This window comes from Ureibacillus endophyticus (assembly GCF_024159215.1).
GTDB classification, from domain to species: domain Bacteria; phylum Bacillota; class Bacilli; order Bacillales_A; family Planococcaceae; genus Ureibacillus; species Ureibacillus endophyticus.
The window spans coordinates 2,222,263-2,279,933 of sequence record NZ_JAMYWW010000001.1; the positions used below are offsets into that span (position 1 = coordinate 2,222,263).

The following is a 57,671-nucleotide window of genomic DNA, read 5'->3' on the forward strand; positions in this document are numbered from 1 at the left end:
ATAATAAATCTGTTGCAAACACAGCAGTACACCTCCAAATTTTTCTACACACCTTAGACGGAGCTAGCTTATGAACAGTTTCAAAATTTTATATACACTGTTAAATTTTACATAAAAAATTTTAACGCGGCTTACATTAGTAAGCCGCGCATTCATTAAGATTGCCCCTTTTTTTCCAAGATGTTAATACCAATCCCCATTAAAACGACAGACATGAAAAGAAGTATTCCAAGTGGTTGAGCAAGTTCTGCTATTGAGCCACTGTAAATAGTTACTCCATTTAATATTTCCATTCCATACGTAATAGGTGAAATATAAGATAATGCTAAGATTATTTTTGAAGTGACGATATCGATTGGCCAATATGCACCGCCAAGCATAGCGAACGGAACTGCTATTACAGCAATAATTGCATTAAATTTCCCCGGTGTATTTACGATAGATGCAACGAAAATAGCCAATGCCACAATACATAACAAATACGGTATTATAGCGATTAATGTTTTTAAAAATCCACCGTAAAAATCAACACCAACTCCAAAATGAAAAATACTCAAGACAAGTATTACTTGTAAATAGCCTAATAAAAAACTATATATCAGATTCGCAGTATATATTTGGGTTTTCCCAATAGAAGAAACTATTAATCTTGACCAAATATAATTTCTTCTTTCCATCACAATATGATTTACTCCGTTAGCAATTGTATAAATTACCATAAAAAGAGTAAATCCAAATAAGCTATGAAGTTTGGCATCGTAAATAAAATCCCCATCGTTTGAGAAATTTGCATACTCAACAATAAAACTAGGGTTATTATTTGCATCTTCTAAAATGGATTGTACATTCCCTTGTTGTTCAACCGGATAAGTATTCAAAATTGTTTCATTTTGCATTACTTCTCGATAAATTGTAGAAATTTCACTTTGAAATAACGGTGCATTTAAAAAATTAGGCGAAGTAATTAAATCAAATCTATTTGACTGTAAATGTACTGCTAGTTCTACATCCCCTTCTTCAACTAACTTTAGGGCTTCCTCCTCATCATAAAGAGTGTAATCAACATCGGGCATTTTTTTTAATTCTAGAAGCAATGTCTCTGTTAATTTTTCATCCAAACTTGAATAGACAGCAATTGGTAATTTTGATTGTTGACCCAAACCTAATATATATGCAAATAAACAGATGATTACTGTTATAACAATAAAGCTTACCGGTTCTCTTTTTAATAAAATAAACTTTGTTTTTAATATATCCATCATGCGATACCACCTCTTTTTGGGAAGAGCAGGAATGCCAAAACAATTAAAATAATCATTAAGATAGATAAATTCGTAAGGTTAGGTAATAAATCCGAAAACGATGCTTGTTGAGTTAACTTTAAATAACCGTCTAAAGCTGCACCATTCGGAGTCAATAATCCAATTTTCGCCATACCAGGAGCTATACTACTTATATTAAAGAAACTACCCCCTAGTAATGCGAAAATGGATACAAATGCATTTGAAAATACATTTGAAGCACTAGCTGAATTATTTCGATAATTTAATGAAGATAGTACTGCTGCGATTCCCCCTACTACGATTGCCAAAAAGAACGTTAATAACAGATACAATCCTAGTTGATTGAAATTAATATTGAAGGCAAAATAGCTGAAAGTAAATAAAATTAACATTTGAACCATAGCAAAAATGACAGTAGATATGATAATACTAAATAAGTAAGTTATTGGGCGAATCCTCGCAAGTATCATGCGATCAAAAATATGGGAATCCTTTTCTAAAAACGCTTGACTTGCAATTGTCCCAGCCGTAAATAAAATAAACATAACAGCCATACTAAATGTGTAATAAATTTTAGACGTAATTTCACCTTTCGACTGGATTGTATTAATTGTTGATGTTATTTCAGGAGATGGTACAATCATTCCTTCTAACAGTAATCCATTTTCATTTAAAACTTTATTCAGTGTATATTGATGTTGAAAATCATTTATTAATGTTTGGACAATCGTTGAATTAATTTGTTTACTTTCATTTAAATAAACAGAAAATGATGGCTTTTCACCATTTAAAAATTGATAGGTTAAAAAATCATAAGTAAAATTTTCTGGAATTTCAATGATTGCTGAAAATTCTCCATTATTCCGCGTTCTTTCAATATCCTTCTCATTAACTTTTGTAATATGAACAAATTCCTTCAATTCATCATTCTCCATAATTTGTTCTTCTAGTAACTTAACTGGAACCATCCCTGCAATTTGCCCTCTTAGTTCATCTGCGATTGGGAAGGTATCATTAGCCTTTTGAAAAAATGCTTCTATTTCCTCTTCTTCATTCCCATGTTGAACAAGAGCAATTTCTACATTTGTTATTTCTAAATCACCATTCATAATAGACCCTAGAGCAAAACTTAAAATAAGAATTAACCCGATAGGCATGGCAAGCAAAATTAATAATTCAGAAGGACTTCTTAACAATAATTTAATTTGTTTTTGAATAAGTGCTAAGAACATGTTTCCCCCTCCTAATTGCGTAAAGCACGGCCCGTTAAATGTAAAAAAACATCTTCTAATGTTGGCTCTTCCATTTGAAAACTTTTTAACAGGACATTATGACGTTCACATAACGAAAGTAAGTTTGGTAAAAAATTTACTCCCTTGGCAATTGTAAAATTAATTTTGTCTTCGTCCGCTTTAATATTAGTAAGAATTGGTTGATTGAATAGCTCATTCATAAAGGCGTTTGAATTATTATTAACTTTTACAACAACGGTATTTTCAGATGAAAGAATTGCTTTTATTTCGTCTTTTGAACCAGATGCAATAATCCGCCCTTGGTCCATAATGTAAATACGATTACAAAGATACTCGACTTCTTCCATATAGTGACTCGTATAAATAATGGCTGTATTTGACTGTTCATTTAATTTTTTTACAGTTTCAAGGATATGGTTACGTGATTGGGGATCAATTCCTACTGTCGGTTCATCCATAATTAAATATTGTGGTTCATGCAAAAGAGCAACTCCAATGTTTAAACGCCTCTTCATTCCCCCAGAATAATGTTTTACAAGCTTTTTCGTTTCATTTTCTAATCCAATTTGTTCAAGAACAATTTCAACTCGTTCGTTCAATTGTTTTTTAGGTATTTTATATAAGTTTCCAAAGAAAAATAAATTTTCTTTCGCCGTAAGATCCCCGTATAAAGCGATTTCCTGAGGAACAACCCCTAAAACTTTTCGTAAAAGATTCTGGTCCTTTAATACACTTTTTTGATGAAGCAATACATCACCCTCTGTAGGCGGTATTAGCGTTGACAACATTGCTATCGTTGTTGATTTCCCTGCTCCATTTGGTCCAAGCATTCCGACAATTTCACCCGGCTCAATATAAAAATTAATATGGTCAACAGCAACACCACTCTTAAAGCTCTTCGTTAAATTCACAGCTTCAATCATACGATCCCTTCCTTTCAACTATACTTTACCAACTTTACAAACTCTTTCTAAGTAGCTAACGTCATTAAATAAAATGACTCTGGTCATTAGAAAAGCGTAAGCGGCTCGCTTAGGCTCGACACGCGCTGGAAACTCTGACAAGAAGGCGCTTTTTGCCTTCGCAGAAAGAGTTGAAGCGTCGCGAGAGCCTAGCCGCTGTAGCTAGACAACTAGAAAAGCGCAGGCGGCTGGACCAGCTGCGAAAAAAACTGGAGTCTCCCGACAAGCAGCCCACTGCGTAGGAGGGAGTTGAAGTTTTCGAGCAGCTAGCCGCCAGAGCTAGACATTAGAAATGCGTAAGCGGCTCGCTTAGGCTCGTCACGCGCTGGAAACTCTGACAAGAAGGCGCTTTTTGCCTTCGCAGGAAGAGTTGAAGCGTCGCGAGGGCCTAGCCGCTGTAGCTAGACAACTAGAAAAGCGGAGGCGGCTGGACCAGCTGCGAAAAAAACTGGAGACTCCCGACAAGCAGCCCACTGCGTAGGAGGGAGTTGAAGTTTTCGAGCAGCTAGCCGCCGCAGCTAGACAATCAGAAAAGCGAAGTTATCCCGCCCAACTCCAGTAACAACTTAAACAAATGAAAACAAAAAACCCGGTGAAAGTATTCTGTTTAACCAGAATCTTACCTGTACCGGGTATTTAAACAAGATTATGTTTCACTGCATAAATAGCTAATTGTGTTCGATCTCGTAAATCTAGTTGTTGCAAAATGTTTGTAATATGATTTTTTACCGTTCCAACCGATAAATAAAGAGTTGAAGCAATTTCCTTATTTGTCTTTCCTTCTCCTATCAACTTCACAATCTCTAATTCGCGCTTAGTAAGATTTATTGAGATTTCTGTTTGTTGTGGGACTTGTCGCTGTAAAAGCTTCGGCATTAATTTCGCTGCAACATCTTCTTGTAACACAAGCCCCCCATTTAACACACTATGAATAGAAGAAAGTAATTTTTCCGGCTCAGATGACTTAAGTAAAAAACCATTCGCTCCGTCTTTTAATGTCTCATATGCATATTCTTCATCGTCAAATGTAGTTAAAATAATAATTTTTACTTCCGGGTATTGCTCTCGAATCCGCTTTGTTGCTTCGATCCCATTCATTTCGGGCATTCGTACATCCATTAAAATGAGGTCGACTTGAAAACTTTCAAGTACTTTGAGTGCCTCATGACCATTACTTGCTTCTGCTACTATTTGAAAATGTTCGTCTTGTTCAACAATCATTTTCAGTCCATTTCGAACAATTGTCTGATCCTCTACTAGTAATATACGAAATGTCATTTTAACCCCTCCCCAAACGTTTTTAATGGAAATGTTCCCCTTACTATAAAATTCTTTTCATCTCTCAATACTCGTAGTTGTCCATTTATTTCTTGAAGTCTGCCTTCCATATTAGTTAATCCAAAACCTTTAATCAGTGGTAAGTTAGAAACATGTTTATTTTTCACTTCAAAAAGTAGTTGCTGCAATGAATCAACTGTTAGTGTTACTTCTACCTCTTTGGAATGACTATGCTTCATCGCATTCGTTAAACATTCTTGTAATACTCTATACAGCACTATACTTTGTTCATTGGAAATAGGTATGGAGAGAACCCCTTTTTCAATAGTAAAACGAATATGTAGATGACTTTCCATTTCTAGTTTTCTAATTAATTGAATAACAGATTGTATTCCTGTCGCTTCTGTAGATTTTAATTGCCGAACAGCAAATCGGGTTTCTTCTAAGCTTTCTCTTGCTAATTGTTTGAGTTCCGATAAACTCTCCGAATTATTTTGAATAGACAGCATTTCAAGTTGCATTAATAAGGATGTCAGTTTATGACCAACAGAATCATGCATATCCCTCGCAATCTTTGTTCTTTCCTCCGCGCGTACCAATTCCTCCTGCTCAACCGAATCCCTTTTTATTTTTCGAAATTGCGAAAGTAATTGTTCGTACAATGTATTTTTTAGCTCAACTTCTGATAAATATCTATGAAGGAAATCGCAACAAACAATAATTGATATCATTAGTAAAAAACTATAAAGCGATATCATTTTTAATAAAGTAAGAATGAAACACAATGTGAAAACTATTGTAATAAAGAATATAAATCCTCGTTCCTTTAAACGAAAGGAACTGTCAATTGAAATAAATGCAAGAAATGGTAAGATAAAGGTCGAATCCTCTGAAATGAAAACAGTTAATGTAATCAATGCGATAATGAATAAATAGTTTGCTACTGGAAATTTCATTAGAGGCATGATGAAATATAATAACATGACACCAGTTATTAAAAAGAGTGTTAAGGTGAAATGACTTTTTTGAGCGCTAGTATGAAGTATAATTAATCCAGTACTGATTATTAAGCAACAAATTCGTAAAAGAAATGATTTCAACTTTCTCACCTCAAAGATAAAAAACCATTAATTTTATTATTATATGGCAAATTTTCCTATAAATGAAATAAAAAAAGAGGAAGAGCTTCTCCCCCTTAAACAGTTACGATTTATATTTATTATAAGCATCAATAAAACGTTGAAGATCATCAAATTTAATCGCAACTTTTTCATAGGATTTTTTTAATCCTAACGCTAAAGTAGCTTCAGTAGGTCGCTTTAACTTTAATATTACATTTGGTGTGACTTCATCAAAATCTTTCGCTAAAAAATCAATTGTATCCTTCGTTAGCTTTTGTTTTAATTCTTCCTGTTCTGTAATTACTTCATGTATGTCTGCCCAGCTTATTTCTATACGTTTCATTAAACCAAGAGAAATATACATTTTTTCCTTCGTAAATAAAACAGGATTTAATTGGACTACCCGAATATCCGCTAAGAAGAAAATAACTGTGTAAATATTTAACACTAATAAAATAATAGAAAGAATCATGGATTTTTCATGGATGAACCAATGAATACCAAGTGTTTCAATAACCACCGCATGGATAAGCATTACTTGAAAAGCAATATAACTTGAATTTTTGTGTAACGTTACAGTATTTTCATTTAAAGTTGGTTTCTTTCTCCAACTAGCTAATGCATAATAAAACATTAGCATTTCGGAACATACGATATGGATTAATTGATGCTTTTGTACATACCGGTCAACTGCATTAGTAAAAGAAAATAAGATTGGTAAGCTGCTATTTTTCGTATCTTTAATGATCTTTGGTAAATAGCGAACTAATGTTACAAGTAATAATAATTCTATCGCTAGTAATCCTAGTTCAACCGCAATTCCAACCCATGTAATCGCTACATATGGTTTTAAAAATTCAATAGGGATTAAAATTCTTGATAAGACTAATCCGCTAGCACTTAGTAGTAAAAATAGTTTAATACTCTTTTCTCTTTTCCAAGCTAACACTAAAATTGGTGCAACAATTACTAAATCAATTAATGATTCTAAAGCTACACTACTTGGTCCAGTTTCGAGAATACTTTTTCCAAAATCAGTACGATATAACGTTAAGTTACTACAAAGAACTAATAATAATAAAGCTAGCCAGAGATTTTGCCTTTTCTGTACACTCACTTTCATGGTGAACACTCCTTGAGTATCATCTTACCTTAATTATAAACCAGCTAAATATCAGGAAACAATTTACAGTAATTCGAACGAAAAAGACCATAAGTGAATGATTTCTTATAAATATAAAGGCTTAATATTTGACATATTCTTCATTGTATTTTTCCTTTAAATGACATACTTGATTATAATTATCTACCTTCCAGCATCCATCTTCAAATCGTATATTACTTAAACTGCCATTCGTTAATTTTGTTTTTCCAAGTCCAATTTGACCGTTTGAAAGAGTCGATAAAATTATTTTAATCACTCCTCCATGTGCAACTACTATGATTTTCTGATTTGTATAGGTTTGATGTAATTTATTTAGTCCATATAGGGTACGTTCCTTCACTTGTTCTAAACTTTCTTGGTTCGGACATGTTAAATCGGGATATAATGAAGCTCTTTGTTCTAAAGTTAATCCTTCAATATCTCCATAATTTCTTTCAATAAACTCATTCATTATATGTATATTCAAATTTAAGTGTTCATTAATAATTTCTGCTGTTTGTCTAGCTCGTTGCAGAGGACTTGAAACTAACACATCCCACTCTGTATTAGTAAAATACGTTTTACATTCATGAGCTTGTTTTATTCCAATAGTATTTAAAGGAATATCTGCTCTTCCCTGTATTTTCCTAAGGGTATTCCATTCTGTTTCACCATGGCGTACAAAGCAAATTAAGGTCATTTCTTATCCTCCCTTTTGTATTTCAGTTGATTCTTATCATTGTATATTAACACAGAATATTATTAATGATTCATTTTTTGATTCAATTTAGCCAAATCAACGTACTTTAACAATCTATGATTACTAAAGTAAAATAGAATTGTTTTTGATATGAAAAAACGACGAGATTAACTCGCCGTTTTTGATTAAATATACGATTCTTTTACCAATTTGAAGTTTGGGTGAAAAGCGAACTTCAGGTTATGTAAATATAATTCTTTCAGGTCGTGCTGCAGAACTGCTTCTTGTTGTTCATTTTCTTTTTGTTGGTTTTCTTGTATTTCTTCTATTAAGCTGATGGAATCCGATTCAATATTACTTTTAGCTACCAGGTTTTCAAGTACCTCTGATTGATTTTGAGTAACATTAGATTCCGAAAATTCATTTTCAATTGAATTAGCTTGTATTATGTTCTCTTCACTACTTGCAACAACGGTTGATGAATTCGTAATTGATTCTTTCGGAAGCTCTTCGGAAATTAACGATGCAACATGTTCTTTTAATTCTTTGTTTTCTGCAAAGTAAGCATTATCATACCACATATTTTGATCAAACTTTCCTTGAGTGGCTACAAGTTGTGAATTATATTTGCTGTCAAAGAAAGTTTTATCCGCCATTGCAACACCATATTGCTCCGCAAGATCCTCTCGATGATTCAACCCTACGACATATGGAACAATACCAGGAGCATTATTAAATTTATCAATCATCTGTTGTAAATTATTTTCCCAAATTGCCGCTAACTCTTTATCTCCATCTACTTTGGCATTATGTACTGCATTCATATTCGCCTCAATTAACGAACTATAATACATTTTGTTCGGTACATATTGCCCATCTACCTGTTCATACCAAGCAGGATGTTGTTTTGCTTCAAACGCATAATAATTTGACCAATCATTCGTTTCAATTGCTTCGTTTATTAAATTATTACGAGAATTATTAACATCGTGAAGTGGATTAATTTTTCTAGCTTCATCACCGAATACTTTTTTGAATGAAGTCGTACCATTATTATTTTTTTCACTCGTTGTAATACCAAAATCCTGATTACCATTTATTTGTTGAGTGGCGAAAATATTCATCTTTCCCCTCCTTTTACCATATCCATTTAAATTTAGCATATATCATCATTCATTAATATAGCCTCATAGATTCAAAAAAGTACCCCCTATAATAATCTTCCTATTAACTAATTGATATTTCCTCAATCCTCACATGCTTATTTCTACTAAATCTTATTAATTTTTCTTTAAAAAGAGAAAGCTAGCAATACAATATAGTAATGCTAGCTCCTAAACTAAAGTTCTTTTTTCTTCATATTATATGCCAAAATGAACGGGACAATAGGTAATAGAGCGAAGGCGATAAATAACTTATCAACCATTGCAAAATAGAGCATTGGAAGCAGGAATGCAAACCCACTAACAACTAGCGATTGCCATGATTTTTTCCATAATCCGTGGATTAAAAGGAGTAGTGACAATATTACAAGGGACCAGAATGTTAATGCGACTAAGAAGAAATCCATTTTGCTCACCACCTATCTATTGATATGTATCCACAATATGTCAATAGGTAAATTTTCTCTTTTTCTTTTCACTTTATTATATTCTTACTCTTTAGCTTTTGTTCGGATTTTCCATTTAGATCCAGAATATTTTATTTAGACTTTCATACAGATTTACATTTTTTGTGAATTATTCTCTTGTCTACTTTTAAAATTGTTTGGGAAAACAAAAAAAATGCCCAACCAATCATAGTCAGGCATTTTTTATTATTTTTCTTTTTTCGTATATTCAGCTACAGTATTGATTCTTTCAAGCATAGGTGGATGCGTATAACGGAAAATCTTCACAATAAATGGAGGATTTACCTCGCTTAAACCTGTCTTGGCAAGATTTTGGAAGCTACTAACTGCTGCTTCGGGATTTTTTGTTAGTTCCATCGCATATTCGTCAGCACGACTTTCTTGGTAACGTGATACAAAATTCGAAACTGGATTAGACAAGAATAACATTAATGAAATTAGAAGTAAAAATAATGGTAACGAGTTAATATCTTTCATTTCTTTTATTTTTAGAACTTGTCCGAAACGATCAATAAGCCAAGGCATGATTTTTGAAATTAACCATAAACCAACGAGTGTGGATAAAATATAAGCAGCCATTCCAATGTAAATATGCTTCTGAACATAATGTCCCATCTCATGGGCCATAATGAACAAGATTTCACTTTCTGATAATTGGTTAAGAGTTGTATCCCAAAGTACAATTCTTGAATTATCACCAATTCCCGTTACATAAGCATTCATTGCATTGGTTTTTTCCGCCATATTTACTTCAAAAACATGTTCAGAAGGGATATTTGCTTGATCAGCTAAATCTAATATTTTTTCTTCTAATGCTTTATCTTTTAATGGATAAAACTCATTATAAAGTGGATCAATAATTACCGGTTGTATATACATCATAAAAATGGCAAATGGTATTGTGAGTAACCACGCATACAGCCACCATCTTTTTTTACTTATGTGGAGCAGCCAGTATAAAACGATGACAATAATTAAAGTTGTAATAAACCCAACCCAAAAATCAATGACATAATCACGCATCCAAGAAGAAAAATCTTGTGTACTGATGCCATACTTTTTACTTAAATTATACCGGTATAGATCAACTGGGTAAAAAAGAATGGCGGTAAAAAGATATAGGAAGAATAAATACGCTCCGTTTTTAATGACTTTCCATTTAAGCCCTAATTCAGACCATTTTTCGAACACACGGGATAGACCTGTCCCTAAAATAAATAAATATACGAGCCATTCTAGAGGAGTTAAAATAAAGAAAATAAAATTCTTTACTTTTGAATATTCTTCACTTAGGAGTAATTCACGCTCTGTCATAAATGTTGCTGGATCGGCTACTGTCCCTTTTAATACTTCTGGTATTCCATTTGAGCTCCAATGAAAAATATAAAAATACATCAATGCAGCATAAATTATAAACAGAACAATTGCAGATATTCCCCATTTTTTCAATTTTCACACCTCAATTCAATTCCTATATTCTAGTTTAAGATAAAAAGGACAAGATAGAACCAATTTTTAAAATGTTTTGTTCCTAATCAAAAAATATGCCACTAAATTTTATTAAACCAAAGCTTATTTCATCCCAAGCCACTTAATATTGATAATCGTTTTCATTAACGATATAATCATATTTACAATAGATATAATGTCTGACTGTTATACATAGTAAGATTTATAGTAGAAATGGAGCGAGTTTATGCGTGACGTATATGATGTAACCATTGTTGGAGGTGGCCCAGCAGGATTATATAGTGCCTTTTATAGTGGATTAAGAAACATGAAAACAAAATTGATTGAATCCCAAAAAGAATTAGGTGGTAAAGTTTTATTATTCCAAGAAAAAATGATATGGGATGTTGGTGGACAGCCACCTATTTTAGGTAGTCAATTCGTGAAACAAATCATATCACAAGCAAAAACTTTCGATCCAACAATTATTACGAATACGAAAGTAGACTTCATCGAGAAAGACGACACCAATTTATTTATTATCACAACAAATGATGGTGTTAAACACTATTCTAAATCAATTATTATGGCAGTGGGTGGCGGTATCATTAACCCACAAAAATTAGAAATTGACGGTGCTGAAAAATACGAAATGTCAAACTTACATTATACAATACCGTCATTAAAACCGTTTCAACAAAAACGAGTTCTCATATCAGGTGGAGGTAATGGGGCGATCGATTGGGCTGTTGAATTATTAGATATTGCAGAAGAAGTGATTGTTGCCTATCGAAAAGATCAGTTTTCTGCGCATGAAGCACAAACTGCTCGAATACTAGCAGACTCTAAAGCAAAAGTACTATTTAACACAAGCATTGAACGATTAATACCAAACAAAGAAAAAACACTTATTCAACAAGCTGTTCTTAAACAAGATGGTAAAGAGGAATCGTTACTTCAACCTGTTGATCACATTATTGTTTGCCATGGCTATAACAGGGATGCATCGTTAGGTTTTGCTGAGAACATTAATTTATGTTTGAAAGACAATTATTATTACGAAGGTACTTCAAAAGGCCATACTTCTCAAGAAGGAATATTTGCTGCAGGTGATATCTTATCTTTTGATGGAAAGGTAAACCTTTTAGTAGGTGCATTCCAAGATGCCGTAAATGCTGTAAATAGTGCAAAAAAATATATAGAGCCAACAGCAGAATCCATTGGAATCGTGTCATCTCATAATGAAAAATTTAAAAAACAAAACAAACAAATAATTCGCCAAATATTAGTGGAACAAAAATAACTTCATTTTTTTAGGGCTATCAAGTCTCTCTTGATAGCCCTAAAATATCAAAACTCCACAAATTTCGGATCTTCCCCTTTTGTATTCATTAATTTTATTTGAGATGGTGTCACTTTTAGAATAACCATTTTCGGGTCGTCTGGTCCACTAAACCATGGTTTCAAAAGTTTATTCCAAACCTTCTCCCTCATAGTATCATCAGAAGAGATTTCCACTTTCCCTTCAATTTCTAAAAATTCATCCCCAAAACCTTTTCCATCGTAACCAATTAATATATGGGTATATGGATTTTTTGACAGTTCTTCAACTTTATGAGTGTGGTCACTTGTTACAGTATATAGAGTAAAGTTATCGTTAAAAAAAGTCATATATCGTGAATGAGGCTTATCTCCTTCAATCGTTGCCATCGTTCCAACCATGTTATGATTTAATATTTTTTCTGCTATCTCTTTTGGTGTTTTTGCCACTAACCTCTACTCCTTTAGCATTTTTATTGTTAGTATTTCAATTCTTGCTTTGTTTATCCATCAAACACTAACTTCTATCCCAGGTTTCTAAAAATTGCATCGTTCTTTTTCTACCAATATCAATCAATTGTTGTTTTACTTCTTTTGAAATATCAAATTGAGTAGCACTAAGATTTTCTACAGGTATAAAAACAATACTTTTCTCATGTTTTCTTGAAATATAACGTTCGTCATGGGCCGATTTCATCGTTTTGAATAATGCATCAAACAAATCTAAACCATTCGAGATTTTCTTTGGATCTATTTCTGCACTTGGATGACTTAGCTTAAATCCAAGTATTGGCCGCGCTTTGTTCCTTTGAAAAACCCAAAGCGGAAAATTACTTAAAACCCCTCCATCAACAAAAATGTTTTCACCTTTTTGATCACTTAATTTGATGGGTTCAAAGAAAAATGGAATTCCACAACTCATTCTTAACGCTTTTGCTACAGAAAACTTCCGCCAATCAATCCCATATTTCGGCAAATCATCAGGTATTACAACGATACGTCCATTCGTTAAATCAGAAGCAATAAGCTTGAGGGAACCACGGGGTAAATCACTAAAGGTGATAACACCCTTTTCTGCCAGTTTCTTATAAAAAAATTTCTCTAACGCTTTCCCTCTATAAAGACCCATTTTGAAGTATAGGTTTAGCCATTTTAAAAAAACGAGTCTTCGTGCAGATTTCCGAGGATCAAGAAGTGTTTTTAAATTTAGTTCATCTAACATTTCTTCAATTTCTGATGCTGTATATCCAGCCGCTATTAAACAAGCAAAAATGGCCCCGGCACTCGTCCCTGCTACCCGTTTGAAGGTGTAATTCTGTTCTTCTAATACTTGTAAGGCACCAACATATGCAAATCCTTTAATACCACCACCGGAGAACACGCCATCAATTTCCATCATTTCTCCCCTTTATAGTGTCTCGTTATACTTTAAGAAAAAGGAGAGAAAAATAGAACTTATGTCGAAAAAACTTCCGTCAAAAAATGCCAAAAAGGAAGGGCCAAAAGTATAAACTTTTGAACACCTTCCCTTCTTAATAATAAATCTGCTTCTCAGGTGGTCACCATGCCACCATCCTCTGCACAATTTATTTGTGACGAAAGCATAAGCGTCAATCATAAAAAGACCATCTTAAGAGGACTTTTCAGAGCCCATTTTACTGATTCAATCTAGATGGATTGTGTTTATTATCCGGTTTCCCTTTATTTTCATTTTGATTTTGTTTTTTTGCTTGATTATTTTGTCCAATTACATCGAAATCATCAGGACTTAAATCATATCCATGACCATATTCTTCACGATCTAACTTTTTGCTTTTACCTTTTTTATCAGCCATATTGGTCACCTCCATTCATAATTTGCACTAGATTTGCGATTTTATAGCATGGGAAATTTTCCAAATCCCTAAACATAATTAATGATGAATAAATATCGATTCCATTTGACACATTATTTATTGGAGGTGGATGAACAATGTCAAAAATCATTGGTGTTGAAGAATCTTTATCTAATGTTGAAGCTGTACTAGCAGCAAAAGGATACGAAGTAAAAAAAATCCGTAGTGAAGAAGACGCAAAAAATTGTGACTGTTGCGTAATTAGTGGACAAGATGAAAATGTTATGGGAATTAGCAACGTAGTATCTGAAGGATCCGTTATCAATGCACGTGGACTTTCTGCTGATGAAATTTGTCAACGTGTTGAAAAGCTACTCCATTAATCAAGAAATGCTGGTACAAGTTATAAAACTTCGTGCCAGCATTTTTACATATGATACTTTGTCAATTTAAGTGCAACAGTTCTTCCTGAAACGCCTCGTATGCAGTTTTCCAACCAAGACATTTTTTTGGTCGATTGTTGATAAGTTTAAGTGCTTGTTCCATCTCTTTTTCCGTTACGTGATCAAAGTTTGTTTTCTTTGGGAAGAACTCACGTAAAAGACCATTCGCATTTTCGTTACTGCCACGTTGCCATGATGAATAAGCGTCCGCGAAATAAACTTGGATATTTAAGTCTTTTTCGAGTACGTTGTAACAGCTAAATTCTTTTCCGCGGTCAGTCGTAGCCGTTAATATTGAGCCATTTGGTAGTTCTTGATATAACCATTTAACGGCTGCCTCCATTGCTTGAGCAGAACGGTTTGGAATAAGTACAGCTTTATACCAGCGAGTTTTGCGTTCAATAAAGGTAGCGACACAGCCCTTTGCTTGGCCACGTCCAGAAACAACAGTATCCAGTTCCCAATGACCGAATGTTTCACGTTTACGTACATACTTAGGGCGTTTGGAGATTGGTGTACCAATATTGAATCGACCTCTTGTTTCACGCGGTTTTTGGCGTTTCCCTTTTTGACGAAGTGTGGAAAGAGGCACCTCTAATAAACCGTTGTAAATCCAACGATAGATACTTTTAAAACTTAGCTTTCCTGGATATAAGCGTCCGACAATCTGTTCAGGTGACCAAGTTTCGCCCAATTTTTTCTGAACAACTTCTTTTAACTTAGGTGTTAGTTTAGACTTAGCTCCACACTTCGATTTATTACTATGATATCGAGCTTGAGCCTCTTCAGGAGAACAATTTAGATGTCGTCGTAACTCTCTTGAAATTGTAGATGGACTTCTCTTGATAAATTCTGCAATTTGGCGAATAGAATAACCTAACTCAAAGTAAGTTTCTATTTTTGAACGTTCAGATATGGTAAGATGAATATAGCTCATAACGATTCCTCCTCTGATGTTTGTGTGGTAACTAACATTTTATACGAGGTCGTTGTGGGCTTCTTCTATTTTGACTTACAGGTGTTGCACTTAATATTACAATCCGTCGAGACAAAACCTCTGAAATGAAGTTTTGCCTCTTTGTAGAAATTTTACTTATTGTCTTCCTGTTATCAAGTTCTTCCCTCCCTCCAACTCTCCCTCAATCCCTTCTCCCACCTGCCTCCACGCCACTTTTCCGCCCTTTTTCCACACTTCAAATCTGATATGAAGTTCTTCCCTGTTTTGCACCCTTTCAGGCTCTTTTTCAGGCTTTGGATCGAGCGTAAAATGTAAAGAAGTTGGTACGTAGTAGAGGTAAGGTTTAAGCGAAAAGGATCGTTCCCAGGCGTTTTTTTCAGACCTTTTTTCTGACGCATATCTGCCTTTACAGGCACTTCTTCTGATATTCCTCCTGCTCTTTTCTCTGCAACTTTAAACCCTTCCTGGCTCTTTTTCAGGCTTTTTCTTCCTCTTTTTAAATGCTTACTCCCATCATTTTCTCCATTCGTTTCCCCTCATTTTTTTCAGGCTTTTCACCCTGCTCTTCCTCCTGCTTCTCCTCTCTCTTTTTCCCCCAACCCTTGCGGTTATACGTTTGTTCCTGCGTTTTCTCTTGCTTTTTCAAACCAAAAGACCGAAGGTCTGTTGAATCAATCCGTAACCTTCGGTTTATAATGAGCGGATTTCTAAAGATCGAATATGCGATTGTCTTCCTGTTATTAAGTCGGTTCCCGCTCCAAAAATCAGCCAAACCCTTGCCCCTACTGGCTTTATCGCTATTTTCCTTACAAAAAATCTGTAATTAAGTTCGTACCCGAAATAGGCGTAAGCGGGTAGATTTTAGAGCTTTGCGCGGTCATTTTGAGGGGAGAAAATGATATTAAGTTCGTTCCCGAAGTATGAATAAGATATTAGCATTTAGCTTGATACATTGGTCGTTGACCAACGTATTTATTCCTTGCTAATCCCTATTCTGCTTGACTTTATTGCACGCAAAAAAGGACCAGGAAACATACCAGAGGTATGCTCCTGATCCTTTTATCAGTCTTGCCATTATCTTTTTTCCACCGCGCCAGAAACCAACTTAGTTACAGCAGGTACCGACTTTAGAAGATGGGGAAAGAGATAGTTACAGGAAGACAAAATTATTTCAAGTGCTAACTATATTAGAGTATAACTACACGATGTTGATATTTTTGAAGCAATTATTATAATAAAATTGAATATACTAAAATTTCCAATGAGGTGATTTTGTTGAGGAAAATAGCCCTATCCATATCTGTCACTGTATTCATAGTCATATTCGGTTACTTGCTAATAGTAAACAGCGGTTCTCCTGATTTCAGGGCAATAAATTATTATCTACCAAAAGAGTTTGAAGGGTGTGCAGTGATTTTATATAATCAAAAAGATGCGTCACCATTAACAATTTCAAATGATAAGGAAATTGATATTATTTTTGATGAAAATGGATTCTTCAAAACATCGTCTCCTAAAGATTTCGGATGGCAAAGTGAAGACGACTCAGGCTATCACAAAGCAAATTATTTCTCTGGTGGGACACCTTTAGCAAAGAAAGACATTCACAGCCATAACTCTGGTAGCTATGGCGGGGATAATGCAGAGGATATTCAACATGAAAGTATTTCCGTAAAAACTAAAGATGCATGCCAAGCCGACTTAGTAATAAATATAATTGAAAATAATTTGAAATAGTAACACTTTAACTAAAACATTCTTAGGAAAATCAATACCAAGGTCCCTCTTACTACTTTCCAGCTTATCTAATCCAATAGTATTATTACAGCGTCTTATCCATTAACAAACAGCTATATCAATGAAAAAGGACTATACCGCATACAAAATTGTACGGGTGTAGTCCTCTAACTTTCCTCTACTTCGAGTACCAACTTTAAAGCAGTGGGAAAGAGATTAATGCAGGAAGACATTGAATTAGAATTCTGGATCCTTCCAACCACCAGGACTTATTGATCCTTTATCTCCTCTTAGTCCAAAACCTCTTGAACCTCGAATCCCTCTAATTCCTCTTACTGGATATGATTTTGAAGTTTTAAGACCAACTCTATCTTCTTTATAAAACTCGCCAACTACTTTTCCTGTGCGCGCTGAAAAGATTCGTTTATCATCTACATAACCTATGTGATTGCCTTTTCTATCATATACCTGGTTATTAATTAATTTACCGCAAAACTTGCCACTTAAAGTCCATATTGGATAATCCATTCCCCATATTCCCCCTATTTATAAATTTCATAAATTTTATGAATATAGTCCATATCTTCATTAAATGCGTCTTTTGTAGCACGATTTAATTGTGTTTCAAGAGCTTGGCTATGTCCTGCCATCCATCTACAAGCTCTCGCAAATAATTCACTTACTTTTGGTAATTCTTCTACAATCCCCCTTTAATTGAATTAACCTTTGTAAACATAATATTCGGCTCATATCTACGAATAATTGATTTAAAAAATCCTTCTTCCACGATCAATTCACACCATGTACGAATATCAGAATATACTTTCTTTAAAGCTTCTTCTAATTCATCTCCAAAGCATGCTTTGGAATTTATATTTTGATGCTGTGCTCTTAGTTTTTTCATTATTTCATTTAAATTTTCTAATCTGCCACTAAACGATTCTGATATAAAACCTTTATTCAACTTATCTATTTCATCTACTTTGAAAAATTTATTTTCTTTATTTTTGTCTGCCCTGCAACAATTATAAAGGTAATAATAAAACATTATATTATGCGTAAATACAATAACTTGTCTATCTAAAGACAACTTATAAATCAAATCAGCAATAGTTTCTGCTCTTTTATAATCCAACGATGTAACAGGGTCATCAAATAATATAGGATTAAAATCTCCTCGCATAGTTAAATCAGTAGCAAGTTCAACCATAGCTACAGCTTTTTGCTCACCCTCGCTCATAATTTGAGATACTTTATATTCCTTAGAAGAAACTGTTTTATTCCGCAACGTTTCACCTTTTTTAGGGGTAAACTTTAAATTAATATGTGAAATTTTAAGATCTTGTGCAAATTTATCAAAAATTTGATAGTAGTTTGCTTGAACAATACTCTTAAATGCTTCAGATTGTTTTTGTGTTAATGTTGTTGACATAAACTTGCTCTTTATAGCATTCATTTGTTCAATCGATTTCTTCAAATCGAACCATTCCATTAATAAAGGTAATGAAATATGTAGTTTCCTATTCTTAATATAGGATTCCCTCGTTTCTTTTAATAAATCAATTTTACTCTTCACTTCAACAGATGACTCAGTTAGTCTTTCAATTCGCTTACCAATTATGAGAATTTCATTATTTATATCATTAATTATATCTTCTAAATCTAAAATCACATCATCTGTAATTTTCTCCTTATTAGCAATAAGCTTGCTAAACAACTCTTTGTTACGATTAACTAATTGGATAGTAGATTTTAGCTTACCTAACAGCCCTTCACTTTCTATTAAGGATTCTTCTTCTTCAGTTAATTTAACAATTTCATTGTAAACGTCATATTTTACAATTTCACTTTCTATTGTTTTTATATATTTTCTGTAGCTGTTGTCAATATGATTAAAATTAGTCTTAATAATATGTACACCATCACCATTTAATCGCTGACTGCAAAATATACATGAATCTCCTTTGTATTTGATAAGCTAAAACTGAGCCACCATCGCAGTTGAAAAGTGAGCCACTTTTATATGAAAATAATCCTAACTTCATAGAGTTAGGAGCGTATAGAGGTGATTTCTTTGGAGAAGAAACAAAAAGTTTTATTAGCCTTTCATCAAGAAAATAAGAGTCAACGTCAAATTGCGAAGGAGCTTGGGATTTCTCGGAATACTGTAAAAAAGTATATCGAAGAGGATCTTGAAAAAAGAAAGCAAGATATTCGAGAACTACCTATTACAGATAACTATGTAACGCCTCCGTCGTATAAAAAGCGAAAAGGCAATAAACGTGCATTAACACCTACGGTGATGAAACGTATTCGAAAAATGTTAAAAGATAATGAATTTAAACGGCAACATCAGATGCACAAGCAACAACTAAAAATGATTGATATTCATGAAAAGTTATTAGATGAAGGTTTTGAAATTAGTTATACCACTGTTAGAAATTTTGTAAATAGTGAGGAGAAACGTCAAAAAGAAGTGTTTATTCGTCAAAAGGCAACTGCTGGTCATGAGATTGAATTTGACTGGGGTGAAGTAAAATTAATCATTGATCAAACATTACGTTCTCTTTCAATGGCGGTCTTTACCCTACCATATAGTAATGAAAGAATTGCATATTTATATGAATCTGAAACAATGGTGTGCGTTCAAGATGCTCATGTGAAATGTATTAACTATTTAGGCTTTGTACCAGAGGTTTTTACGTACGATAATATGCGGACAGTCGTAAAGAACTTTATTGGGACTGAACGAGAGATTACCGATGGTATGAAAAATCTATCGATGCATTATCATTTTAAAATACGACTATGTGAACCAAGAAAAGGAAATCAGAAGGGGCATGTGGAGCGGAGTGTAGAATACATCCGTCGGAAGGCATTTGCCCATCGAGATACGTTTGCAAGCTTAGAAGAAGCTCAGGCTTATCTAACAGAAATCATCATGAAATTAAACTCTCGTATGCATTATAAGAAAAGACAAACGCACCATGAATTAATGCTGGAGGAGCGTAAAACTAGGCAAGTAAGCGCAGATATTATTCCATTTGATGCCTCTGAGTTGTTTGAATTTAGAGTGGACAAATATAGCACGATTACTTATAGGCAAAATCGTTATTCTGTTCCTGAAGGACATGTTGGAGAATGGGTGAAAGTAAAAGCGAGTGCGGAAAAAATTCTTATTTTTAGTGAAAATGCCTGTATCGCGACACATAAACGAAGTTGGCAGATCCATCAATGGATTATGGATATTTATCATTACTTACGTACATTTGAAAAGAAAAAAGGTGCATTGGCTCAAAGTGAATGTTTGAGTCAAGCACCAACAAAAATAAAAAATTTATACAAAGATTATTATATTGGAAATGAGCGAGATTTTCTAGAATTACTTATTTATCTAAAAGAACATAACAATCTAGAAAAAGTCTTAGCAGCGATTGAACAACTTAAGAAGAACCCTATGGTTCAAATATCAACAGATAAGATTATTTTCTTAGCAAGTCAAGGCGAACACGTTCATAAAACTGTACATTCCAAAAATGAGGTCACCACCCAATCTCTCGAAAATCTTTCAGCCATTACAGCATTATTCGAAACTAAAAAGACAGGGGTGCTTCATTAATGGATAAGCGACAAGAAATGATTGAGATGTGTAAAGAACTTCGATTACCAAGCATTCGGGGATTTATACAAGAAGATGATATGTGGAAACAATATCAGACAGCAGAAGATTTCTTATATCACGCACTAGTGCAAGAAATGGAAGATCGTGAAGTGCGAGCAAAAGCGAATCGGATTCGATCCGCAAATTTCCCTGAAAAGAAACTATTAACTGAATTAGAGATTGAGAGATTACCGCAAAATGCGGCCTCTCGCCTCCCACATTTAAAGAAATTGGACTTTATTCAAGAAAAACAAAACGTCTTATTAATTGGCTCACCTGGAACAGGTAAAACCCATATAGCAATAGGTTTAGGAATTGAAGCTTGTTTGGCAGGATATAAAGTGTATTTTACAACGGTATCTTCTCTAGTAAACCAATTAAAAGAGAGCCGTTCTGAAAGAACTTTACGTTCATTTGAACTTAAGTTTGAAAAATATGATCTGGTGATCATTGATGAATTAGGTTATATCTCCTTTGATAAAGAAGGAGCCGAGTTATTATTTACGCATCTTTCCCTTCGGGCAGGACGAGCATCCACCATAGTTACGAGTAATTTATCATTTGATCGCTGGGAAGAAATATTCCATGATCCGGTTTTAACAGCAGCTTTAACTGACCGACTTACACATCGAGCTTACATGGTGGATATGGTAGGACCATCTTATCGAATATTAGATACAAAAGAATGGTTGGAAAATAGTCAGGTTTAAGTGGCTCAGTTTTTAATTAATAAATGGCTCAATTTTTACTTGCGAAATACACTCCTTCTTTTATTTCGGAATTGTCAAGAGAGTTATAATATTCTTTTCCAAATTCAATAAACTTCAGCCATTCATCATTTACTTTACTAAGATAAGATATGTTCCTTTTAAATTCCTCATTATATTCGCTTTCTTCTTGTAATTGTTTTTCATATTCACTAATTAACCCATTTATTTTCTTTATATTTTCAGCACTTAAATTCAAAGAAAGAATCTTTAATGAATCTACTATTGCTGTTAATTTCCCTTTCTGTACTGACAAAATAGTAATTTTATCATTAGGATTTGAACTCTCCAAATCTTTAATTTGTCTTTCAAGACTATCAATGACTTCGCTATCAGATTCTTTATACGGAAAATTAGTATCTAAAAGTGATTTAACTGTATTTGAGTTCCCTATTAACATTATTCCTCTTAATTCTTCTCTAATAAAATCAAATGAAGAGTCACTAAAAATCTTATGTTTTTTCGCTTCATTTACTTCAATATTTTTCTGAAGCTCTATTCGTGTGTATTGCATAATAAAAGTGCAGACTAGTGCAACGAATTTGTACAGAGTCTAGCACTTTTTTAGTGCAAAAAAATAGACTTGCCAGCCACCCCAAGTCACTCTACTGTTAAAGTGTCGAATTTTACCAGTGGAGGTTTGAAAGGATGCTAGCAATGTCTGAAATTAATTGTATCAAAACTTTAAGAAATGAAAAAGGATTGTCTATTTCTAAAATTGCAGAAACTATGAATGTAAATTGGCGTACCGCCTATAAATGTCCGTATCAAAGTGTACATTTTTGATTGTCTAAGCATGTACACTTTCGTTCGAAATGCGTTTCTCTATACATGTTTATGAATAATTACAACTTGACATGGAGACCTCTACTCGCATGATTCGTCAGCCAAAAGCCAGCTATTACAAGGGCTGGCTGACCAAACAAGGCTATCATACTCGCCCCTCCAAGTAAAGTTGTAATATACACTGGGGATCAAAAATGTACATGGTTAAACGAGCGTTTTTGTACATACAATTTGGTACCATGATATTTCAAAGTCACTGTGCCATAACTTGTGCTCTCATTCATCATTAAAAATGAATAAAATTCTGGGTGACCATAATCATCATATTCCAAACTTACAGTAAACTCAGGATTGTATATATTATAATAGCCGTCCCCTTGCTCTTTCCATTCACTTTGATACTGTAGTTTTTTCTTTATTTGTTCTAAAGGTGGCTTGTTTAATAAAAATCGCTTTTTCCACAAATATTCGACATGATTAATATCCGCACTTTTATCGATGTCAGTATTAGTGTCACCTACCCGCGTATAAATGTGGTTAGCTTTAACCCTTCTTTTACCTTCAAAACAATCTTCCATCAAATAATATGGTGTATCGTTAGTATTCTTTACCATCAACACATCTACTTGAGTGTCCGCAATTTCTAATGTTTTTAATTCAATAGTTGGTCTAATTCCACCAGCAAACTTCTTAGATTTTAGAAAGTTAATAATCCCTTGCTGATTCCTACGATTTTCATCATTAGCAACACCTTTAATTTCATAAGTATCACTTACTCCAAAAATAAGGTACCCGTCTTTATCTACTCTGTTATTCGCCATACAAATAATGTCATGTAATAAATCCGCTTTGTTGACATGATGTTTCTCTTTAAAATCCCAATACTCACCTTCTCTTTTTAATGAAATCAGATTAATTATTTCGTAGGTTAAATCTATTTCCGCATTCACATATATCACTCCTAACAACACAAAATTACATATTAAGGTAAAATCATTTTAAGCTTATCTAAATCTCTTCGTTAATACAACATCACTACTGAAGAAAGGAAATGATACTATTGAACATTTCTCGAACTGATCTCTACAACAAGATCTGGGCTATCGGCATATCAAAAACAGCCAATGAATTACGTGTTCCATACAATAAATTAAAATCTGCTTGCATTGAACATAACATTCCACTACCAACACAGTCATACTGGGGACGGCTTTATATTGGCAATGAGAGCCCAACGAAAACACCTTTGCCAAACATTGAAAATGATAATTTAATATTTATCGATACAGTTAGGAACGCAATTGTAAAGGATGTTACTCCTCCTGCAACTATTGAAAAAGCGGTTTCCAAGCAAACGACTACTAAAAAAACAGATAACAGTCACACCAAACCAACGTATTTCGATTATTTTTCTGTAGAAGAACAAACTATTTTACTAAATGCATATAACTCATTAAAAATGACAAAGTCACTCTCTGCTAAGCCCCATAAGGAAATTATTAAATATAAAAATTTGATTAAAAATAGAGGTAAGTTTTATAATCGTCAATCATTTAAAGCATTAATCCAATCTGGAGCTGATGATATTTTTCCAGAAGCTCTGATTTTTATCGATAGCTTATTTAAAGCACTTGAAAAAGCAAATGCAACAATTGCTGTAGAAAAGAATGAAACAAAAGTTCACTATAAACATTATTTATTTACATTAAGATTTAGAGCTCCTTCTACAAAAATCACTCTAACACCTGATGACAAAGAATATGAATCCTACAGAACTTTTAAATATGTTGTAAAAGGAATCTTAAGCATCGAAATCAATCGAAATGAGCGTGGGCATACAAACTATCCTCGGACTACTACTGTTACACAAAAAGTTAATGATCCTTTCGATGAACTATTAAAGAGATTATTTGTTAAAATCTTCTCTCTTGCACCTATTGATGACGAAGTACGACGATTACGTTTAATAGAGGAAGTAGAAGAGCAAAAAAGATTAGAGGAAAGAATGCGTCTTAGAGAAATTCATGCGAATGAATTAGCTAAAACAGAATCGCTAATTACTAATAGCATAAATTATTTTTTATTCAAATTGATCAACGATTACATTAATGCTGAGATAGATGCCGATACAGAGGAATATGATTGGGCCGTTAATAAGGCAAATTGGATTAAAAATTCTGTAGAACAACCAGATACAATTCTTGCGGAGGAAGATAAAGCCAAATTAATTAAAGCTTTTCTGTATGGCAATTTAAAATGACATTGTGCAGGAGCCTTATAACTAAGATACACTTGCTGTAGAGTAAGCAAGCATATTGTAATTCTATTTAAACAATAAAGCTGGGAATATTACGCCCAGCTTTTGTTGTATTCGTCGAGATTGGATTTGAATGTCTTGAAGGTGAAGTTGAATGTTAGAGCTATACTTAGCAAACAACACGTGCTGTGATCGGAGTAAACCCTTTATTTTTTCTGATGCGCCCTAATTAATTCAACTAATTCTTCACCGAAAGCTTTTGTTTTTACATCACCGAATCCTTGGATATTTTTCAAATCGTTAATAGTACAAGGTTGCTTTAAAATCAATTCGTCTAATGTTTTGTTCGTAAAAATATGGTATGCTTTCACATTTTGCTTCGTAGCAATTTGCATACGGAATTTCTTCAAAGCATCCTCTAATTGTGATGTATTCACCTGATTCATTTCAGGAGGCGCATCATTCGCTGGTTGTTCATGTAACGTTTCCTGTAACAGCTTTTGCTCGACAACATCTATATCGTCAACAATCAACTCAACATGTGACGCTTTTATGTAATCGCTCATTTCTTGCATTCGATTATCCATAAACTTCACTGGCGAGTCTTTTTCAAGCTCTTGTTTTATGAATTTCACTAATCCGTCAATACGCATGATTTTTTCCTTTACATGCTTACTTGCTTTTTTCGTATTGAGGACTGTTCGATTATTTGTAAATACGACTACATGTTTGATCGGTGTCCTTGTGACTGCCCCCATCTCTTTCATATACGCTTCAAATACTTCCGCTTGCCTCTCCACTTGACGAACTGGACTATAAAACCCTTCTTGAAACACTAATTTATTCCCTTTGTATACTTGTCTTATAAATTCGTCTTTTTCATTTACGAGAATGTTGCCGTAATAGTTCTTCACTTCAATGAGTAATATAAATTTTCTCGTCAACACAACAAAGTCAATTTGCGCTTTAAAATCATTATGTATAATCCGAACATCATGCAGTATATGAAGCGGGAGAAATGCGTTTTGTAGCTCAAATAAAACACTCTTTTCGCCCTTTAGCCCAAGCTCTAACAGTTTCATTTGTTCGTGAATGCGATTAATTTCTACTGGATCAGCAGTTTTGTTCAGGGCATTTTTATATTGTTCTATACGCTGAACAACCTCTGTAGCTTCTTTCACAACGACAGGCGTTTTTAATTTTTCAGTATCAATTAACGCTTTGGCAACTCTTTTGAAAAATCCACCTTGTTTATATTCCATATCATTTAAGCCTCACTCTCGTCATTAAACATCGATTGTATTTATAGTTTAACAAATATATACAATCGATTTTAGAGATTTCAGTTAATTCTCTATTTTATATTGCGAATTAACAACAAGTAATGCATTAACTGAATTAGCAAACCACTTTTTTCTTAACTCTACTATGTCTTCCTGTTATTAAGTCGGTTCCCGCTCCAAAAATCAGCCAAACCCTTGCCCCTACTGGCTTTATCGCTATTTTCCTTACAAAAAATCTGTAATTAAGTTCGTACCCGAAATAGGCGTAAGCGGGTAGATTTTAGAGCTTTGCGCGGTCATTTTGAGGGGAGAAAATGATATTAAGTTCGTTCCCGAAGTATGAATAAGATATTAGCATTTAGCTTGATACATTGGTCGTTGACCAACGTATTTATTCCTTGCTAATCCCTATTCTGCTTGACTTTATTGCACGCAAAAAAGGACCAGGAAACATACCAGAGGTATGCTCCTGATCCTTTTATCAGTCTTGCCATTATCTTTTTTCCACCGCGCCAGAAACCAACTTAGTTACAGCAGGTACCGACTTTAGAAGATGGGGAAAGAGATAGTTACAGGAAGACATTATTATTTCGCAGCAGCAAATTTTTCTGCTACAACATCCCAGTTTACTACATTCCAGAATGCAGAAATGTAGTCAGGACGACGGTTTTGGTAGTTTAAGTAGTAAGCATGCTCCCAAACGTCTAAACCTAAGATAGGTGTTTTACCTTCCATAACAGGAGAATCTTGGTTTGGTGTTGAAGTGATAGCAAGTTCGCCACCATCTACTACTAACCAAGCCCAACCTGAACCGAAACGGCCAGCCGCTGCTTTAGCAAATTCATCTTTGAATGCATCTAAGCTACCGAATTTAGATTCGATTGCAGAAGCTAATTCGCCAGAAGGTGTGTTAGAACCACCTGGAGCTAGGATTTCCCAGAATAATGTGTGGTTAGCATGGCCACCACCGTTATTACGAACTGCTGTTTGTTTGTCAGCAGGAAGCGCATCGATATTAGAAATTAAATCTAGTAAATCTTTGCTAGCAAATTCAGTTCCTTCTACTGCTGCATTTAAGTTTGTTACATAAGTATTGTGATGTTTAGAGTGGTGAATCTCCATAGTTTTAGCATCGATGTGTGGTTCTAATGCATCATATGCGTAAGTTAATTGTGGTAATTCAAAAGCCATAATATATTTCCTCCCTTAAATAAATCAATGTTGATTACCTTTCTAGGTTATCAAACTTTAGTAATCCATTCAATTATTTTACACCGAACATTAACAATTCAGCCTTTTGACGGAAAAGATGGTGTCTATTAACTGGATGGTCTCTAATGAATGACACTCCCTACATAATTTAGGCTGATATAATTAAACTTAAACCTTTAAAATGTCAAATTGTAATAAAAAATATAACAATCATGATGACTTGGATTACTCCCTTGGTTACAACTGAAGTTAAAAAACCGACAAGTGATCCAATTCCTGACTTTAGTGCAGCTTTAAACTCAGATTTTGTCACAAATAATTCTCCAATGACTGCACCTAAAAATGGCCCAATTAAAATACCTACAACCGGGATAATAAATGGTCCTACTAATAAACCAATTGTGCTTCCCCACATTCCGGCTTTTGTTCCACCAAATTTTTTTACTCCAATTAAGTTGGAAATTGAATCTGCTGCAAATAAAAGTATGACAAATAAAATTTCAACGGACCAAAATAACCAACCGAGTTCTGTAAATGAAAAGAACATTCCATAAACAATAAAGCCTAATAAAATAAATAACACAGATGGAATAATTGGGTAGATTAATCCTACAAAGGCAATGACGAAACTTAAAATAATAATTATCCAAGCGATTATTTCCAAAAAAACATCTCCTATTTTAATTTACCACTTATTTACGAAATAGTAAGAAGAAAAGATTCATTCGATTATTTATTTAACCTTGCCATTGTTCATGGTACACTTCTTTTTGGAGGAGAATTTATGGTTAAACATTCACAACTTTTCATTGATAGCTTATTACATCCCAAAAAATTAGCAGCTTACCGGCTATTATCCATTGGTAAAACCATTCAATATGTATTTTTATTAATAGCATTAGTTACTATTTTTTCTTTTATTCAATTTCTTACTGGTGTTTCAACTATTTCCTATAGTATAGAAGGTTTAACAGAATACATAGAAGATATTCAGTGGTTACTCTATCCATTTGCGATTTTATTTTTAATTTTAACTACTACTGTTCTATTATTTGGAAGAATTAGTATTTACGCCTTTGTTGGAGTAGTTATTTTAAAATTAACGAATCGCCGAGGGGAATATCGTCACATGTGGCGAACTGCTGCATTGGCGAACACTTGGTCAACACTGTTATCCATTATATTTACAACCCTACAATTTACTGGCACGATCCCTACTTTAATAGGAATCGTAATCACGGTTATCCTACTGTTTATCGCTTCTACTAAATATCCAAAAATACCAAAAAAATAGTATGCATGAATCCCCCTTCTCTTCATATAGTGAGAGAAAGGAGGGATTTTAATGAGATTTCTAATATTTACAGTTGTTTTCTTTCTAGTAGCAGCTGTGATTAAAATAGATTTAACAGAAGGAACTGTTCCTCTTGCAGCTTTTGATGACTCGCAAGATTTAATATGTAATGAACAAATCTCAGTTCAATCCATTTCAGTCCTAACAACTGAAGGTGAATCCGTACAAAGTTTATTTGCTGCATATCCATCAGAAGTGAAAATCTCACTTCCTGAACGTATGGCGCATTTTTATAAATTAAACCCACATCTAAAAAAACAAGCGATGGTTCCAGGTGAACTAGTAAAAGTCCCTATTTATCATCAACGTGTTCAAGAGTGCTCCAGATAGCGAAACTTTTATGAATTAATTAACGTCCTTTATTTTAAATTAATATGACAATAGTAACTTTATAGCGAACATTATTATGTTACTTTTTCTTCATAGAAAAAAATATAGCGTTTCTTCCTTGTCCTTGTTTACCTACACTGATAAAATAACTAAAGTGTGGTACGACATTTCTTTAAAATACGTACCTTTATAAAAGGAGAGAATCTTCATGAGTGAACTAATTCACCGTTCAAAAACGCGTCCTGTACGTGTAGGTAATTTAACGATTGGTGGTAGTAATGAACTATTCATCCAAAGTATGTGTACAACAAAAACACATGACGTTGAAGCAACGGTAGCTGAAATTCTTCGTTTAGAAGAAGCAGGTTGTCAAATTGTTCGCGTAGCTGTTCCTGATGAACGTGCTGCAGATGCAATTGCTGAAATTAAAAAACGTATCCATATTCCGTTAGTAGCGGATATTCATTTTGACTATAAGCTAGCTTTAAAGGCAATTGAAAATGGAATTGATAAAGTACGTATCAATCCAGGAAATATCGGTCGCCGTGAAAAAGTTGAAGCAGTAGTAAATGCTGCAAAAGCTAAAAATATTCCAATTCGTATTGGTGTAAATGCTGGTTCATTAGAGCGTCACATATTAGAAAAATATGGTTACCCTACTGCTGATGGAATGGTAGAATCAGCTCTACACCATATTAAAATATTAGAAGACTTAGATTTCCACGATATTATCGTATCAATGAAAGCTTCGGATGTTAACTTAGCAATTGAAGCTTATGAAAAAGCTGCAAAAGCTTTTGATTACCCATTACACTTAGGTATTACAGAATCAGGTACTTTATTTGCAGGTACAGTAAAATCTGCTGCTGGACTTGGAGCAATTTTATCAAAAGGTATTGGTAATACATTACGTATTTCCCTATCAGCTGATCCAGTAGAAGAAGTAAAAGTTGCACGTGAACTATTAAAGTCATTTGGTTTAGCTTCTAATATGGCAACATTAATTTCTTGCCCTACTTGTGGCCGTATCGAAATTGATTTAATCTCCATTGCAAATGAAGTAGAAGAATATATTTCTAAACTTAATGTTCCACTAAAAGTTGCTGTTCTTGGTTGTGCCGTAAACGGACCAGGTGAAGCACGTGAAGCAGATATCGGTATTGCTGGTGCTCGCGGAGAAGGACTTTTATTTATGAAAGGTAAAACTGTTCGTAAAGTTCCTGAAGCAACAATGGTAGAAGAATTGAAAAAAGAAATTGATAAATTAGCAGCAGAAATGGCTGAAAAGCGAGCTGAAGAAGAAAAATCTCTAAACTAGGAGGTTTTTATTATGTCACAATTTAAATCTCGATTTGGTATCGATATTGATGGTACTGTGACAACACCTGATACACTTATTCCACATATTAACAAGCAATATAATACAAATATTGTGTTAGACGATGTGATTGAATATGATTTTCTAAGTGCTTTCCCTCATCCTGTCGATCGAAAAGAATTTGCTAAATGGTTTAAGGAAAATGAAGGATATATGTACTCCGTTAGTCATATCGCAAAAGATGCCAAAAAGATTTTAGACCAATGGCAACACCAATATGAGCTAATTTATATTTCGGCCAGAGATACAAGTGTTTTTCCAATTACACAAAAATGGTTTGAAGATCATCAAGTACCTTTCCATCATATTGATTTAATTGGTAGCCATGACAAACTTGAAGCTGCAAAAAAGCATCAGATTGAAGTGTTTTTTGAAGACAAGCACGATAATGCTGTCATGTTAGCGGAAGAGTTAAAAATCCCAGTTATCTTATTTGATACACCATATAATCGGAAAGCTATTCCCAATAATGTCGTTCGGGTTAACAATTGGCTCGAAGCGAATAAATGGATTAAACAACATTTCTAATAAAAGGAGGTGTCCAAAAAGTAATAATTTTTTGGACACCTCTTTTCTTTCTTGATAAATATCTCTTATGAATTATTGTTCCTGCGGTGGTTGTCACTATCCTCGTCGCAATTTATCTGTGACGAAAGCGGTAGCGTCAGTTACAAAGGAGTTGTCTCAAAATGACTTTTCAGACAACTCCTTTTTCTATGCCTCTATATATTCCTCTAATATCCCTTTTTTCCATCGTTCTACAAACGTTTCAAATGGTATACCGTAAAGATTATAAATATCAAAATAGACAAAATACACACCTAATTTTTCTAAAACATCATCATCAATTTTCATTTCATCTTCCCTTCAAAACCTTTCTAAATTCTTTAAAGCTTGTACTAATTGCTGTTACAAAAAATTCATAATCGTCGATAATTCGATTCATTTAAAGTGGTACATTTCCGATAAGATAAAATTAACTTAGGATACTTTGGAGGTTTTAGTTATGCGAAAATTAATATCAATACTATTAACATCTATTTGTCTATTATTTCTAACAGCTTGTACTAACCAACTAACCGAAATAAAGAAAGCGATTTCAGATATCGATTCTACTGCTAATAAAGCTGCCAATGCAATTTCAAAGGATGCTCATACTGTTCGTGCGATAGAAATTGAATATAAAAATGAAATATTTACAATCAATGATTTATTTGAATCTATTTTACGCGACATACAATGGGAATATGAAAATTTTAATGAACTACAAGAATTAAAAGTAAGAGGAACATGGAAAGAAAATCTATTCGAAAGTTATCAATTTACCGAAGAACAAAAGTCAAAATTAAAAACAGAAGGAAAAGTTACAGTAGAATTTCAACTTATTGATAACCAAATCTCTTCTGATTCAGCAGTAGTAAAATTATCGTTAAATGGGGAAAAACTCGTAGATGAAACTGGGGAAAAAGCGCTAGAATTAATATATGATTCATATATTTCTACCCATTAATTCTTAGTACCATAATTATCTATAGCTGATAAAATTTAAACTATTTTCAAATAATTCCCCTTTCCAATTACTAATTCTGATATACTTACTATACTATAGTTTAGCCTGTTTTTTGGGAGGAGAAGAATAATGGGTAATTCATACATGCCATTAAACAAGGAACAATTATTTTCATTCCTCTGTAATATTAGTGAACAATATCATATTGGAATAGCTATTGTTGATATAAATGACCCAAACTACCCGATTGTTTTTCTCAACAATGCATTTTTACACTTAACTGGATATGATAAAGATGAATTAATTGGAAGAAATATCACAACCCTTAAAGGTCAAAAAACGAGCGAGGAATCGCAAGAAGAATTTGAATATCATTTACTACATAAAAAACCATTCCGTCTTAATATATTACATTATCGTAAAGATAAAGTAGCCTTCTGGAATCATATAGCCTGCGAACCAATTAAAGATAATAAAGGGCACATTCAATATGCAGTACTTCATTGTAATGATATAACAGAATCGATGCTAGGAAAAATGCTCTCTAAATTAGAGCATGAAGTATATACTGATTTAGAAAAAGGCGTTGAGTTAGTAAATATATGTAAATTGATTACTAAACAAGTAGAACGTTATTATATCCGAGATATATTTAGTTCCATACATTTTGTTACAAGTCCTGATGAGATAAACCCGATCGCGAGTGGCTCTTTGTCATTAGAATGGGTAATGGAAAATCATAAAATGGACATTAACTCCACAGCGAGTTGTAATGAACGTGCCATTTACATTCAAAAACTAACAAATCATTCGAATCAATATATTGAAAGCGATGTAACATGTTGGACAAAACCCATCTATAATAATGAACAACAATTATTAGGGTACTTTTCAATGTATTTAAAAAATCATTCTGAACTTAGACAAGCTGATATTGACTTTTTAAATAAACTTTCTCCAATCATAGGATTATCGATAAAGTATGCTGAACAAAAACAACAGCTACAGAAACTTGCTTATTTCGATCTTTCTTCAGGAATCCCGAATTATAATTATTTTTATACAAAATTAAAAGAATGGGCAGAAGAAGGTATTAAAGGACATATTTTATTAATTCAACCAAGAGAGTATTCAAGCATAGTAGATTTATTTGGTAGGAGTATTGGTGATGAATTAATTGGTCAATTAATTGAAAGGCTAGAAAAGCATTATAATATCGATAATATCATTTATGGGCGTTTTTCTAATTCTACCTTCATCATCGCAACAAAATCAACATCAGAAGAAATTGATAACTTAGTTAAGAGACTATTTGAAATTACAAGTACGCCCTTTTCAATTGCGAAACGAGAGATTTTCATTTCCTTAAAAATTGGAATTGCTAATTTTGATGAAACAATTTCAATTGATGAAAGTATTCGTAGATCAGATATCGCCCTTACAAAATCTCGAAACCAAAAAGGTGTAGAGGTTGCATACTTTGAGCCAGAAACGGATGAAAAAATTCAAAGAGAACTTGAGATTGTTAACCAACTAACATATGGACTTCAAAATGATGAATTTACTATCCATTTGCAACCTAAAGTTAACTTAATTACAGCTGAAATCGAAGGGTTTGAAGCGTTAGCACGTTGGTATTCTCCTATATTAGGACCAATTTCACCAGCAGAATTTATTCCAATCGCTGAACAAACAGGGAAAATTAGCCAACTCGATAATGTCATACTTAAGAAAGTGTTAAAGTTCCAAAATGAACGTAAAACAAAAGGTCTAAAAATAGTCCCGATATCCGTAAATATTTCTCCAGTCCATTTTTATCGCGAGTCTTTTGTGGAGGACTTCATTTCTTACGTTAATAAGTTTGAAATAAGCCCAGAGTTCATAAAAATCGAAGTAACTGAAAGCGTTGAATTATTCGATTATCAAAAAGCGAAGGAAATATTAAGTGAGTTAAGAAAATTTGGATATGAAAGTTCGATAGATGATTTCGGTGTTGGTTTTTCAAGTTTGAGTTACTTACAACAATTACCGTTTTCTGAAATCAAAATCGACCGGAGTTTTATTAATGGCATTGAGGATAATGCCATGTATGCTGTAGTGCAAACAATTGTACAACTTGCTTCCAACTTAAAAATGCATGCAGTTGCTGAAGGAATTGAAACATTAGAACAGTATCAATTACTGCAAAAAATGGGTTGTCGCACTGGACAAGGCTATTACTTCCATAAACCAATGGCTATTAATGAAGCAGAAAGATTATTAGATACTATTAAATAAATTAAAACCGTAGTGTGATCGATTTCTCACTACGGTTCTTTTTCTAGTTTTTCAAATCTTCCTGAATAAACGTCACAAAGTCTGTTAAATTTTCTGGAGTAACCCCATGACCATCTGGGTAGGTTTTATACGTCACTTCCATTCCCTGTTCTTCAAAGAAGTTTCGACTATTTTCTCCCCATGTAATTGGATAAACATAGTCAAATTCACCATGAGAAATGAAAATTTTCGATTGCTGTGACGGCATTTTTGCATATTCAGACGTTACAAAGTCTGGAATAAACCCACTTAAAGAAACAGTTCCTCGGATAACATTTCCTAAAACGACAGTTAGAGTTTGTGCAACTACTGCCCCTTGATTAAATCCAACTAAATAAATTTTATCTTTATTTAAGTTAAACTCTTTAATTGCCTCTAAAATAAAATCCTTAGTATAAACAATCATCTGATCGAATACTTTTCGTTCAGGTTTTCCTTCTTCAGCAAATGTATAAAATGCGTAACCTGGAGAATGAGTAATCGGTCCTCTTAAACTAAAAATATGACATTTACCTTTAAATTGTTCAACTATTTGAAGTAAATCGTCTTCATTACTTCCTAAACCATGAAATAAAAAAATAGCAGGAATATTTCCCTCATTAGTATTAGCTTTTAAATGTTTAAATGTATATGGTGAATTCATTTGAGTAAACTTCCCTTTCGCTTTTAACTGAACTAATATTTCTATTTTAACAAAATAAATCTATTCATGCGATGGAAAACAAACTCATTGAATAATGAATAAAAAATAATGAATTCCTCATCATAAAATACAAGAAAAAATTAGGGGGATGGCTATTGTTTACTATAATCAATGTAATAGTATTATTACTAATCATATTATTTTTACAATATTTAAATAAAAAGCATGTTAAATTTTCGAATCGAGTCTTCATTGCGCTTATTTTAGGTATTATTTTAGGCCTTATCCTTCAACTGATTTATGGCGCAACCTCTGAAGAAATTACTAATACCGTTGCGTGGTATAACATTATCGGAACTGGCTATGTAAAATTACTTCAAATGGTTGCAATGCCACTAGTTTTTATTTCAATATTATCTGCATTTACAAAATTAAAATTAGGTAATAATCTTGGAAAAATTGCGGGTCTCATACTACTTATTTTAGTAGGTACTACTGCAATCTCTGCTGGTGTTGGAATAACATCTGCATCCATCTTTAATTTGAATGCTTCAGAATTAGTGCAGGGAGAGGCAGAAAAAGAGAGAGGTGCTTCATTAGAAGAAAAGTCTGCTGAAGTGACAACTTTACCTGAGCAAATTATTGAATTATTACCTGCTAACCCATTTTTAGATTTAACGGGTGCGAGGTCTACATCTACCATTGCAGTTGTAATCTTTGCTGCCTTTTTAGGATTCTCCTATTTACGTGTTGTTCGAAAAGATGAAGAAACATCTAAAACAATAAAGAAATTAATTGAGTCAATCTACTCATTAGTGATGGGTGTAGTTACGATTGTTTTACGTTTAACGCCATTTGGAATCTTGGCAATTATGGCTAGAACCGTAGCAACAAGTGATTTTGCTGCCATTTACAATTTAGGAAAGTTTGTTCTTGCTTCCTATGTTGCTCTGATCGTAGTATTTTTCATACATTTATTAATTATTTCACTTTCGGGATTAAGTCCAATCATGTATATTAAAAAATCCGCAGAAACATTATTATTTGCATTCACTTCACGCTCTAGTGCAGGGACATTGCCTTTAAATTTAAAAACACAAATCGATCGTTTTGGGGTACCCGATGGAATCGCAAACTTTGCAGGTTCCTTTGGATTATCAATTGGTCAAAATGGATGTGCAGGTGTGTATCCAGCAATGTTAGCTGTTATGATCGCGCCAACTGTTGGCATTAATCCACTTAATCCTTCTTTTATACTCACGGTTATTTTTGTAGTCGCCATCAGTTCATTTGGTGTTGCAGGAGTTGGTGGAGGGGCTACATTTGCAGCGATTATCGTGCTTTCCGCTCTCGATTTACCTATTGCATTAGCAGGTGTATTAATTTCAGTTGAGCCGTTAATTGATATGGGACGCACTGCACTGAATGTAAGTGGATCAATGGTTGCTGGAATTACGACATCCAGAGTAACTGGCGAATTAAATAAAGAAACGTATCAGAACCCCGTATTAAAGGAACTTGGAGAAGCGTAATTATTATAGAGCTGTTTAAACACTTTTTTCTAAAATGTTTAAACAGCTTTTTCACTTACAACCATACTCCCTCTTAAAAGAATCTCACAAAGTTATATGAGTTAAATTACATAGCGAATTTTTGCTTATCATATTCTTTTCGATTAATTACTACATAAAATCACATTTTTACAACATTCATTTCACCCATATTTAGTTTTTTACTACTATATTTATCCCTATTTTTATTTAATGTGATTTCAAACTAGTTATTTAGTCTATATTTTGGTTTTTATGATTGTCAACCATTATCTATTTTAGGTAAACTGTTTAATAGATACTAAAATATTACATTTTTTAGATTTATTACTTACTATATAAAGGGGTGTTTATGATGTATCACGAAATCACTGTTGATAGAAGTCTATTTTATATCGAACAACATCATGTTGACACTTTCCTATCAATAGCAGAGAAATTAAAAGACTATTCTTATATCGTTAAAGACGGCGCAATGCCTCAGGAAGATGCTTGGATAGTAGCTTTTAATGCTTGGTTATTGTTACTTCCTGATGATCATATTATTATTCAATCCGTTGAAAAATCTCTTTATTATACATCAAACTATATTATTTATAATGCTTTAATAAAAGATGTTCATTTTCAAAATTTAAAACAACGGAAAGATGCTACCCCTGAATTTCTATACATAGTCTCTTTATTCTTGGCCTCCTCCTTAAACGATTGGATTTTATTCGTTATGGATAAATATAATTTATCCTACATGGCAGAGAAGAATAGAGAATTAAAATATTTTGATGCACTACAAGGAACAGAAAGTGAGATTCAAGATTTCTTAAAGGATCAATCCCTTTTTGTGAAAGCAGCGATTTTAGAATTGAAAACGGATTCTTTCTCTCAAATGCTAAAAAAATGCTCAGATGATGCTTATTTCTTTTATTTAGAAAATCTAATGAAACAAAAGATTTAAATTAAAAAGTCGCCTCAAAATGAATTGAGACGACCTTTTATTTTTATTTTGAAATTGTAGACACAATCTCTGCTACGACGATTTGGCTACTAATTACTGGGCTATTCGGATTTGGTCCATCAGAAGGACGTTTATGTGCTTCTTTAAAAGCATCACTATTTTTCCAAGCTTCAAAACCTTCCATATTTTCCCAAAACATCATTACACTTAACTCATCGTATTCTTCAAATTGAGTACTTACATGAACTTCTACTTTAATAAATCCTTCAAATTGTTGTAATGGGCCTGGTTTTGTGAAATTAGGTGCCATTTTATGAGCCATTCCTTTTTTAACATTTATACGGTTAGTTACTGAATACATTTCATTCTCTCCTTAGACGATGATTATTTTATAATAAGCTTTTCGATTGGTGCTGTAATTGTATCAAAAAATTGACCTAGTTGTTCTCTATCAACCGCTACAATAACACAAGTTGATGGACCACCTGATTTTTCTAAAGGCAATGCACATTCAATTTCATTGTTTTTAAAAATTTTCTTACATTCCGCCTTAATTCCTTTAGAACCGACTGGCCATACATGTTTTATAATCCCGATTTTGATTAGTAGAATAAGTTCATTTAACTTTGCCACATCGGCCGGATTCATCACAACTTCTTCCCCTACTAGTGGTCGTCCAACAATAAACCAATCACAGTTTTCCTCATTTATTTCAAATGCTTTTTTTCCCACGACTGTTAAACTTAGTCCAGATTGCATTGAAGTGAAATTCGATTCTGTGGAACCATTTAGTGGGGGCATTTTTTCGCCTATTTCTTCAAACGCCTTTGCGAATCCTTTTTGATAATCAGCCCATGCGTCTTCACTTGTAAAGTTAGCTAAAAACAAATGTGTGGGCTGTGCTCCCGCGCACCATTGCTCTAATATTGAGACGCGTGCGGAGTAGTAGGCCGCTAATTCGTTAGGAACCTTAACACAATCATGCTCTTTTTCACCGATACAACCAGAATTATCAATGGTTATTATCGTATCCCTATCAATTTTAATTGCATTTCTCATATATGTTTTACCTTTCCATTATTCAAAATTTTAACTAAAATTGGCATTATGATTAATACAATTATAACATTAATAACTGTTGCAACAAGTAAACTAGGTAATGCTGAGAAATAAAAAGCAGGTGAAATAATAAAGTAAAATGGCAATGGTGAGAGAATCCCATTGGCAACAATTAAAAAGATCCACTTTAAAATGGTGAAACCTTTTTTATGTAAAACATTAAATAAAGAAACAATGATAAACATTTCGATTGCAATTAAGATATGTAATGGCCCAAATGGAAATCCTGATGAATAGGCGGTTGCAAGATGTCCTAAACCTCCAGCTAACCCAGAATAAATCGGTGGTAGGAATGCTACACTCATAAATGCTGGTGCCGAGTCTAATGCAGCTGTTGTAATAATTCCAGGCACTTTTATAAAGCTACCAATTACTGATAATGCTGCAATTAAAGCGGTTAATATCATTAATTTCAATTTCGAATTATTCATTAACATAACACTCCTTTATTATTTGTGGTATCCCGTACCATATACGAACAATTGATTTACTTTCTTCAAATAATCTTTGATATAATCTTCCACACGTATCCCTTAATTTACGTTGTTCTTTTTCTATAGGGACAACTCCTCGGCCAAGATCATTGCAAATACAAATGACATTCGTCTGTTTATCCAATTTTTTAATTGCCTCTAATAATTGATTTGCAATTTCATCCTCATCGAAATCAGTCATTCCTAAAATAATTTTCTCAAAATTACTTATTACTACATAGGCTTCTTCCGTGAATTGTGTTGAAGGTATTTCCCCATCAAAAAAATGAATAAATTTTTGATCAATATGTAGCAACGAATTTTTTACATAGGCCTTTTTTCCATTATAGGCTCCACCAATAATAACTCGCATCGTAGCCCTCCTTTTATTAAGTTAGGATTTGACCATTTTAATGTATAAATTGTGCGATGATTAACAGCAATTTCATTAAATGTTTGTTTAGATGGTCCAAATTCAGATAAAAGCAGTCGAATAACTCCCCCATGAACAACGAACGTGTATTCATGAGGTTGATTAACGATTTGTTTAAAACAAGCTAACACTCGATGTTTGAAATGTTGGAAGTTTTCTCCATTAGGTGGTGTAATTTGTTGTGGGCAATCAATCCATTCACGGTAAATAAGTAAATTTTTCAACTGATCATAAGTTTTCATTTCAAAATCGCCAAAATTAAGTTCACGTAATGGTGAAAAAGCTTTATATTCTGCCATAGGAAAATATAATTTTGCTGTCTCAACACATCTTTTTAAATCACTGCCATAAACCAATGTAGACTGAAATGGAATGTGAAACGATTCGTGAATATCAAGTATCGATTCATCCGTCCATCCCAAATATTTTCTCATTGTATTTGCTTCCGTTTTCTCATGACGAATTAAATGAACAATAACAGAATTCCCCACAAAATTAACTCCATTCCTTCATATAGTGCACCCATTAAATCACCAGTCATGCCACCAAAATTCTTTAGTGTCCAAATTCGATAGATTGCTATAACACCAATCATCGATAGATATAAAATAAAGACAAGAGGCATTGAAAAATATGTAAAAATTGCAACTAATAGAATCGTATAAATTACAATTGCAGTCCACACATGTTTATTAATTACTTGCGACTTAAAATAAGCAGCTAAACCTGTTTGTTTGACGTTTTTCATTGTTAAGAAATAAATTAATATAGATATTCGACCTAAAAATGGAATGACCACAAAATAAACTAAATGATTCTCTAAATCTCTATTAAATAATTCATATAAAAAAGCCACTTTAAGAAGTAGTAACACAACTAAACAGATTGCCCCAAAAGCACCCACTCTGGAGTCTTCTAAAATTTCTAATCTCCGCTTTTGATCTTGGTAAGAAAAAAAAGCATCCCCAAGATCAATCCAACCATCTAAATGCAACCCACCAGTCATTACAATATTAGCTACAACTAGAATGATTGCTAAAAATAATGGTGAAAAATGAAAATACGAACCATTTAAGTAAACGATAAGTAAATTTGTACATCCCATTAATACACCCATAACTGGCATTAAAGCATACATCGAAGTCACTGTTTGTCGATCCATTGTCAATTGTTTTCGAACAGGTATTGAAGTGAAAAATTGAAATGTAAGTAGTAGACCTACCAAACTATTTTTCATTTAGGACACCACCTTATTTCCAACGTCTTATAATACTATAATCAATCTCATAAGCTTCATCACTTTGTGAGACAATCCACTGATGAAGTTCCCCTAGGAGTTTGCGGAACATGTTTACTTCTGCAAAATTAGATTGGGGCTCATCTAATACTTCATTTGACACAATGATTAATTTTATTTGATTCTCATTCCAATGGGTTACATAGGACTTGAACTGATTTATATATTGATTAATTTTGATTATACGTTGTTGTTGGGAATACTGTTCGGTTTTAAATAACACGTTAGTCACCCATGTCGTAATGCAATCCCAAACAACAACGTCATTTTGTTTGAACCCCATCATTTCTGGAGGAAAATCATCGGGGACTTCAATGGTTTGCCATGCTTCATTTGACTTTGATCGATCTTCTTGATGACGCTTGATTCTCTTTTTCATTTCATCATCAAAGGCTACTCCAGAGGCAATATAAAAAAGGGATGCTCCTTCTTGATTATTAAAAATTTCTAAAGCATATTTTTCTGCAAATGCACTTTTTCCACTTCTTACGCCACCTGTAATAAAAATAATTGTCATTGTTATCTCCTAAAATTTCCTTAGAATAGTTCTGCAAAAATATTATTCATCAAATAAATCAGGATAAATGGATTTTGCAATAAGCTCGACTGCTTCTCCAATACGTGGACCTGGTCGATCTACAATATCTGCATTCAAATAGTATACTTCATTTTTCTGTACTGCAGTAATCACATTCCAACCTGAACGAGATAAAATTTCAGTTACAGGATCTTCAACGTTAACCGTCGTAATTATTGCTTCTGGATTGCGATGTATTAAATCTTCTTCACTTACTGCAAACCAACCTTGTTGATCCCCATATAAATTTTCAACACCAGCACTTGTAATTAGTTCTTGTTGGAATGTTCCAGTCCCTATCGACCAAATATCTGGTGCAGATGAAATTTCGAAATAAACTTTTTTCTTATTATCTATATTAGCTGTTTTCTCTTGAACAGCAGTTATTTTTGATTGAATAGTATCTACTACCTTCTGCCCCTCTTCTTCAACACCCATGACTTCAGAAATTTGTTTAATATCACCATAAACATCCTCTATTGTAGATGCAGCATCAATAACGAATACTTTCATTCCAACACTTTCTAATTGTTCCACTTGTGCATCATCACCTATTGAATAAGCGAAAATAACATCAGGGTTTAACTCTATAACTCGTTCATTATTTACAGTCAGTGTATCAGATACCCGTTCAATTTCTTTTGCTTGTTCAGGATATGTATCATAATCTGTAACACCGATTACTTTATCCCCCACACCTAATTCAAACAATATTTCTGTATTGCTCGGTTGAAGTGAGATAACTTTTTCTGGAACCGTTTCAAACGTTACATCCACACCACGGTCATCCTGAACAGTATAGGAACTTTCATTAGATGTAGATGTTGAGTCATTTTTTGCATTTTCATCAGTCTTTTCATTTGCACATCCTGCTAAAACTAGAGAGATGGCTATAGGAGCCAGCCATTTTTTATATTTTTTCATATTCAATTCCTCTTTCTCTTTTTCTACATAATAAAAAAGCCACCCAAGAATGGATGGCATAACTCATAGAATATTTAAATGGTAATCTATATTCGAAAAATTTGCCGTACATTCTCTTTAGTTCCGAAGAGGGGTGTTACGATTAGAAAAAGGATGGTCTCCTGGCTCGTGTTTTTTTGAGAAATTTTTTATCTTCCTTATAATAAAACACATACAGTTGCGGACACAGCTTCGGCATCTCACCGAATTCCCCATTAAGCATGATTGTGCACCTTTTTCCTGCAAGAATATTCAATTATTAACTACTGTAACATATGAATTTTCAAAAAAATATAATTTTAACACAACTAATCATATTACGGTACTTTCGAGTAATTACTGGCACTCTGGACATTTACCGTAAATTTCAAACTTGTGGGATTCAATCGAATAATTTGGTAATTTTTCGTTCATCATCTCCATTGGACAAACTGGAATTTCTTTTACATTTCCACAATCCATACAAATAAAATGGTGATGATGATGCTCTGATTCACACTGCATACGGAAATTTCGTTCACCGTTTAATTCCGTTTCTTCTAAGATTCCTAACTCAACAAATGTAGCTAAATTTCGATAGATTGTATCAAAACTCATACCAGGATAATCTTTCTTTAAAACCGTTAACAAGTCCCGAGCCGTTAAATACTTATCGGATTCAGCAAACATATTTAATATTAATTCTCTTTTATCTGTTTTTTTATACCCGTTATTTTTTAAGATTTCCCATGCCCGTGTAATATTCACAATAACTTAGACCCTTTCTGCTTTCATTTTCATCGCTGCTTTTTTACCTAGTATCACAATTAATAAGATAAGGATGGACGTTACAACAATTGTTCCTCCTGGAGCGAGATTTAAATAAAACGCACTCACTAATCCTAAAATCACCGCGGCCTCACCAAAGAGAATGGAAAAAAGGATGGTTTGTTTAAAGCCTTTTGCAATACGCATACTTGCAGCTACTGGTAAAGTAATTAATGAAGAAACAAGCAAAATCCCCACAATCCGCATACTTGCAGCAATTACTAAAGCTACAACGACCATAAACAACAGATGAATCGTTTTCGCTGGTAAGCCACTTGCTTTTGCAAATTCTTCATCAAAAGATAAAACGAACATTTCTTTAAAGAAAGTATATAGAAAAAGAAAAACAACGATTGTAATGGCAATTACTACCCATAAATCTTGCCTCGATACTGCCGAAACAGAGCCAAATAAATAGCTCATAATATCTGTATTAAATCCACTAGCTAATGAAATGAAGATAGCACTTAATCCAATACCTCCTGACATAATAATCGGTATTGCAAGCTCTTCATAATGTTTGTATAACGTTCGAAGTCGTTCAATTAAAATTGATCCACTTACTGATGCTACAATACCTAAATAGATAGGATTAATAAGCGCTAACACAGTGAAGGTTTGACTTAAATATAAACTTCCTGCTATCCCTGCTAATGTTACGTGGGAAAGTGCATCTGCAATAAGTGACATTCTACGAACAACAATGAAAACTCCTAACAATGGAGCAATGATTCCTATAAGAAGCCCGGAGAAAAAAGCGTTTTGTAAAAACTCATAATTTATTATCGCATCTATCATATTGCCTTCTCCTCTTTAATGAATCTTTCTAACTGCATGGCCTTGCCATTTGTCTAATTGTTCTTGCGATATTTCATCAAACTCTTGTTTATATCCATGGAAATGTATTGTTTGATTTAAACATGCTACATGGCTTATTCGATTTGAGACTGTGTCAACATCATGTGTTACTAAAATAATTGTTATATTTTGTTCCTTGTTTAAGGAGTACAACATATCATAAAACGATTGGACATTTTCATGGTCAATTCCAACAGTAGGTTCATCCATTACTAAAATCTTAGGCTTAGCAATTAATGCTCTTGCAATAAAAACACGCTGTTGCTGACCACCAGAAAGTTCTCCAATATTTTTCTTGCTGAATCTTTCCATCCCAACTGCTTTTAAAGCATCTTGAACTTGTAATAGCGCATCTTTCGGCATACGTTTAAACATACCGACTTTTTTAGTAAGCCCACTTTTTACAACTTCTTCAACGGTAGCAGGAAAACCTGAGTTAAATGCATTGGACTTTTGTGAAACATAACCGATCCATTCTCTTTGACGAAAAGTTTCATTTGGTTGTCCGAAAAGTTTAATCTCTCCGGATTGGGGCTTTAATAACCCTAGTAATATTTTTAATAGAGTCGACTTCCCAGATCCATTTGGTCCAAGAATAGCAAGAAAATCCCCTTCATTTACCTTAAAAGAAATATTATTTAAAACTTGCGTATATTCATATTGAAAAGATACATTTTTCATTTCAATGATTGATTCGCTCATTTAATCGCTTCTTTCTAATTCATAATCATTACGATTTACATTTTGATAGTATAGTTGATTATAAATTAAAAGTAAAGTATAGTAACTTGAAATTTTTGGCTTTCTTGAATTTTGCTTATTTTGAAAGGATGAAAATGTGAAGCAATTCGAATTAATTGAAGCTTTTTTATCGATGTCAGATAGGGAGATTGTAAAGTTTGCACGGCAATATGATGTGGATTTAACCATTGAAGAGGTAGTTAAATTACGTCCATTAGTAAATAAAGCAAATATTACTTGGGTTTTTACAGGTATCCCAAAATCCTTTTTAAAAGAAGTTGAAAAAATAATCGGAAAGAAAAAATTAAAAAAACTTCTACAATATTATGATTTATATAAACAAAGTTGAGGTTTACCTAAAATGGTAAACCTCAATTCTTTTTAATACAGTTGATAGATTTTCTTTACAACTGTATCAATATTACTTATTTTACTTGATGATTGATTTTGAGTCATAATTGCAAAGGCAAATGTACGACCGCTTTTAGCAGTAATATAGCCTGCTAGTGTATAAACTCCTGTAATGCTTCCTGTTTTTGCATGTACTTTACTTATGTAAGGTGCTTGAGTAAAACGTTTTTTTAGAGAGCCTCCAACTAAGCGTTCTTTTTGTCCCCCTACTGGTAATGCATTATAAAATATATTGTAATTTTGTTCATCGCGTACTTTTAGTAATAAAGATGTTAACTCATTGGTAGAAATACGGTTTTTATGGGACATCCCCGAGCCGTCTTCAAAATTCCAATTCCCCATATTTAAACCAAGTGTATTTCCATAGTCATTTAATACTTTCAATCCATAATGGATATGGCCTTTTCCGTATACTTCATGTCCCATTGTTTTCACTAAAATATCTGCAATACTGTTATTACTTAGCTTTAAGAATGGATTCATTAAAGTTTTTAATGGAATAGACGATTTTGTATAAAGTAATGTCGCATTTTCTGGAACTACTTTTCTCATTACATTACTTCTCTTTGAAAATTTTAAACCCGAACTCTCAAGTGCAATTTTAATTGAATGCAATGTATTGATCGTTGCGTCTTGTAACGATACCCAGTCTTTTGCAGAACTTCCAACAGGTAGACTACCAGTAATAACGATTTGATTTGTACGATATTTCCGTACGATTTTCACTGTATTTTTTTGACCTTTCCCAACCGTTTTCGCCTTATTTACAACTTGCATTCCACTTAAATTAGGCTCTGCAGATACAACTGGCGCACGGCCTACACTCGATGCTTTCACATTTACGATGATCGTACCAGAGTCATAATCGTCATTCGGTGACATGGTTAATGCTGATGTCCGAGCTCCATAATAATAGGTTTCATCTTCAGCTACTACACCAGGTGAAAGCTGAGACCCTGAAAATAGTGTGTCGTCTCCATAAATATTACCATTAATTGTTCGAATTCCATGACGTTTAAGTGTAACGGCAAAAGTCGAGAAGTCTTTTTTATTTAAAGTTGGGTCGCCCCCACCTTTTATGTATAAATTACCATTTAATACGTTATTATTTACTTCACCATCTATGTAAAGTTCTGTTTTAAACCGGTAATCTGGGCCCAATGTATCTAGTGCTGCTGATGCAGTTAATAGTTTCATTGTGGATGCAGGCTTTCGACTAATATCTCCGTTTCTTTCATATAATACTTTTCCTGATTCCAATGATCGTAAAGTAACACTAATGTTTGAGTTTCCTAAAGTACTTTGAACTGTAGCATCTAAACTACTTGCAGCTTGTGCATTATTTGCAAAAACTAAGTTGCTTAGTAAGAGTGCAAATATAAGCATGTACATGGTAAGTCTCTTTTTCATAGCAACCTCCTATTTATTTAATATGACAGGGTTAAAAAATTTGAAATTTCATCTTTTTTATAAGAAGATTCCAATAATTTTTATAGCATAATATTACCATAGTTGATAGATTATAAATCTCTTTTACAAAAATTTGCATAAAAAACCTTCATGAGTTTTTTACACCCAACCCAAGCATGAAAATAAGTACCTTCGGTTCATAATGGTAATGACACAAACAGATGTAAGACGTGGTCTTTTTTGGTGGCTTTGACCCTGTATAAAAAACTGTTTGAGTGAATTTGGTGTTCAACCCTTTGTTAGCTCCACTTGATAGTAGGATGACTACGTACAGAAAAATGCTTATCTTCAAATTCACTCACTGTTTGTGATCATTTTAATTTGGAGTGATTTAATGGAAGTATTTATTGAGAAGTGTGCAGGTTTAGATGTACATTCTGAAACGATTGTAGCTTGTGTTATTAAAGGAACTCGTGAGGACGAATTGTATACGGAGACTGAAACATTTCCAACACTCACAAAAGATTTGTTTCGATTATTAAAATGGTTAGAGACTCATGAGGTTACACACATTGCAATGGAAAGTACGGGCGTGTATTGGAAACCTGTTTTTAATATCTTAGAAGATTTCTTTGACATTACATTAGCGAATGCTCAACGAATTAAAAATGTACCTGGAAGAAAAACAGATGTTTCAGATGCAGAATGGATTGCGAAGTTGCTACGACATGGTTTAATTGAGAAAAGCTTTGTACCACCTGTAAACATTCGTGAACTTAGGGATTTAACAAGACTTCGTAAGAAGTGGATTGGTCATTTAACTTCCGAAAAAAATCGAATTCAAAAGGTATTAGAAAGTTCAAATGTAAAACTAAGTACTGTTATTTCTGATGTATTTGGCGTTTCGGGACGGAGACTATTGAATCGATTAATCGAACAAGGTTATGTTGATGAAGATGATGTAGAAAAAGACATTCATGGGAAGTTGGCTCCGAAAAAGCAAAGGATTACCGATTCATTATTTGGCACAATTAATGAGCATCAAATCTTTCTCATTCGTCAATCCTGGCAACACATTCAATATTTAGAAACCTTGATTTCAGAAATCGATGAACGTGTAGATCAATTACTACAAAATTATCAAGAAGAACTACAATTGTTAATCACAATACCGGGAATAAGTAAAGATACTGCCGCAGTAATTATTGCAGAAATCGGAGTAGACATGGGACAGTTCCCGACATCTCAACATCTTGCATCATGGGCAGGCGTTTCACCGGGTAATCACGAAAGTGCTGGTAAAAGAAAGAGTACACGTACTGTGAAAGGAAATCCTCATATTAAATCAGCTATGTGTGAAGCAGCGTGGGCTGTTTCAAGAAGTCGAAACCGATGGCTAGCAAACAAATATTGGTCACTCGCTGCACGAAGAGGAAAGAAAAAAGCACTCGTTGCGATCTCACATCGAATGCTTCGGGTTATATACTCCATGTTGTTAAACAAGGAGGCTTATAAAGAACCCCAAATAATATAGGTTAACCAAAACCAAAAAGTTTTATACAAAGTTACCCCACAACAGGTAGCTCTGCTTTCTTATTGGCTTTTTTCGGTCAATTTAAGAATAAACATATCTGATCAATAATATTCAAAGACCGAAGGGATTATTTATTTTCACAGAAAAAGACCTAAAAGATAGTTTATTCAACATCCTTTAGGTATCAGTACTTAGCAATAATAGTTTTTACAACTTCATCAATCGAGTTTAGTGCAGGAGTAGATTGATTTTGCGTCATAATTGTAAATGCGTAGGTTTTCCCACTGTTTGCTTTTACATACCCTGCTAATGTATAAACGCCCGAAATACTACCCGTTTTTGCAACTACATGATTTTTATAGGGTTCAGTCAGAAATCGTTTTCTTAAAGAACCACCTATTAAACGGTCCTTACTACCTCCTACTGGTAAGCTATCGTAGAAAATTTTAAAACTTGGTTCATCTTTTACTTTTACTAGTAAGTGTGAAAGTTCATTAGCCGTAACTCTATTTTCATGAGAAATGCCAGAACCATCTTCTAAATACCAACGCTCCATGTTAAGCCCCATGGCAGTACCATATGCATTAAGAGCCTTTACTCCGTAATCCGTTCTTCCTTTCCCATAGGTTTCTTTTCCTATTGTTTTCACTAAAATATCTGCAATACTGTTATTACTAAGTTTTAAAAATGGAACAATTAAGTTTTTTAATGGAACTGAATGTTTAGCATAAATCAATTGTGCATCAATTGGTACCTTTCCCCTTTTTATTACATTTTGTGAAGTAAAGGTTATTCCCTTTTCCTCAAAAGTTTCTTTTATAGCATATAGTGTATTTATAGTTGGATCATATAAAGTGACCCAATCTTTAAATGGTTTTCCTAAAGGAATATTACCAGTGACGACAATTGTATCAGTTCGATATTGCCTTTCAATCTCGATGGTCGTTTCTTCACCTGCTACTACCGTTTTAGCTTGATTAATAAGATTCATTCCACTTAAACTTGGATCTGCTTGTATAATGGGCGCTTTTCCAATTGCAGAAGGTGTCACATGAATAATAATTGATCCAGCATCAAAATCATTATCCGGTGACATCGTTAACGCAGTTGTCCGCGCTGCATAATAATAGCTTTCATCTGAAGTTGCAACACCAGGCGTTAATTGTGAACCCGAAAAAACTGTGTCATCGCCATAAAGATTTCCTGTTACACTTTCAATTCCATAATGTTTTAATGCGTCTGCAAAGGCTTCGAAGTTGTGTTTTTGTAAGGTTGGATCCCCTTCACCTTTAATGTAAATATCCCCTTCTAACATCTTACCTTTCATTTCTCCATCAATATAAAGTTTCGTGTGAAAACGATAATTTGAACCGAGAATATCTAAGGCTGCTGCTGCAGTAAGCAACTTTAATGTGGATGCAGGTTTCATCGCTACTTCTCCATTTTTTTCATATAGAATTTCACCAGTTACTACATCCCGAACTGAAACACTAATATCGCTATTGCCTAATTGATTTTGAACAACAGGTTCCAAGTTTAATTTTGCAAGAGTAATGTTACTAGGTACGGTCAAAAGAAGTAATAAGCAAAGTATTATAATGCTCTTTTTCATCTATACCTCCTACAATAAAAAAATGCACTAAGCTTATTGTGCTCAGTGCATTTTTTATTAATCATTTAAGCTTTCAATTTCTTCTGGTTTATAATTTCCAGTTCGTAGCATTTCGATTTCGTATTTATATGGTGCTTTTTTATTTTTTGCATCCGATCCAACCCATGGTGTTTCTAAAATTTTTGGTATATCTTTAAACACTTCGTGGTGAACAATATTGTGTAGAGCTTCAAATCCGATATGACCAAAGCCGATATTTTCATGTCGATCTTTTCCTGCCCCACAAACGTTTTTACTATCGTTTACGTGAACCACTTTTATTCGGTCTAATCCAATAATTTTATCGAATTGCTCTAATACACCATCAAAATCGTTCACAATATCATAGCCAGCATCGTGGGTATGACATGTATCAAAACAAACAGAAAGACGTTCATTATGTGTAACACCGTCTATAATTTGAGCAAGTTCTTCAAAAGTTCTCCCTATTTCAGAGCCTTTTCCTGCCATCGTTTCTAAAGCAATTTGTACTGGGTGTTCTGTTGCTAACACTTCATTCAATCCTTCAATAATTTTGGCAATTCCTGCTTCCACTCCTGCGCCAACATGTGCACCTGGATGTAGAACGATTTGAGTTGCACCGATTGCGGCTGTACGTTCGATTTCTTTCTGTAAAAAATCTACACCTAATGCGAAAGTTTCTGGTTTTGTTGTATTTGCAATATTGATAATATAAGGTGCATGAACAACAATATTTGATAAGCCATTTTCTTTCATATGAGTAAGGCCAGCTTCTATGTTTAATTCTTCTATTGGTTTACGGCGAGTGTTTTGAGGTGCACCAGTATAGATCATAAAAGTAGATGCACCGTAAGAAGCAGCTTCTTTACTTGATCCAAGAAGCATATCTTTCCCACTCATCGAAACGTGTGAACCAATCAACATTCTCATTTCCTCCTATTACTTCATACGATTACGTTTTTTACGTTCTTTCTTCTTAATTTTTTCCATTTCCCATTTCATTGCACGTTTATAGCCTGGTTTAACTTTTTTAGGTTTATGAACTCGGATTTTAGCGATTTTATCAATTTCATTTTCATGTTTTACTCGATTTTTACGCGCATGACGTTCTTTTAGTTCAATCCATTCACCTTTTTTTACATCTTTTTGTTCAAAAGGAATGCCCATTTTTTCAATACGAACAATTGCATCTTCGTCTTCTGGTTCAAATAATGTTATTGCTACACCTTTATTTCCTGCACGGGCAGTACGTCCTACACGGTGAACGAAAAATTCCAGGTCTTCTGGTATTTCATAGTTAATGACATGAGAAATTCCTTGAATATCAATTCCACGTGCAGCTAAATCTGTCGCAACAATATATTGGAATTCTAAATCACGAATTTGTTTCATCATTTTTTTACGATCACGTGGGCTTAAGTCGCCATGAATTTGTCCTGCACGAATACCTTGTTCTGCTAAATATGCTGCAACAGACTCTGCATTTTTTCTCGTGTTACAGAAAATAACAGCTAAGTATGGATTAATCCCTTCAATTACATCAAGTAATCGTTTATTACGTGATTTTGAACGTACTGGTACTAATACAAACTCAATGTTTTCTGCTACAGGTCGTTTATCGTTCATTTGAATATGGATTGGTGATTCCATATATTTTTTTAAGAATGGTTGTAATTTAACTGGAATTGTTGCCGAGAACACGTACATTTCTAATGTTTCTGGCATAACCGATGCAAATCCATCAATATCTTCAATAAATCCCATATCAAAAGCTAAATCAGCTTCATCAACTACTAAAATGGAAGCAGTGTGAACTAATAATGCGCCTTCTTTCACTAAATCACGAATTCGTCCTGGCGTACCAACTACAATTTGTGGTTGCGTTTTTAACTTGTCAATTGCACGTTGTTTATCTGTACCACCAATAAATAATTTAGCTTGAATAGAAGTTTCTTCAATAAGTTGATTTAACGCATCAAAAATTTGTTGCGCTAATTCACGAGTTGGTGACGTGATTACTGCTTGCACTTCTTGTTTTTCTTCTACGATTCTTTGCACAATTGGTAATAAAAAACTATGTGTTTTTCCTGTGCCCGTATGTGCTTGTCCAATCGCACTTTTACCCTTCAAAATTAATGGAATCATTTCCTTTTGAATTGGTGTTGGTTCTATAAAGCCAAGTTTCTCAATTGCTTCTCTCAAAAATGGCTTAAAATCATAATCCGAATACTTCGACATTTTTCGTACCTCCTAATATGTTTCATATTGTACCATTATGGAAATATAAAGCACAACAAAACACCTGTATAACTCCACCTATATCAAGGGTTTTAGAAAATTCACAAAACGATGCATTTACAATTTAAAAATTTTTATTTAACCCAACAAAGTAAAAAACCAGGATAAAATCTATCCTGGTCGTTTAACAGTTTTTAGTTTGGTAATATTTTTTCAACAGGTTTTGGCTCTTTAATTTTTGGTAAAATCTTATCTAATGTAACGGTACGATTAATTTCATGGGTAGCAGGATCTTCAGGATTAAATTTTTCTAAAAACGTAATGACTTCCTTCACAATTGGTGTTGGCGTAGAAGCACCAGCCGTAACAGCAATTGTATTTATTCCTTTTAACCATTCAATTTTCAGCTCGGAAATATCAGCAATTCGATATGATGGCGTACCTGCAATCTCCTCTGATACTTGTGTTAATCGATTTGAATTGTTAGAGCGTGGGTCGCCTACTACAATCAATAAATCCGCTTTACCAGCTTGTTCGGCAACGGCTTCTTGACGTACTTGTGTTGCTTGGCAGATTTCTTCATGAACTTCAATGTGTGTGAATTTCTCTTTTAGCATATCCATTAGATGTTTTACATCCCATTGACTCATCGTTGTTTGATTTGTAACTAATAATTTATCATTCTTTAAATCTAGCTTATTAACGTCATCTGCATTTTGAACTAAGTGAACATGGTCAGGTGCAACTCCGATAGCTCCTTCAGGTTCAGGATGCCCTTTTTTACCAATGTAGATAATATCATAGCCTTTTGCAGACTTTTCACTAATCAAGTCGTGGGTTACCGTTACGTCAGGACAAGTTGCGTCAATTGCAACAAGACCTTTCTTTTTAGCAATTTCTCGAATTTCTGGAGAAACACCGTGAGCCGTAAAAATAACCGTCCCCTGTTCAACTTGTTCAATAATTTCTCTGCGATTCTCACCATCTAATGTAATAATACCTTCTTTTTCAAAAGCATCGGTTACATGTTTATTATGAACGATCATACCTAATATATAGATTGGTCTTGGTAATGTTTTATCTAATGAGGCATTCCGTGCAATGACCATGGCATCGACAACACCATAGCAGTAGCCTCGTGGATTTATTTTAATGACTTGCATCATGCCAACTCCTTTTGTTGTTACATAGACATATTATAACGGAGTGACACGTTTAATACAAAACATCATTCTACTTTTCTAATCAAAATGGTAAGGAGGTTGGAATATTCGTGGCATGGATGGTTGGGAAGTGATTGGCTTTGGTTTTGGCCTTGATTTTGACCTAGGTTTTTGTTCTATTTGTTCAGCACGTTGTTCAGAACGCACCCTTCTAGCAGATTTTTCTCGTCTTCTTTTTGGTCTTTCAGGTTCAACGATTGGTTCATCTTCGAATTCTTCATCATAATATTCATCATCTAGTTCATCATCAACAAATTCTTGTTCCTCATTTTTGGGTGAAGATTGAAATCCTTTGTATAATTTCCACAAAGCCGGTAAATTTTGAAGCATCGGTGTAGCTTGTTGTATTAGAGGTTGAAAGCTTTGTGCTGTAGCTAACCATTTATTCGCTGTATTCATAAATGAGTCCAATTTCGGAGTTTGGGTAGGTGCTTGCTGTAGTCCTTGTTGTAATGCTTGCTGAAAACCAGGTTGAGGTCTAGGTTGAAATCCTGGTGGCGGCATCATTCCTGGTTGAAAAGCTCCTGGTGGTCGATACCCAAAGTTTGGCATCGGACCACGTGGCATAGGTCCTGGTACGTTTCTAGGGAATGGAGGGAAATTTTGACCACGCGGTATATTATTAAAACTGGATGGACGCATACTAATCTCCTTTCTTGCAACTTAAACGTAGGTTGTTCTAAAATCTATCATATGCAAATAGGCTAATAAATGTACGAATCGTTCTGCGCAACTTATTATGAAGAATTTGTTTCTAAAAAATAAAAAATACACCCGCTTTATACAGGTGTAAATGTTAGAAAACATATTTAAACAAAATAATGATTTATTGGACGTCCAACACCGCCATAATGAACATCAACTTTAATAAAATTCTGTTTTTCAAGGAAATCTAAATATCTTCTTGCAGTTACCCGCGCAACGCCAATTGCAGCCGCAACATCATCGGCAGATGCTCCTTCTTTTGAATCTTTGATATAAGTTAAAACTTTATTTAGTGTAGAACGGTTAAAACCCTTTGGTAATTCCATTCTTATATTTATATCATTTTCGTTGTTTTCTTCTACTTCACGATAAGGATGAATCATCTCATCTAATTCTTTTTGAGTTACATCCTGTGCACCATTTGCTAGTCGTTTAAAATTTTTATAGTTTAAAAGTGTCTGTTGCATTCTTTCAAAAGTGAAAGGCTTCATTATGTAATCATACACACCTAAATGTAAAATCTGATGAATTGTTTGCATATCATTAGCTGCAGTTACTGTGATGACATCGACAGGTAAGTTATTTGTTCGTATTTTACGTAGAGTTACTAATCCATCTTGTTCCGGCATAAAAATATCCATTATGACTAGATCTGGTTTTAACTCAATAATTTTGTTATATCCATCAACGCCATTATTACCCATTGCAATCACTTGAAAATCTTCAACTCGTTCAATAAACTGTCGATTCACTTCTCTCACCATAGGATCGTCTTCAACTAATAAAACTTTTATCATGACGTCCCCTCCTCTCTATAATTCAAATGTAATTAAAAATGTTGTCCCCTTGTTTAATTCACTAATGACTTCTATTGTTCCGTTCCCTTTATTTACAATTTCATTTACTAAGAATAAACCAATTCCTCGATTTTCTTTCGATTTTGTTGAGAACCATTTCTCAAATATTTTTTCTTTTACATCATCAGACATTCCTGTACCATTATCACTTACTAAAATCGCTAATACCCCATCGTTATCATCGATAGAGATAGTTATTTCCTTATCCTCTTTATCAACCTGAACTAAGGAATCGAAGGCATTCTCTATAAGATTCCCAAAAAGTATAACAAAATCGTGGTGGTCTAGTTTTTCTGGGAACTTAGTAAATCTGCTTTCTTTATCGATATTTACCGTTATCCCTAGTTCTTTCCCTCTACTAATTTTACTTAATAATAATCCCGAAATATTTTCGTTATAAATTCGTTCATTTAAAAATTTTGTAACGTTATCATGTTCCTCTTTTACTTGGGATAGGTATTCTAATGCTTGTTTTGTATGTCCAAGATGAAGTAATCCTGCAATGGTATGTAGTTTGTTCTTGTATTCATGTGTTTGAACTCGCAAAGCTTGTACAAATGCTTTTACACCCGTTAATTCCTCGGCAAGTTGTTTAACTGTAGTTAAATCCTTGAAAACAGCTACTGCTCCCACTTTCTCACCATTTACTAGAATCGGAACACGATTACTTAAAATGCTGTGTTCATTAACGAGGATTTCTTGGTCAAAAACAGGTTTTCCTGAAAAGAAGATTTCAGGTAATCTTGTATCTGGTAAAACCTCATAAATATTTCTACCAATCTTTTCAGACGGATTTCCAGATACACCTAAAATTTCGCTCGCTTTTTGATTAAAAACGGTAATAATTAAATCTTTATCAACTGCAATAATACCATCATGCATTGCATTGAAGGTTTCTGATCTTTCTACATAAAGTCTCGAGATTTCTTCTGGTTCTAGGCCAAACATTTGTTTTTTTATATGTCTACCTAACGTCAGGGCTCCCCAAATACTAAATACAATCGTCAATGCAATTGTAATTAATAGTTCCTTTTGAAATTGCAAAATAAATTTTGTAAAAGATGGTAATTTAAACCCTACTAATGCGACACCAATTTGAACATTCTTTTCATCCATTATTGGTACAAAAGCCCGTATTGTTGTTCCTTTATCCCCTTTAGCTTTTGATATGTAATAATGTTCTGCAAATGCAGCATCCAAATCAGATGATTTGCTTATTTTTCCTATTTCCTTTTTGGATGGATGTGAAAATTTTTTCCGTTCCATATTCATTATAACAATGTAATCTGCTCGATTAATAAAACGTATTTCTTCAACGATTTCATTAATTTTTGTTGATCCAATTGTAAAGTCGTCATTTCCTAAACCACTCCTCACTTCTGGTAAGTTAGCAACTGTACGAGCAACTAACATTGCTTCATAACCTATATTTTCCTCTTGTTTTTTTAATACACTGCCAATAACAAATGTTCCAGCTATTATAAAGGATAAGGCAATAATGAAAAACGTTAACAACATAATTTTCCCATTCATAGATAATTTTCGTTTGTACATGTAACCCCTCCTTTATAAAATCTGTGTCTATTATCATTTTTTGTTTATAATAAAAAATAAAAATAAAATGGTGAATATGTTATGAAATATTTTTTATCTGGTTCCGTTATTATCATCCTAATATTAATCGCATTATTTGGATATCGTCAAAATATTTTCTCATATAATACTTTACCCTATGATGACGAACAGCATGGTTTAGATGACCAAATTATTATTAACTTTAGTCATGTTGTGGCAGAAAATACGCCAAAAGGGATGGCTGCTGAAAAATTTGCTCAGTTGGTTGAAGAAAAGAGCGAAGGCCGTGTAATTGTTAAAATTTATCCAAACGGAATGCTTTACAATGATGAAACGGAAATCGAAGCCCTTCGAGAAAATGAAATTCAAATGATTGCCCCAACTTTCTCTAAAATGACCGATTTACTACCTAATTGGCAAGTTCTTGATTTACCTTTTATTATTGATAATAATGAAGAATTAAAAACTGTCTTAACCGGTCCATTAAGCAAAAAATTATTACAAGAACTAAACAGCATTAATATTAAAGGTCTGACATTTTGGAATAATGGTTTTAAACAAATTGCTTCGACTTCCCCAATTTTCAAAGTTGAGGATTTTTATGAAAAAAGAGTTCGTATGATGCCGAGTAATATTTTGAAACAGCAATTTCTACTTCTAGGAGCAGAACCAATTCCAACTTCCTTTGGTAATGTTTATTATGATCTACAAAACAAGCAAGTTGATGCCCAAGAAAATACAATCTCAAATATTTATTCAAAACGTTTTTATACGATGGAAAACCATATTACCCTCTCAAATCATGGAATACTTTGCTATGCTGTAATGATGAATGAAGATTTTTGGAATAATTTAGATGAAGATATTAAAGCGATTATTCTACAGTCTTTAGAAGAAATTCAAGATTGGCAATTTGAGCAAGCTCAACAGATGAATGAAAAAGAATTAAACAGTTTAATGCAAATGAAGGATGTTAAAATTTACAAATTACAAGATTCAGATAGAAAGCAATGGAAAGCGAAGATTCAACCAATATACGAAGTTTATAGAAAACAGTATAATGAAAACTATTTAAATGAATTTTTAGAGGAACTAAAAAAAGAACAAATTATCAAATAATGAACAAAACGAACAAAAAAGAGTTATCTATGAAAATAGGTAGCTCTTTTTAATTTTGTACTACAACAACTTAACCTAATAATAGAACAGTAATATAACAGGTTAAACGTTGGTATTATTGGATTTTCAATATAAATCACAAGAAAATGAACAAAATGAACGATATATTCTTTAAAAACTAAACAGCAATTTCAGAAAATTTTCCGTTATGATAGTTTTCAAGTGAAAGCGATATCATAAATTGCTTACTTTAAATAAATGGAGGATGTGAGAATATGAAACTAGTAAAAAATCTAACTTTCCAAGTTATTTTCGCAATTGTTTTAGGTATTATTGTTGGGGCTATTTGGCCAGAATTTGGAGCAGGTTTAAAAGTTTTAGCAGATCTATTTATTAAATTAATTAAAATGTTAATTGCTCCTATTATCTTCTTAACAGTCGTAATCGGTATTGGCGGTATGGGAGATATGAAAAAAGTCGGTAAAATTGGTGGTAAAGCATTATTATACTTCGAGATTGTATCAACAATCGCATTAGCAATTGGTATTGGGGTAGCTCTAATAGTAAATGCAGGTGATGGTATCGA

Annotated in this window: 63 protein-coding genes and 1 riboswitch (2 of these 64 only partly in view); of the genes, 19 read left to right on the forward strand and 44 right to left on the reverse strand. The window is 33.5% G+C overall.

Annotated features, from left to right (window positions below):
• The 11 genes from NKR20_RS10930 to NKR20_RS10980 all read right to left on the reverse strand — a co-directional run.
• Positions 1-22, reverse strand: partial view of an RNA polymerase sigma factor gene (locus NKR20_RS10930; RefSeq protein WP_253426557.1) — the start only. 518 nt of this gene lie to the left of the window's left edge; only the first 22 of its 540 coding nucleotides appear in the window; the start codon lies at positions 20-22; the stop codon falls past the left edge of the window.
• Between the two features lie 133 nt (positions 23-155).
• The gene (locus NKR20_RS10935; RefSeq protein WP_253426560.1) at positions 156-1,262 is read right to left on the reverse strand and encodes an ABC transporter permease; all 1,107 of its coding nucleotides are present in this window, start codon (positions 1,260-1,262) and stop codon (positions 156-158) included.
• Positions 1,259-2,515 (reverse strand): ABC transporter permease, encoded by a 1,257-nt coding sequence (locus tag NKR20_RS10940; protein WP_253426562.1) that lies wholly within the window; start codon positions 2,513-2,515, stop codon positions 1,259-1,261. Before NKR20_RS10940 ends, NKR20_RS10935 begins: the two co-directional genes overlap by 4 nt.
• Before the next feature lie 11 nt (positions 2,516-2,526).
• Positions 2,527-3,459 (reverse strand): ABC transporter ATP-binding protein, encoded by a 933-nt coding sequence (locus tag NKR20_RS10945; protein WP_121215700.1) that lies wholly within the window; start codon positions 3,457-3,459, stop codon positions 2,527-2,529.
• Positions 3,460-4,134: 675 nt separating this feature from the next.
• On the reverse strand, positions 4,135-4,776 hold the full coding sequence (locus NKR20_RS10950) for a response regulator (protein WP_121215701.1): 642 nt from the start codon (positions 4,774-4,776) through the stop codon (positions 4,135-4,137).
• Positions 4,773-5,732, reverse strand: coding sequence for a sensor histidine kinase (locus NKR20_RS10955; protein ID WP_253426564.1), 960 nt, complete (start codon positions 5,730-5,732; stop codon positions 4,773-4,775). Before NKR20_RS10955 ends, NKR20_RS10950 begins: the two co-directional genes overlap by 4 nt.
• Positions 5,733-5,979: 247 nt before the next feature.
• A complete protein-coding gene (locus NKR20_RS10960) occupies positions 5,980-7,020 on the reverse strand; it encodes a beta-carotene 15,15'-monooxygenase (protein WP_253426567.1) in 1,041 nt (346 codons plus the stop codon).
• A 121-nt stretch (positions 7,021-7,141) separates the two neighbouring features.
• Positions 7,142-7,741, reverse strand: coding sequence for a histidine phosphatase family protein (locus tag NKR20_RS10965; protein WP_253426570.1), 600 nt, complete (start codon positions 7,739-7,741; stop codon positions 7,142-7,144).
• Between the two features lie 185 nt (positions 7,742-7,926).
• Entirely contained in the window at positions 7,927-8,865 is a 939-nt protein-coding gene (locus NKR20_RS10970) for a hypothetical protein (RefSeq protein ID WP_253426573.1), read from the reverse strand.
• A gap of 215 nt (positions 8,866-9,080) precedes the next feature.
• On the reverse strand, positions 9,081-9,311 hold the full coding sequence (locus NKR20_RS10975) for a hypothetical protein (protein WP_121215706.1): 231 nt from the start codon (positions 9,309-9,311) through the stop codon (positions 9,081-9,083).
• A 246-nt stretch (positions 9,312-9,557) separates the two neighbouring features.
• Positions 9,558-10,766, reverse strand: a complete 1,209-nt coding sequence (locus NKR20_RS10980; protein ID WP_253428119.1) for a M48 family metallopeptidase — start codon at positions 10,764-10,766, stop codon at positions 9,558-9,560.
• Positions 10,767-11,067: 301 nt separating this feature from the next.
• Between NKR20_RS10980 and NKR20_RS10985 the strand changes: the two genes are divergently transcribed.
• Positions 11,068-12,123: an NAD(P)/FAD-dependent oxidoreductase gene (locus NKR20_RS10985; protein WP_253426576.1), complete on the forward strand. Its 1,056-nt coding sequence runs from the start codon at positions 11,068-11,070 to the stop codon at positions 12,121-12,123.
• A gap of 47 nt (positions 12,124-12,170) precedes the next feature.
• Here the strand turns inward: NKR20_RS10985 and NKR20_RS10990 are convergent, their stop codons facing one another.
• The 3 genes from NKR20_RS10990 to NKR20_RS11000 all read right to left on the reverse strand — a co-directional run bounded on the left by NKR20_RS10990 (position 12,171) and on the right by NKR20_RS11000 (position 13,975).
• Positions 12,171-12,590, reverse strand: coding sequence for a pyridoxamine 5'-phosphate oxidase family protein (locus NKR20_RS10990; RefSeq protein WP_253426579.1), 420 nt, complete (start codon positions 12,588-12,590; stop codon positions 12,171-12,173).
• Between the two features lie 67 nt (positions 12,591-12,657).
• Entirely contained in the window at positions 12,658-13,536 is an 879-nt protein-coding gene (locus NKR20_RS10995; protein ID WP_121215709.1) for a patatin-like phospholipase family protein, read from the reverse strand.
• A 259-nt stretch (positions 13,537-13,795) separates the two neighbouring features.
• Positions 13,796-13,975, reverse strand: a complete 180-nt coding sequence (locus NKR20_RS11000) for a hypothetical protein (protein ID WP_121215711.1) — start codon at positions 13,973-13,975, stop codon at positions 13,796-13,798.
• A 137-nt stretch (positions 13,976-14,112) separates the two neighbouring features.
• On the opposite strand from NKR20_RS11000, the gene NKR20_RS11005 reads away from it, so the two are divergent.
• Entirely contained in the window at positions 14,113-14,358 is a 246-nt protein-coding gene (locus NKR20_RS11005) for a YkuS family protein (protein WP_253426582.1), read from the forward strand.
• Between the two features lie 61 nt (positions 14,359-14,419).
• Here NKR20_RS11005 and NKR20_RS11010 read toward each other — a convergent pair whose 3' ends face one another.
• Entirely contained in the window at positions 14,420-15,355 is a 936-nt protein-coding gene (locus NKR20_RS11010) for an IS30 family transposase (protein ID WP_253426585.1), read from the reverse strand.
• Positions 15,356-15,872: 517 nt separating this feature from the next.
• The gene (locus tag NKR20_RS11015; protein ID WP_253426588.1) at positions 15,873-16,148 is read right to left on the reverse strand and encodes a hypothetical protein; all 276 of its coding nucleotides are present in this window, start codon (positions 16,146-16,148) and stop codon (positions 15,873-15,875) included.
• A 560-nt stretch (positions 16,149-16,708) separates the two neighbouring features.
• On the opposite strand from NKR20_RS11015, the gene NKR20_RS11020 reads away from it, so the two are divergent.
• Positions 16,709-17,113 (forward strand): DUF6843 domain-containing protein, encoded by a 405-nt coding sequence (locus NKR20_RS11020; protein WP_253426591.1) that lies wholly within the window; start codon positions 16,709-16,711, stop codon positions 17,111-17,113.
• Between the two features lie 237 nt (positions 17,114-17,350).
• On the opposite strand, the gene NKR20_RS11025 is transcribed toward NKR20_RS11020, so the two are convergent.
• Together NKR20_RS11025 and NKR20_RS11030 are read right to left on the reverse strand one after the other, a co-directional pair.
• Positions 17,351-17,641 carry a 4-fold beta flower protein gene (locus NKR20_RS11025; RefSeq protein WP_253426594.1) on the reverse strand — a complete coding sequence of 97 codons (291 nt, stop codon included), beginning with the start codon at positions 17,639-17,641 and terminating at the stop codon, positions 17,351-17,353.
• Between the two features lie 169 nt (positions 17,642-17,810).
• Positions 17,811-18,785, reverse strand: coding sequence for a hypothetical protein (locus NKR20_RS11030; protein ID WP_366519721.1), 975 nt, complete (start codon positions 18,783-18,785; stop codon positions 17,811-17,813).
• 402 nt (positions 18,786-19,187) lie between these two features.
• Here NKR20_RS11030 and istA point away from each other — a divergent pair, with 402 nt between their 5' ends.
• Together istA and istB are read left to right on the forward strand one after the other, a co-directional pair.
• Positions 19,188-20,732 (forward strand): IS21 family transposase, encoded by a 1,545-nt coding sequence (gene istA, locus NKR20_RS11035; protein WP_253426598.1) that lies wholly within the window; start codon positions 19,188-19,190, stop codon positions 20,730-20,732.
• Positions 20,732-21,484 carry an IS21-like element helper ATPase IstB gene (gene istB / locus NKR20_RS11040; protein ID WP_253426601.1) on the forward strand — a complete coding sequence of 251 codons (753 nt, stop codon included), beginning with the start codon at positions 20,732-20,734 and terminating at the stop codon, positions 21,482-21,484. Before istA ends, istB begins: the two co-directional genes overlap by 1 nt.
• Before the next feature lie 28 nt (positions 21,485-21,512).
• Here the strand turns inward: istB and NKR20_RS11045 are convergent, their stop codons facing one another.
• Entirely contained in the window at positions 21,513-22,055 is a 543-nt protein-coding gene (locus tag NKR20_RS11045; protein WP_253426604.1) for a hypothetical protein, read from the reverse strand.
• Positions 22,056-22,189: 134 nt separating this feature from the next.
• On the opposite strand from NKR20_RS11045, the gene NKR20_RS11050 reads away from it, so the two are divergent.
• Positions 22,190-22,327: a hypothetical protein gene (locus NKR20_RS11050; protein ID WP_253426606.1), complete on the forward strand. Its 138-nt coding sequence runs from the start codon at positions 22,190-22,192 to the stop codon at positions 22,325-22,327.
• 188 nt (positions 22,328-22,515) lie between these two features.
• Here NKR20_RS11050 and NKR20_RS11055 read toward each other — a convergent pair whose 3' ends face one another.
• Positions 22,516-23,277: an AlbA family DNA-binding domain-containing protein gene (locus NKR20_RS11055; RefSeq protein WP_253426609.1), complete on the reverse strand. Its 762-nt coding sequence runs from the start codon at positions 23,275-23,277 to the stop codon at positions 22,516-22,518.
• Positions 23,278-23,573: 296 nt separating this feature from the next.
• Between NKR20_RS11055 and NKR20_RS11060 the strand changes: the two genes are divergently transcribed.
• Positions 23,574-24,587 carry a hypothetical protein gene (locus NKR20_RS11060; RefSeq protein ID WP_253426612.1) on the forward strand — a complete coding sequence of 338 codons (1,014 nt, stop codon included), beginning with the start codon at positions 23,574-23,576 and terminating at the stop codon, positions 24,585-24,587.
• A 203-nt stretch (positions 24,588-24,790) separates the two neighbouring features.
• Here NKR20_RS11060 and NKR20_RS11065 read toward each other — a convergent pair whose 3' ends face one another.
• From NKR20_RS11065 to NKR20_RS11075, 3 genes are all read right to left on the reverse strand, one after another.
• Positions 24,791-25,846 (reverse strand): NERD domain-containing protein, encoded by a 1,056-nt coding sequence (locus tag NKR20_RS11065; RefSeq protein ID WP_253426615.1) that lies wholly within the window; start codon positions 25,844-25,846, stop codon positions 24,791-24,793.
• 606 nt (positions 25,847-26,452) lie between these two features.
• Positions 26,453-27,058 (reverse strand): superoxide dismutase, encoded by a 606-nt coding sequence (locus NKR20_RS11070; RefSeq protein WP_253426617.1) that lies wholly within the window; start codon positions 27,056-27,058, stop codon positions 26,453-26,455.
• A gap of 205 nt (positions 27,059-27,263) precedes the next feature.
• Positions 27,264-27,743, reverse strand: a complete 480-nt coding sequence (locus NKR20_RS11075) for a DUF456 domain-containing protein (protein WP_253426620.1) — start codon at positions 27,741-27,743, stop codon at positions 27,264-27,266.
• 120 nt (positions 27,744-27,863) lie between these two features.
• Between NKR20_RS11075 and NKR20_RS11080 the strand changes: the two genes are divergently transcribed.
• The 4 genes from NKR20_RS11080 (at position 27,864) to NKR20_RS11095 (ending at position 30,669) form a co-directional block, all read left to right on the forward strand.
• Positions 27,864-28,373 carry a DUF1189 family protein gene (locus tag NKR20_RS11080; protein ID WP_253426622.1) on the forward strand — a complete coding sequence of 170 codons (510 nt, stop codon included), beginning with the start codon at positions 27,864-27,866 and terminating at the stop codon, positions 28,371-28,373.
• Positions 28,374-28,424: 51 nt separating this feature from the next.
• On the forward strand, positions 28,425-28,763 hold the full coding sequence (locus NKR20_RS11085; RefSeq protein WP_121213277.1) for a hypothetical protein: 339 nt from the start codon (positions 28,425-28,427) through the stop codon (positions 28,761-28,763).
• Positions 28,764-28,971: 208 nt separating this feature from the next.
• Positions 28,972-30,081 (forward strand): flavodoxin-dependent (E)-4-hydroxy-3-methylbut-2-enyl-diphosphate synthase, encoded by a 1,110-nt coding sequence (gene ispG / locus NKR20_RS11090; RefSeq protein WP_121213278.1) that lies wholly within the window; start codon positions 28,972-28,974, stop codon positions 30,079-30,081.
• Between the two features lie 12 nt (positions 30,082-30,093).
• Positions 30,094-30,669, forward strand: coding sequence for a hypothetical protein (locus NKR20_RS11095; RefSeq protein WP_253426637.1), 576 nt, complete (start codon positions 30,094-30,096; stop codon positions 30,667-30,669).
• A gap of 186 nt (positions 30,670-30,855) precedes the next feature.
• Here the strand turns inward: NKR20_RS11095 and NKR20_RS11100 are convergent, their stop codons facing one another.
• Entirely contained in the window at positions 30,856-30,996 is a 141-nt protein-coding gene (locus NKR20_RS11100) for a hypothetical protein (protein WP_170148374.1), read from the reverse strand.
• 151 nt (positions 30,997-31,147) lie between these two features.
• Between NKR20_RS11100 and NKR20_RS11105 the strand changes: the two genes are divergently transcribed.
• Positions 31,148-31,651 (forward strand): hypothetical protein, encoded by a 504-nt coding sequence (locus NKR20_RS11105; RefSeq protein WP_253426640.1) that lies wholly within the window; start codon positions 31,148-31,150, stop codon positions 31,649-31,651.
• Between the two features lie 129 nt (positions 31,652-31,780).
• Positions 31,781-33,928: a putative bifunctional diguanylate cyclase/phosphodiesterase gene (locus NKR20_RS11110; RefSeq protein ID WP_253426655.1), complete on the forward strand. Its 2,148-nt coding sequence runs from the start codon at positions 31,781-31,783 to the stop codon at positions 33,926-33,928.
• Positions 33,929-33,971: 43 nt separating this feature from the next.
• Here NKR20_RS11110 and NKR20_RS11115 read toward each other — a convergent pair whose 3' ends face one another.
• A complete protein-coding gene (locus tag NKR20_RS11115) occupies positions 33,972-34,610 on the reverse strand; it encodes an alpha/beta hydrolase (RefSeq protein ID WP_253426657.1) in 639 nt (212 codons plus the stop codon).
• 155 nt (positions 34,611-34,765) lie between these two features.
• Here NKR20_RS11115 and NKR20_RS11120 point away from each other — a divergent pair, with 155 nt between their 5' ends.
• Both NKR20_RS11120 and NKR20_RS11125 read left to right on the forward strand, forming a co-directional pair.
• Complete coding sequence (locus tag NKR20_RS11120; protein WP_253426660.1) at positions 34,766-36,142, forward strand: L-cystine transporter; 1,377 nt, start codon at positions 34,766-34,768, stop codon at positions 36,140-36,142.
• 370 nt (positions 36,143-36,512) lie between these two features.
• The gene (locus tag NKR20_RS11125) at positions 36,513-37,112 is read left to right on the forward strand and encodes a hypothetical protein (protein WP_147404812.1); all 600 of its coding nucleotides are present in this window, start codon (positions 36,513-36,515) and stop codon (positions 37,110-37,112) included.
• A gap of 43 nt (positions 37,113-37,155) precedes the next feature.
• Here NKR20_RS11125 and NKR20_RS11130 read toward each other — a convergent pair whose 3' ends face one another.
• From NKR20_RS11130 to NKR20_RS11180, 11 genes are all read right to left on the reverse strand, one after another.
• Positions 37,156-37,473 carry a heme oxygenase gene (locus NKR20_RS11130; RefSeq protein ID WP_121213285.1) on the reverse strand — a complete coding sequence of 106 codons (318 nt, stop codon included), beginning with the start codon at positions 37,471-37,473 and terminating at the stop codon, positions 37,156-37,158.
• Positions 37,474-37,496: 23 nt separating this feature from the next.
• Complete coding sequence (locus tag NKR20_RS11135; protein WP_121213286.1) at positions 37,497-38,171, reverse strand: hypothetical protein; 675 nt, start codon at positions 38,169-38,171, stop codon at positions 37,497-37,499.
• Entirely contained in the window at positions 38,168-38,662 is a 495-nt protein-coding gene (locus NKR20_RS11140; protein ID WP_121213287.1) for an ECF transporter S component, read from the reverse strand. The genes NKR20_RS11135 and NKR20_RS11140 overlap by 4 nt, the downstream gene beginning before the upstream one ends.
• Positions 38,655-39,077, reverse strand: a complete 423-nt coding sequence (locus NKR20_RS11145) for a bifunctional adenosylcobinamide kinase/adenosylcobinamide-phosphate guanylyltransferase (RefSeq protein ID WP_253426670.1) — start codon at positions 39,075-39,077, stop codon at positions 38,655-38,657. The genes NKR20_RS11140 and NKR20_RS11145 overlap by 8 nt, the downstream gene beginning before the upstream one ends.
• The gene (locus NKR20_RS11150; protein WP_253426673.1) at positions 39,029-39,628 is read right to left on the reverse strand and encodes a histidine phosphatase family protein; all 600 of its coding nucleotides are present in this window, start codon (positions 39,626-39,628) and stop codon (positions 39,029-39,031) included. The genes NKR20_RS11145 and NKR20_RS11150 overlap by 49 nt, the downstream gene beginning before the upstream one ends.
• Positions 39,601-40,374, reverse strand: coding sequence for an adenosylcobinamide-GDP ribazoletransferase (cobS, locus tag NKR20_RS11155; protein WP_121213290.1), 774 nt, complete (start codon positions 40,372-40,374; stop codon positions 39,601-39,603). The genes NKR20_RS11150 and cobS overlap by 28 nt, the downstream gene beginning before the upstream one ends.
• Positions 40,375-40,387: 13 nt before the next feature.
• On the reverse strand, positions 40,388-40,951 hold the full coding sequence (locus NKR20_RS11160) for a bifunctional adenosylcobinamide kinase/adenosylcobinamide-phosphate guanylyltransferase (RefSeq protein WP_253426676.1): 564 nt from the start codon (positions 40,949-40,951) through the stop codon (positions 40,388-40,390).
• Positions 40,952-40,993: 42 nt separating this feature from the next.
• Positions 40,994-41,935 carry an ABC transporter substrate-binding protein gene (locus tag NKR20_RS11165; RefSeq protein ID WP_253426679.1) on the reverse strand — a complete coding sequence of 314 codons (942 nt, stop codon included), beginning with the start codon at positions 41,933-41,935 and terminating at the stop codon, positions 40,994-40,996.
• Between the two features lie 134 nt (positions 41,936-42,069).
• A riboswitch (cobalamin riboswitch) is annotated at positions 42,070-42,226 on the reverse strand.
• 84 nt (positions 42,227-42,310) lie between these two features.
• On the reverse strand, positions 42,311-42,721 hold the full coding sequence (locus NKR20_RS11170) for a Fur family transcriptional regulator (RefSeq protein WP_121213293.1): 411 nt from the start codon (positions 42,719-42,721) through the stop codon (positions 42,311-42,313).
• Positions 42,722-42,727: 6 nt separating this feature from the next.
• A complete protein-coding gene (locus tag NKR20_RS11175) occupies positions 42,728-43,579 on the reverse strand; it encodes a metal ABC transporter permease (RefSeq protein WP_121213294.1) in 852 nt (283 codons plus the stop codon).
• 15 nt (positions 43,580-43,594) lie between these two features.
• A complete protein-coding gene (locus NKR20_RS11180; RefSeq protein ID WP_253426682.1) occupies positions 43,595-44,341 on the reverse strand; it encodes a metal ABC transporter ATP-binding protein in 747 nt (248 codons plus the stop codon).
• Positions 44,342-44,477: 136 nt separating this feature from the next.
• On the opposite strand from NKR20_RS11180, the gene NKR20_RS11185 reads away from it, so the two are divergent.
• The gene (locus NKR20_RS11185; RefSeq protein WP_121213296.1) at positions 44,478-44,729 is read left to right on the forward strand and encodes a DUF2624 family protein; all 252 of its coding nucleotides are present in this window, start codon (positions 44,478-44,480) and stop codon (positions 44,727-44,729) included.
• A 32-nt stretch (positions 44,730-44,761) separates the two neighbouring features.
• Here the strand turns inward: NKR20_RS11185 and dacB (NKR20_RS11190) are convergent, their stop codons facing one another.
• Entirely contained in the window at positions 44,762-46,201 is a 1,440-nt protein-coding gene (gene dacB / locus NKR20_RS11190; protein WP_253426698.1) for a D-alanyl-D-alanine carboxypeptidase/D-alanyl-D-alanine endopeptidase, read from the reverse strand.
• A 394-nt stretch (positions 46,202-46,595) separates the two neighbouring features.
• Between dacB (NKR20_RS11190) and NKR20_RS11195 the strand changes: the two genes are divergently transcribed.
• Positions 46,596-47,735: an IS110 family RNA-guided transposase gene (locus NKR20_RS11195; RefSeq protein WP_253428089.1), complete on the forward strand. Its 1,140-nt coding sequence runs from the start codon at positions 46,596-46,598 to the stop codon at positions 47,733-47,735.
• Between the two features lie 184 nt (positions 47,736-47,919).
• Here NKR20_RS11195 and dacB (NKR20_RS11200) read toward each other — a convergent pair whose 3' ends face one another.
• From dacB (NKR20_RS11200) to NKR20_RS11230, 7 genes are all read right to left on the reverse strand, one after another.
• Positions 47,920-49,347, reverse strand: a complete 1,428-nt coding sequence (gene dacB / locus NKR20_RS11200) for a D-alanyl-D-alanine carboxypeptidase/D-alanyl-D-alanine endopeptidase (RefSeq protein WP_121213297.1) — start codon at positions 49,345-49,347, stop codon at positions 47,920-47,922.
• A 57-nt stretch (positions 49,348-49,404) separates the two neighbouring features.
• Positions 49,405-50,292 carry a deoxyribonuclease IV gene (locus tag NKR20_RS11205; RefSeq protein WP_121213298.1) on the reverse strand — a complete coding sequence of 296 codons (888 nt, stop codon included), beginning with the start codon at positions 50,290-50,292 and terminating at the stop codon, positions 49,405-49,407.
• A 15-nt stretch (positions 50,293-50,307) separates the two neighbouring features.
• Positions 50,308-51,606: a DEAD/DEAH box helicase gene (locus NKR20_RS11210; RefSeq protein ID WP_121213299.1), complete on the reverse strand. Its 1,299-nt coding sequence runs from the start codon at positions 51,604-51,606 to the stop codon at positions 50,308-50,310.
• A 194-nt stretch (positions 51,607-51,800) separates the two neighbouring features.
• Entirely contained in the window at positions 51,801-52,769 is a 969-nt protein-coding gene (locus NKR20_RS11215) for a 4-hydroxy-3-methylbut-2-enyl diphosphate reductase (RefSeq protein WP_121213300.1), read from the reverse strand.
• Positions 52,770-52,847: 78 nt separating this feature from the next.
• Complete coding sequence (gene vrrA / locus NKR20_RS11220; protein WP_121213301.1) at positions 52,848-53,471, reverse strand: VrrA/YqfQ family protein; 624 nt, start codon at positions 53,469-53,471, stop codon at positions 52,848-52,850.
• A gap of 167 nt (positions 53,472-53,638) precedes the next feature.
• Entirely contained in the window at positions 53,639-54,331 is a 693-nt protein-coding gene (locus NKR20_RS11225) for a response regulator (protein ID WP_121213302.1), read from the reverse strand.
• Positions 54,332-54,346: 15 nt separating this feature from the next.
• A complete protein-coding gene (locus NKR20_RS11230) occupies positions 54,347-55,945 on the reverse strand; it encodes an ATP-binding protein (RefSeq protein ID WP_121213303.1) in 1,599 nt (532 codons plus the stop codon).
• A gap of 81 nt (positions 55,946-56,026) precedes the next feature.
• Here NKR20_RS11230 and NKR20_RS11235 point away from each other — a divergent pair, with 81 nt between their 5' ends.
• Together NKR20_RS11235 and NKR20_RS11240 are read left to right on the forward strand one after the other, a co-directional pair.
• Positions 56,027-57,085, forward strand: coding sequence for a DctP family TRAP transporter solute-binding subunit (locus tag NKR20_RS11235; RefSeq protein ID WP_121213304.1), 1,059 nt, complete (start codon positions 56,027-56,029; stop codon positions 57,083-57,085).
• A 275-nt stretch (positions 57,086-57,360) separates the two neighbouring features.
• A protein-coding gene (locus NKR20_RS11240) for a dicarboxylate/amino acid:cation symporter (RefSeq protein ID WP_121213305.1) crosses the window boundary here: on the forward strand, positions 57,361-57,671 show its beginning. 943 nt of this gene lie beyond the right edge of the window; the window shows 311 of its 1,254 coding nt (coding positions 1-311); its start codon is at positions 57,361-57,363; its stop codon lies beyond the right edge, outside the window.

What these genes read in the sequence shown, in the direction of transcription:
- NKR20_RS11105 (WP_253426640.1), top strand. Translation starts at nt 31,148, where the DNA reads ATGCGAAAATTAATATCAATACTATTAACATCTATTTGTCTATTATTT.
- NKR20_RS10960 (WP_253426567.1), bottom strand. Translation starts at nt 7,020, where the DNA reads ATGAAAGTGAGTGTACAGAAAAGGCAAAATCTCTGGCTAGCTTTATTA.
- NKR20_RS10965 (WP_253426570.1), bottom strand. Translation starts at nt 7,741, where the DNA reads ATGACCTTAATTTGCTTTGTACGCCATGGTGAAACAGAATGGAATACC.
- NKR20_RS10940 (WP_253426562.1), bottom strand. Translation starts at nt 2,515, where the DNA reads ATGTTCTTAGCACTTATTCAAAAACAAATTAAATTATTGTTAAGAAGT.
- NKR20_RS10950 (WP_121215701.1), bottom strand. Translation starts at nt 4,776, where the DNA reads ATGACATTTCGTATATTACTAGTAGAGGATCAGACAATTGTTCGAAAT.
- NKR20_RS11115 (WP_253426657.1), bottom strand. Translation starts at nt 34,610, where the DNA reads ATGAATTCACCATATACATTTAAACATTTAAAAGCTAATACTAATGAG.
- NKR20_RS11145 (WP_253426670.1), bottom strand. Translation starts at nt 39,077, where the DNA reads ATGCGAGTTATTATTGGTGGAGCCTATAATGGAAAAAAGGCCTATGTA.
- dacB (WP_121213297.1), bottom strand. Translation starts at nt 49,347, where the DNA reads ATGAAAAAGAGCATTATAATACTTTGCTTATTACTTCTTTTGACCGTA.
- NKR20_RS11135 (WP_121213286.1), bottom strand. Translation starts at nt 38,171, where the DNA reads ATGAGAAATGCAATTAAAATTGATAGGGATACGATAATAACCATTGAT.
- NKR20_RS11230 (WP_121213303.1), bottom strand. Translation starts at nt 55,945, where the DNA reads ATGTACAAACGAAAATTATCTATGAATGGGAAAATTATGTTGTTAACG.
- NKR20_RS11000 (WP_121215711.1), bottom strand. Translation starts at nt 13,975, where the DNA reads ATGGCTGATAAAAAAGGTAAAAGCAAAAAGTTAGATCGTGAAGAATAT.
- NKR20_RS11010 (WP_253426585.1), bottom strand. Translation starts at nt 15,355, where the DNA reads ATGAGCTATATTCATCTTACCATATCTGAACGTTCAAAAATAGAAACT.
- NKR20_RS10955 (WP_253426564.1), bottom strand. Translation starts at nt 5,732, where the DNA reads ATGAAATTTCCAGTAGCAAACTATTTATTCATTATCGCATTGATTACA.
- NKR20_RS11080 (WP_253426622.1), top strand. Translation starts at nt 27,864, where the DNA reads ATGGTTAAACATTCACAACTTTTCATTGATAGCTTATTACATCCCAAA.
- NKR20_RS11210 (WP_121213299.1), bottom strand. Translation starts at nt 51,606, where the DNA reads ATGTCGAAGTATTCGGATTATGATTTTAAGCCATTTTTGAGAGAAGCA.
- NKR20_RS11235 (WP_121213304.1), top strand. Translation starts at nt 56,027, where the DNA reads ATGAAATATTTTTTATCTGGTTCCGTTATTATCATCCTAATATTAATC.
- NKR20_RS11125 (WP_147404812.1), top strand. Translation starts at nt 36,513, where the DNA reads ATGATGTATCACGAAATCACTGTTGATAGAAGTCTATTTTATATCGAA.
- NKR20_RS11160 (WP_253426676.1), bottom strand. Translation starts at nt 40,951, where the DNA reads ATGACAATTATTTTTATTACAGGTGGCGTAAGAAGTGGAAAAAGTGCA.
- NKR20_RS11165 (WP_253426679.1), bottom strand. Translation starts at nt 41,935, where the DNA reads ATGAAAAAATATAAAAAATGGCTGGCTCCTATAGCCATCTCTCTAGTT.
- NKR20_RS11085 (WP_121213277.1), top strand. Translation starts at nt 28,425, where the DNA reads ATGAGATTTCTAATATTTACAGTTGTTTTCTTTCTAGTAGCAGCTGTG.
- NKR20_RS10935 (WP_253426560.1), bottom strand. Translation starts at nt 1,262, where the DNA reads ATGATGGATATATTAAAAACAAAGTTTATTTTATTAAAAAGAGAACCG.
- NKR20_RS11130 (WP_121213285.1), bottom strand. Translation starts at nt 37,473, where the DNA reads ATGTATTCAGTAACTAACCGTATAAATGTTAAAAAAGGAATGGCTCAT.
- NKR20_RS11180 (WP_253426682.1), bottom strand. Translation starts at nt 44,341, where the DNA reads ATGAGCGAATCAATCATTGAAATGAAAAATGTATCTTTTCAATATGAA.
- NKR20_RS11070 (WP_253426617.1), bottom strand. Translation starts at nt 27,058, where the DNA reads ATGGCTTTTGAATTACCACAATTAACTTACGCATATGATGCATTAGAA.
- NKR20_RS11225 (WP_121213302.1), bottom strand. Translation starts at nt 54,331, where the DNA reads ATGATAAAAGTTTTATTAGTTGAAGACGATCCTATGGTGAGAGAAGTG.
- NKR20_RS11095 (WP_253426637.1), top strand. Translation starts at nt 30,094, where the DNA reads ATGTCACAATTTAAATCTCGATTTGGTATCGATATTGATGGTACTGTG.
- NKR20_RS11050 (WP_253426606.1), top strand. Translation starts at nt 22,190, where the DNA reads ATGCTAGCAATGTCTGAAATTAATTGTATCAAAACTTTAAGAAATGAA.
- NKR20_RS11065 (WP_253426615.1), bottom strand. Translation starts at nt 25,846, where the DNA reads ATGGAATATAAACAAGGTGGATTTTTCAAAAGAGTTGCCAAAGCGTTA.
- NKR20_RS11110 (WP_253426655.1), top strand. Translation starts at nt 31,781, where the DNA reads ATGGGTAATTCATACATGCCATTAAACAAGGAACAATTATTTTCATTC.
- istB (WP_253426601.1), top strand. Translation starts at nt 20,732, where the DNA reads ATGGATAAGCGACAAGAAATGATTGAGATGTGTAAAGAACTTCGATTA.
- NKR20_RS11175 (WP_121213294.1), bottom strand. Translation starts at nt 43,579, where the DNA reads ATGATAGATGCGATAATAAATTATGAGTTTTTACAAAACGCTTTTTTC.
- NKR20_RS10985 (WP_253426576.1), top strand. Translation starts at nt 11,068, where the DNA reads ATGCGTGACGTATATGATGTAACCATTGTTGGAGGTGGCCCAGCAGGA.
- NKR20_RS10975 (WP_121215706.1), bottom strand. Translation starts at nt 9,311, where the DNA reads ATGGATTTCTTCTTAGTCGCATTAACATTCTGGTCCCTTGTAATATTG.
- NKR20_RS10980 (WP_253428119.1), bottom strand. Translation starts at nt 10,766, where the DNA reads ATGTATTTTTATATTTTTCATTGGAGCTCAAATGGAATACCAGAAGTA.
- vrrA (WP_121213301.1), bottom strand. Translation starts at nt 53,471, where the DNA reads ATGCGTCCATCCAGTTTTAATAATATACCGCGTGGTCAAAATTTCCCT.
- cobS (WP_121213290.1), bottom strand. Translation starts at nt 40,374, where the DNA reads ATGAAAAATAGTTTGGTAGGTCTACTACTTACATTTCAATTTTTCACT.
- NKR20_RS11205 (WP_121213298.1), bottom strand. Translation starts at nt 50,292, where the DNA reads ATGTTGATTGGTTCACACGTTTCGATGAGTGGGAAAGATATGCTTCTT.
- NKR20_RS11100 (WP_170148374.1), bottom strand. Translation starts at nt 30,996, where the DNA reads ATGAAAATTGATGATGATGTTTTAGAAAAATTAGGTGTGTATTTTGTC.
- NKR20_RS10945 (WP_121215700.1), bottom strand. Translation starts at nt 3,459, where the DNA reads ATGATTGAAGCTGTGAATTTAACGAAGAGCTTTAAGAGTGGTGTTGCT.
- NKR20_RS11025 (WP_253426594.1), bottom strand. Translation starts at nt 17,641, where the DNA reads ATGGATTATCCAATATGGACTTTAAGTGGCAAGTTTTGCGGTAAATTA.
- dacB (WP_253426698.1), bottom strand. Translation starts at nt 46,201, where the DNA reads ATGAAAAAGAGACTTACCATGTACATGCTTATATTTGCACTCTTACTA.
- NKR20_RS11045 (WP_253426604.1), bottom strand. Translation starts at nt 22,055, where the DNA reads ATGCAATACACACGAATAGAGCTTCAGAAAAATATTGAAGTAAATGAA.
- NKR20_RS10970 (WP_253426573.1), bottom strand. Translation starts at nt 8,865, where the DNA reads ATGAATATTTTCGCCACTCAACAAATAAATGGTAATCAGGATTTTGGT.
- NKR20_RS11195 (WP_253428089.1), top strand. Translation starts at nt 46,596, where the DNA reads ATGGAAGTATTTATTGAGAAGTGTGCAGGTTTAGATGTACATTCTGAA.
- NKR20_RS11005 (WP_253426582.1), top strand. Translation starts at nt 14,113, where the DNA reads ATGTCAAAAATCATTGGTGTTGAAGAATCTTTATCTAATGTTGAAGCT.
- NKR20_RS11215 (WP_121213300.1), bottom strand. Translation starts at nt 52,769, where the DNA reads ATGCAAGTCATTAAAATAAATCCACGAGGCTACTGCTATGGTGTTGTC.
- ispG (WP_121213278.1), top strand. Translation starts at nt 28,972, where the DNA reads ATGAGTGAACTAATTCACCGTTCAAAAACGCGTCCTGTACGTGTAGGT.
- NKR20_RS11140 (WP_121213287.1), bottom strand. Translation starts at nt 38,662, where the DNA reads ATGAATAATTCGAAATTGAAATTAATGATATTAACCGCTTTAATTGCA.
- NKR20_RS10995 (WP_121215709.1), bottom strand. Translation starts at nt 13,536, where the DNA reads ATGGAAATTGATGGCGTGTTCTCCGGTGGTGGTATTAAAGGATTTGCA.